This is a genomic window from Duganella lactea (genome assembly GCF_009857505.1).
In the GTDB taxonomy this organism is placed as follows: domain Bacteria; phylum Pseudomonadota; class Gammaproteobacteria; order Burkholderiales; family Burkholderiaceae_D; genus Rugamonas; species Rugamonas lactea.
The window spans coordinates 1-56,339 of sequence record NZ_WWCP01000032.1 but is presented as its reverse complement, the minus strand read 5'-3'; the positions used below and the strand labels follow the sequence as shown (position 1 = coordinate 56,339).

Here is a 56,339-nt window from a genome sequence, read left to right as displayed (position 1 = left end):
ACGCGCGGTCTGACGCTGAGTGAAGCGGGGGAGCGTTTTCGGCTCTCCGTACAGGGAGGCCTCGACAGCATTCAGGAAGCTATCGCCGACATCAAGGTCAATGCCGGGCAACCGGCCGGGGTGTTGAAGCTGAGCGCGGCGCCGGGCTTCGGTATGGATTTCTTGTTGCCGCTGATGCCAGCGTTTCTCCAACGTTATCCGGGCGTCACGCCCGACTGGGTGTTCGACAGCCGACCGCTGGACCTGATCGTGGGGGGTTTTGATGCGGCGATCGGCGCGGGATTCGAGCTGCCTCCGGGTATGGTGGCGCGTGAACTGGCGCGCATCCATCTGATTGCCGTGGCAGCGCCGGCGCTGTTACAAGGGCAGCGTCGTCCCAAAGATCCAGCCGGACTTGCCGAGTTCCCCGGCGTCGTAATGCGCTCGCCATTAACCGGCCGCATGCGGACGCAAGTCATGCGCAACAACGCCGGCGTTGAAGTCACAGCAAAACAGCGGGCTGTCATGCTGGTCAACGATCCGGATGCACTCAGCCGCGCCGTGGTGCTGGGCCTTGGCGTCGGGCTAATACCGGTCCCACACGCGGCGCCCCATCTGGAAAGCGGTGCGCTGGTGCGTTTGCTGCCAAACTGGTATGGCGACGTCGGACCGATCTCTTTGTATTTCACCAGTCAGAAACTGTTGCCAGGGAAGACCCGTGCCTTTGTCGATTTTGTGGTCGAGGCATTCAGGATGCAGAAGCTACCGCAACTTCTGTCCGCGAAATAGCGGCCTGCAATCTCTGAATCGCCACGGACATGACTTTGATTTTCAGGAGGAGTTGGAGGCCGCTGAAGCTGCGCTGAGCCTGCTCAACCAATGGGATGTTTTTGAAGAGGTCAGCGTTTCTCTGTCTGAGCTGTCGCGACAGACTGTGCCGATCATCCAGTTTGAAAAGTTCATCGATTTGTAAGTAGCGCGCGGGATAAGGTTTAGCTGATGCTTACGGTCAATCCGGCCAGCAAACGAACATCACGCCCACATTTAATGACGCGGACGGCGACTTTGAGACGAAACAAAATTATCAAGCGCTTGCCAGGCTATCTCTTGCAGAACTTTGCCGTTCATAAACACATAGGTTTCCGCAGATAATCGTGTCGCCATCCAGAGCGACATCCGCAAGTACAATTACACTGCCTTGACGCGTATTAAACGAATACGCCAGCAAGCCATCCTCTCCCGAGCGAGCATGTTCGACAGCTATTCGCAGGGAATCCTTGAGGTCCATATTGGCGACGCCAGTTTACTCCAATGAAGCGGCAACGCGTTTTCACCAGTCTCAACGCCGAAAGCGGTAGAATGACGGGCTACGCACGGGGGTGGTTTGCGCTCCCGCAACACCAGACTTATCGCATCGCCTGAAGAAACAATGACCACTGTCCCGAACGAAATCAACGCCGCCGCCGTCAAGCACAGCCCCGCCGAGAAACTGACCCCGATGATGCAGCAGTACCTGAGCATCAAGAACCAGCATCCGGACATGCTGGTCTTCTACCGCATGGGCGATTTCTACGAGCTGTTCTTCGATGACGCCGAAAAGGCGTCGCGCCTGCTCGGCATCACGCTGACCGCGCGCGGTTCGTCGGGCGGTCAGCCGATCAAGATGGCGGGCGTGCCGTTTCATTCGCTGGAAGGCTATCTGGCCAAGCTGGTCAAGATCGGCGAATCCTGCGCCATCTGCGAACAGATCGGCGACCCGGCCACCAGCAAGGGCCCGGTCGAACGCAAGGTGATGCGCGTGGTCACGCCGGGTACGCTGACCGACGCCGACCTGCTGCCGGAAAAATCGGAACGCCCGCTGCTCGCGCTGGCCATCATCAGCCAGCGCAAGGTGGCCACCGCCGGCCTGGCTTGGCTGTCGCTGGCCAGCGGCGCGCTCCGGCTGATGGAGTTCTCGGGCGACGCCCACACCGTCAACAGCCGCATCCAGCAGGAGCTGGAACGCATCTCGCCGGCCGAGATCCTGCGCGGCGACAACGGCGAACTGTTTGACGAATACACCGCCTGCCACGTCAGCCGCGTGCCGGAATGGCATTTCGACGTGGTCAGCGGCCACAAGGCGCTGCTGGACCAGTTGGCCGTGTCGACGCTGACCGGCTTCGGCGCCGATGGTCTGGGCGCGGCCTTCGGCGCGGCCGGCGCGCTGCTGCGCTACGCCCAGTCGACGCAGGGGCGCGGCCTGCAGCACGTGCGCACGCTGACCACCGAAACCGAAAATGAATTCATCGGCCTCGACGCCGCCACCCGCCGCAACCTGGAACTGACGGAAACCATCCGCGGCCAGGAATCGCCGACGCTGTTCTCGCTGCTGGACCACTGCCGCACCGCCATGGGTTCGCGCCTGCTGCGCCACTGGCTGCACCACGCGCGCCGCGACCAGAACGTGGCCCGCGCGCGCCACCAGGCCATCGCCGCGCTGGCGCAGGCCGACGCCACCGGCACGCTGTCGCACACGCTGGCGCAGGTGCCGGACATTGAACGCATCACCACCCGCATCGCGCTGCTGTCGGCGCGTCCGCGCGACCTGGCCAGCCTGCGCGACGGCCTGACGCAATTGCCGGCGCTGCGCCAGGCCATGCAGCGCGCGCTGAGCGGCGCCGACGGCCTGCTGGCCGCCATCCACGCCGACCTCGCCACGCCGGAGACCTGCCTCGATCTGCTGCAACGCGCGGTGATGCCGGAACCGTCGGTGATGGTGCGCGACGGCGGCGTCATCGCGCGCGGCTTCGACGCCGAGCTGGATGAACTGCGCGGCCTGTCGGAGAACGCCGGCCAGTACCTGGTCGACCTGGAGACGCGCGAGCGCGCCCGCACCGGCATCGCCAACCTGCGCGTGGAGTACAACAAGGTGCACGGCTTCTACATCGAAGTCACCAACGGCCAGGCCACCAAGGTGCCGGACGACTACCGCCGCCGCCAGACGCTGAAGAACTGCGAGCGTTACATCACGCCGGAACTGAAGGCGTTCGAGGACAAGGCGCTGTCGGCCCAGGACCGCGCGCTGGCGCGCGAGAAGATGCTGTACGACCAACTGCTGGGCGATCTGGCGCCGTTTATCGGCACGCTGCAGAGCATCGCCAAGGCGCTGGCGCAGCTGGACACGCTGACCGCCCTCACCGACCACGCGCTGCGCCACAACTGGTGTGCGCCGGAGCTGGTGGCCACGTCGTGCATCAACATCAAGGAAGGCCGTCACCCGGTGGTGGAAAACCAGATCGAGCGCTTCATCGCCAACGACTGCCGCTTCGTCGACGAACGCCGCCTGCTGCTGATCACCGGCCCGAACATGGGTGGTAAATCGACCTTCATGCGCCAGGTGGCCTTGATTACGCTGCTGGCCTACATGGGCAGCTACGTGCCGGCGCAAAGCGCGGTGATCGGCCCGATCGACCGCATCTTCACCCGCATCGGCGCGACCGACGATCTGGCCGGCGGCCGCTCGACCTTCATGGTGGAGATGACCGAGGCCGCCGCCATCCTCAACGGCGCCACCGAGCACTCGCTGGTGCTGATGGACGAAATCGGCCGCGGCACCTCGACCTTCGACGGTCTGGCGCTGGCCTGGGCCATCGCGCGCCATTTGATTGAAACCAGCCGCAGCTTCTCGCTGTTCGCGACCCACTACTTCGAGCTGACGCAACTGCCGGACAACCATCCGACCGCCAGCAACGTGCACCTGTCGGCGGTGGAGCACAAGGACACCATCGTGTTCCTGCACGCGGTGCAGGAAGGCCCGGCCTCGCAGAGCTACGGCTTGCAGGTGGCGCAGCTGGCGGGCGTGCCGCAGCCGGTGATCAAGGCCGCGCGCAAGCACCTGGCGCGGCTGGAGGCGCAGGCGCTGGACGCCACGCCGCAGTTGGACCTGTTCGCCGCGCCGTCGATCGACGCCAACGACGAGGAGGTGGCCGCACCGGCGACCGCCGCCACCAGCCCGGCCATGCGCGAACTGCTGGACGCGCTGGACGATCTCGATCCGGACGCGCTGACCCCGCGCGAGGCGCTCGAACGCCTGTATCAGCTGAAGCGCCTGACGGAGTCGGCGCAGGCATGATGCGCGGCGCGCGCGCCCGTCTCGCACTGCTGGCCGCCGCCACGGCGCTGGCGGCGGGCGCCCACGCCATGCCGCCGATCACAGCGGCCACGCCGCCGCAAAAGCCGTTCGTGTTCGGCGTCATCGGCCATCCGCTGCAGCATGGGCGCGATGAGGCGGCGCTGCAGCGCGCCGTCGCCGACGCCTCGCAGAACTATCCGGCCTTTGTGGTTGCCACCGGCATCAAGGCCGCCAGCGAGCCTTGCAGCGACACACTGTACGCGCAGCGCCGCGCGCTGCTGAATGAGTCCTCGGGGCCGATGGTGGTGTCGCTGGCAGGCAGCGACTGGAGCGCCTGTCTCAACTCCGCCGGCCGCTCCAACGCCATCGAACGGCTGAACCGCCTGCGCGAACTGTTTTATGCCGACAGCGAGTCGCTCGGCATCCGCCGCATTCAGGTAACGCGCCTGTCGTCCACCGCCAAGTTCCGCAGCTATGCCGAGAACGCGCACTGGGAAGTCAACAAGGTGCTGTTCGCCACCATCAATCTGCCGGCGAACAACAACCACTATCGCCCGGAAGCGGGCCGCAACAGCGAGTATGAAGACCGGCTGGTGGCCAACCGCGCCTGGCTGCACCGCTTGTTCTCGATGGCCGACCGGCAGAAGATGGCGGGACTGGTGCTGTTCTCGGACGGCGATCCCGGCGTGACGGAGGACGCAGGCTTCTCGCTGCTGCCGTCGTTCCAGAGCAAACACGATGGCTTTGCCGAGGTGCGCAAGCAAATCCGGGCGATGGCGGAGAAATACAAGGGGAAGGTGCTGCTGATTGATGCGCAAGCGCCGCGGGCGGGCGCGCCGCATGTGGAGCCGGCCATCGAATGGCGCGGCAATGTGGGGCACGTGAACATGGCCGCCGACTGGGCCGAAGTGCGCGTGGCGCCGGGCGCCGCCGCCCTGTTCTCGATCAAGGGCGGCAGCGCTGCGGCGCCGAACGATTAGTGAATCGGGTGGATGGCGACGTGATCGCCTTCCTCGCCTTCATCATCTTCGTCGTGATGGTGACCGTGGGCGCCGTGCACGTGGCCGTGGGCGATTTCTTCATCGGTGGCTTCGCGCACGTCGGCGACGCTCAGCGCGAAGCGCAGCGCCATGCCGGCCAGCGGGTGATTGCCGTCCAGGACCACTTTGTCGTCGGCGATGTCGGTCACGGTGAAGATCATGGCTTCTTCCGCGCCGCCTTCGCCATCCGGCATGCCTTCGAACTGCATGCCCACTTCCAGCGGTTCCGGCAGGCGGTTGCGCTCTTCCACTTTCACCAGCGAGGCGTCGTAGTCGCCGAACGCGTCTTCCGGTTCGATCTGGATGATGGACGAATAGCCGACTTCCTTGCCGTCGAGTTCTTCTTCGATTTTCGGCAGCGTGTTCTCGTAGCCGCCATGCAGGTAGACCATGGGCTGACTGCCGTCTTCGATCAGATTGTCCTGGGCATCGGACAGTTTGTAATTCACAGTCACGACTGTATTCTTGGCAATCTTCATTTTGTGCTTCCTTTCTGTAATTAGCCTTGGATTATACCTTGGATCGCCGGCGGACCTGCCGCGCGTCCCGCTCGGGAATGACGACGGCGGGCGACGCTTAGGGGTGGGGTTGGGCGCGGCCCGGTTTATAATGCGGTATGAAAAAATTACCGCTCCTCGGCGACATCACGCCGGCGCAGTTCCTGCGCGACTACTGGCATAAAAAGCCGCTCCTGATCCGCAACGCCATCCCCGGCTTCAAGCCGCTGCTCAGCCTTGACGCGCTGGCCAAACTGGCCGCCACCAACCACGCCGAATCGCGCCTGGTCACCGGCTTCGACGGCCAATGGTCGCTGCAACACGGCCCGCTGGCCGAACTGCCGCCGCGCGACAAGCAGCAATGGACCATGCTGGTCCAGGGCGTCAACCTGTTCGACGCCAAGGCCGACGCGCTGCTGCGCCAGTTCCGCTTCCTGCCGGACGCCCGCCTGGACGATCTGATGATCAGCTTCGCCACCGATGGCGGCGGCGTCGGTCCGCATTTCGATTCCTACGACGTGTTCCTGCTGCAGGCCCAGGGCCAGCGCCGCTGGCGCATCGGCAAGCAGAAGGACCTGACGCTGATCGACGGCCTGCCGCTGAAGATCCTGGCCAATTTCGAGCCGGAAGAAGATCTGGTGCTGAACCCGGGCGACATGCTGTACCTGCCGCCGCAATACGCGCACGACGGCATCGCCATCGGCGACTGCCAGACCTACTCGATCGGCTTCCGTCTGCCGTCCTACCAGGAGCTGGGCGAAGGCTTCCTGCAGTTCATGGCCGACTCGATCGACCTGCCGGGCCGCTATGAGGATCCGGACCTCAAGGCCACCGACAAGCCGGCCGAGATTCCGCGCCAGATGCTGACCGATCTGGCCGACGAGCTCAACAAGGTGCGCTTCACCGAGGAAGACATCACCATCTTCCTCGGCGAGTACCTGTCGGAGCCGAAACACAATGTGTTCTTCACCGGCCCGGCCAAGCCGCTCACCGTCGGCAAATTCGGCGAGGCGGTGATGAAGAAAGGCCTGGTCCTGTCGCGCAAGACGCAGATGCTGTATCGCGGCAAGAACGTCTTCATCAACGGTGAATCGTTCGGCGTCGGCAAGGCCGACAAGGCCACGCTGGAACTGCTGGCCAACAACCGCCGCCTGGAACCGGAGGAATTCGCCGCCGCGTCGGACGACGTGCTGGAGGCGCTGTACACCTGGTATCAGGACGGCTGGGCGGAGTTGGGCTAAGCACGCGGAGGCACGATGGACAGGCAGGTCATTCCCTTCACCACGCGGGCGGAATTCCAGCAGCATCTGGCCACCTGCCGGTCCCGCGCCGAGCGCACGCTGCAGATGTTCGACCCGGATTTCAGCATCTGGCAACTGGGCAGCAGCGCCAGCGACGCCCAGTTGCGCCGCTTCTTCCAAGGTGGCGGCCGGCTGGAGCTGGTGGCGCACGACGGCAAACCGGTCGAGCGCGACGCGCCGCGCTTCCTGCGCCTGCTCGACGATTACGCCCACTTGATCGAGGTGCGCCGCACGCCGCCGTCGTTGCGGCAATTGACGGACTCCTTCTGCATCGCCGACCAGCGCGATATTGTCCGCCGTTTTCATGCCGAACATTTCCGTGGAGAAGCCGTTTTTAACGGTGTGCCAGACCTGCAAATCAGTTTGGAACGTTTTATTACAATTTGGTTAGCATCCAGCCCCGGTTTGTACGCAAACTCAACTGGATTATGAGCAAGTTAGGAGTAGAATGCTGTCAACACGGTAGTGCAATGGACTAAACCGCAAAATTGGTCCGAATCGAAATGTTGCGATACCGCAAAATTATCCTGGGTTGAGCTTGTTGAACTATTGCGATGCACTAAAAATCGCTATAATATTCGGCTAGGAAGTTTCCGTTGTCTGGTAGGCACCTTTTCTTAGGTACGAAAGCCTTCGAAGACGACCTAATGAGCGATAATTACCGGTAATTATTAATCGCAACACTGTGTTTAATTTTTGAATTAACTAAGGAAAATCCATGAAAAAATCCCTGCTGATCGCCTCCCTGCTGGCCGTGGCTCTGGCTGCTTGCTCGAAAAAAGAAGAAGCTCCTGCTGCTCCAGCTCCAGTAGCTGCTCCAGAAGCTGCTCCAGCTCCAGCCGCTCCAGCCGCTGACGCTGCCGCTCCAGCCGCTTCGGCTCCAGCTGACGCTGCTGCTCCAGCCGCTTCGGCTCCAGCTGACGCTGCCGCTCCAGCCGCTTCGGCTCCAGCTGCTTCGAAGTAATATCAGCTTGTGAAAAAAACCGGCCTCTGGCCGGTTTTTTTTCGTCCGCTGATTTGTAAATACATTTATCGGCACCATAAAAAAACCGCCAGCCAGGCGCGATCACATCGCACTCAGGCTGGCGGTTTTCTTTCGCCGCGATGCGCGGCGGGTCTTATTTCAGTTTATTTCAATTGCTCATGCAGCAGCGTCAGAATCTTTTCGCCGACCGGGCTGGCTTCCGCCTCACCCTTGTTGCTCAAGACTTTCACCACGCTGGCATTACCCTCGGCCGCTTTGACCGAAATGCGATAACGCTGCGCTTCCTTGTCCGCCTCGTCCGACGAGCCCCAGCTGAACAGCTTGCTGAAGAAGCCTTTCGATTCGGCCGTATCGTTAATGTAACGCACGAAGTAAATGCCCTGGGTACGATCGCGGTCTTCCACGGTGAAGCCGGCGCGGTCCAGCGCCAGGCCCACACGGCGCCAGGCGCGGTCGAAGCCCTCGTCCACCTGCACGGCGCGGTCGGCGCCCGTGCCCACCAGCGAAGCGTGTTGCGGCTGCACGATGGCGCTGTCGACGGCGTCCTTGGCTTGCGCCAGCTGCTCGCCGCCATTACCCAGTTTGTTCATCATACGGGCCAGGAATTCGGCCTCCAGGCCTGGATCGTTCGGGCGCGCCATCCACTTGGTGCTTTCCTTGTCGGTGCCCACGGCCACTTCCTGCACGCCACGGTGGCTGATGTAGATCTCGCTGGAACCGTCGGCGCGGCGCTCGATGCGGGTGCGGAACTTGTCACGCTCGCCGCTCGAATAGACCGAGTCGAAAACCTTGCCGATGGTGTTGCGGATGAAGTCCTGCGGAATCTTGGCGCGGTTCTCGTTCCACTCGGTTTCCATGATGCCGGCCGCCGGCAATTCCTGCGACAGCGTGAAGCCCGAGTCTTCCCAGAACTGTTTCAACTGCGGCCACAGCTGTTCCGGCGTCTGCTTGACGATCAGCCAGCGCTGGTTGCCGTCGCGCTCGACCTTGATATCGCTCAGCGTGGTCTGCGCCACGGTGCCGGCGGCTGGCTGGCCGGGCACCACGACCGCGCCCTGGTTCAGCGCACCCGACTGGGCCGCCTTCGAGGCGTTGTAACCGGAAGCGGTGGCCACGCCGTTGTTCGAGTCCGGCAGCGAATAGCGGTTGTCTTTCTGCAGTTGGGTCAGGTCCGGCGGCACGTCCAGCGTGCTGGCCTTCTTGGCCGAGCGGTAGTCCACCTTGTCGTTGCCTACCACCGAGCTGATCATGCCGCAGCCCGTCAGGCTGGTCACGGTCGCCACCACGGCGCCGGCCACCAGGGCGCGCTGCGAGGAAATAAAAGCTGTCTTGCGAATAGTCATGTCGTTACTTAAGAAGCTGAGGTGCAGCAAAATATGATCCGACCCAGGTCGGGGCTAGTTGCTTGTCGCTACGAATATTACAGTACGCCGGCTTCGTGCAGGGCAGAACGTACTGCCGCATGGCAGTCTTCGGCCAGCGGGACCAGCGGCAGACGGATGCCGGACGGCATTTTGCCCATTGCCGCCAAGGCCCACTTGACCGGCACCGGATTCGGTTCGATGAACAGTTTCTGGTGCAGCGGGAAGACTTTATTGTTCAGCGCGATGGCGGTGGCGATGTCGCCGGCCATCGCCGCCTTGCACATGTCGGCCATCATGCGCGGCGCCACGTTGGCGGTGACCGAAATATTGCCGGCGCCGCCGGCCAGCATCAGGGCCATGGCGGTGGCGTCGTCGCCCGAATAGACGGCGAACGAGCGCGGCGCCAGACGCAGCAGGTCGTAGCCGCGGCCGATGTTGCCGGTCGCGTCCTTGACGCCGACGATGTTGGGGATCTGCGCCAGGCGCAGGATGGTCTCGTTGCTCATGTCGGCCACGGTACGGCCAGGCACGTTGTACAGGATCACCGGCAAGTCGACCGCCGTGGCGATGGCCTTGAAGTGCTGGTACATGCCTTCCTGTGTCGGGCGGTTGTAGTAAGGAACCACTTGCAGCGTAGCATCGGCGCCGGCTTCCTTGGCGAAGCTGGTCAGCTTGATCGCCTCGGCGGTCGAGTTGCCGCCCGCGCCGGCGATGACCGGAATGCGGCCGGCCACCTTGGTGACGGCCGCCTTGATCAGCGCGCAATGCTCTTCCACGCTGACGGTGGCCGATTCACCGGTGGTGCCGGCGATGACGATGCTGTCCGTACCTTCGGCAATGTGCCAGTCGATCAGCTGATTCAAGCCCTCGAAGTCCAGACTGCCGTCTGCGTGCATCGGGGTGACGATTGCTACGATGCTGCCCTTAATCATAGGTAATCACTGCGAAAAGTATTAAAACAACGATTGTAGTCGATAGGCTGCGCGCGTGGTGCATTCCGGCAGACAAATCGGCGCTCAAAATGGCGGCAACAGCGCCGCCTCCCGCGGAAAGTCAGGCTTCACGGCACACAGCCGTTGCACCATGGCAGCTTTTGGATGGTCGATGACGCCGTCCTCGAAGGCGACCACCCGCAAGCCATGGGCGACGGCCAGCGCCAGCAGCTCGCCCGGCTGCAGCAAAAACGCCGGATTCGACGGCTTGCCGAACTGCTCGTTGCCAGCCGCGAAAGTCTCGTAAATCAGCACGCCGTTCGGCGCCAGGCTGCCCAACATATCGGCCATTAGCGGGCGATGCAGGTAGTTTGTGATCACGATGCCGGCAAAACGGTGCGGACCAAACGGCCAGGCCGCGCCCTCCTCTTCCAGATCGATGGCGCTGGTGGTGATGCCGGGGCCACAGGCGGCCGCCAGCGCGCTGGCGTCGCGGTCGACCGCCACCACCTCATGGCCCAGCGCGGCCAGATGGCGCGCATGGCGGCCGCTGCCGCAAGCGAGGTCCAGCACGGCGCCGCCGGGAACCAGCGGCGCATAGCGCTGCACCCAAGGGGAGATTTGATCGTTCATCGCTTTTACCTGCATTTACGTATAGGCCAGGCCCATGGCCTCGCGCACATCGCGCATGGTTTCGAGCGCCAGCTTGCGGGCCACGTCATTGCCGTCGGCAACGATGGCGCGCACCAGCGAGGGGTCGTCCAGATACGCCTGGGCGCGCTCGTGCATGGGTTCCTGTTCCCTGATAATCGCTTCAATCACCGGCTGTTTGCATTCGATGCAGCCGATGCCGGCTGATTTGCAGCCCTTGACCACCCATTCCCTGGTCGGCAAATCAGAATAGACCTGATGGAACTGCCACACCGGGCAGCGCTCGGGATCGCCGGCGTCGGTGCGGCGCACGCGCGCCGGATCGGTCGGCATGGTCTTGATCTTTTTGCTGACGGATTCCTTGTCCTCGCGCAGCGCGATGGCGTTGCCATAGCTCTTGGACATCTTGCGGCCATCGAGGCCGGGCAGGCGCGACGCCTCGGTCAGGCGCGCCTGCGGCTCGACCAGGATCAGCTTGCGGCTGCCTTCGAGGTAGCCGAACAGGCGCTCGCGGTCGCCCAGCGACAGGCTTTGGGCGTCGTCCAGCATGGCCTTGGCCTGCGCCAGCGCCTCGTCTTTGCCGTCCTGCTGGTAGTCGGTGCGCAGTTCGTTGTACAGCTTGGCGCGCTTGCTGCCCAGCTTTTTCACCGCTTCCTGCGCCTTCTCCTCGAAACCCTTCTCTTTGCCGTACAAGTGATTAAAACGGCGCGCGATCTCGCGCATCATTTCAATGTGCGGCACCTGGTCCTCGCCGACCGGCACCTGGCTCGCGCGGTAGATCAGCACGTCCGCCGCCTGCAGCAGTGGATAGCCGAGGAAGCCATAGGTTGCCAGGTCTTTATTGGCCAAATTGTCGATCTGGTCCTTGTAGGTCGGCACACGTTCGAGCCAGCCCAGCGGCGTGGCCATCGACAGCAGCAGTTGCAGCTCGGCATGCTCGGGCACGCGCGACTGGATGAACAGCGTGGATTGCGACGGGTCGATGCCGGCGGCCAGCCAGTCGATCAGCATGTCCCAGGTGCTGCGCTCGATGACGCTGGGGTCGTCGTAGTGCGTGGTCAGCGCGTGCCAGTCGGCCACGAAGAACAGGCACGGCAGCTCGGTCTGCAGCCTGATCCAGTTTTTCAGCGCCCCATGATAGTGGCCCAGATGCATGGAGCCGGTGGGACGCATGCCGGAGACGACGCGATCGGGATACATGGCGTGCCTCAGCTGAACAATGCGCGCAGCGGCCAGGACAGCTCATACCACACCACCTGCAGCAGGTGCATGCCGGATACCAGGAAGCCCGTCAGCACATTCATCTGCAGCAGCACGATCAGGCCGATAAACACGAACAGGCCGTAGCGCTCGATCCGCGCATACGGCCGCGCCAGCGACATCGGCAACAGGCCGGTGACGATGCGCCCGCCATCGAGCGGCGGCAGCGGAATCAGGTTGAACACGCACATCGCCGAGTTCACGCCAATGCCGGCCTTGGTCATATTGACGAAGAAATCATCGTCGGTCAGGCGGAACACATAGGCGCACACCACCCACAGCAGCATCCAGCCCAGGCCCATGACAAAATTGGCGGCGGGACCGGCGGCGGCCACGAACGCCATCTGCTTTTTCGGATTGCGCAAGTTGCCGAAATCCACCGGCACCGGTTTGGCGAAGCCCAGCGGCGGCAGCTTGATCAGCGCCAGAAACAGCGGCAGCAGTATCGTGCCGAACAGATCGATGTGTTTCAGCGGATTGGCGGTGAGCCGGCCAAGATTGGCGGCGGTGGGGTCGCCGAAGTAGCGGGCGACATAGCCATGCGCGGCCTCATGCAGGGAAATTGCAAAAAGAACAGGAATGGCGTAGACCGTGGCGGTCTGAATAATGCTATCGATATCCATGGAGCGGGATTTTACCAGAGGCTGGATTGCCTACTTGCGGCGCCGTCAAAGGCCGGCGCCCTCGCCTAGTGTGGAACGGGGATCAGAGCCCGAAGGCGGCGGCGTCGCCACGGCCCTGACGCACCAGCACGGCGTCATCGCCGGTCAGGTCGATCACCGTGGTCGGCTCCATGCTGCAGGCACCACCGTCGATGACCAGCTCCAGCTGCTTGCCCAGGCGATCGCAGATGAGGTCGGCGTCGTTGAGCGGCTCGGTCTCGTCCGGCATGATCAGCGTCGTGCCCAGCAGCGGCTGGTCCAGTTCGGCCAGCAGCGCGTTAATGATGGCGTCCTCCGGCACCCGCAGGCCGATGGTCTTGCGCGACGGATGGCTGAGCCGGCGCGGCACCACCTTGGTCGCCTCAAGGATAAAGGTGAACGGTCCCGGCGTGGCCGCCTTCAGCAGGCGGAACTGGCGGTTGTCGACGCGGGCGTAGACGCCCAGTTCGCTCAAGTCGCGGCACAGCAGCGTCAGGTGGTGTTTTTCATCGATGCCGCGTATGCGGCGCAGGCGCTCGACGGCGCCCTTGTCATCCAGGTGGCACACCAGCGCATAGCAGGAGTCGGTCGGCACGGCGACGATGCCGCCGCCGTGAATGATCTGCGCCGCCTGTTTGATCAGACGGGCTTGCGGATTGACGGGATGTACCTGGAAAAATTGGCTCATGCTTAAGATTGTACGCTACGCAGCGCCGCGATGCGCTCCTCGAACGGCGGGTGGGTCGAGAACAGCGCGCCCCAGCCGCCGCGACCGCCGCTGATGCCCGAGGCGGCGAACGACTGCGGCAACGTGCCCGGCTCGACGCCGTTCAGCCGCGCCAGCGCGTGCTGCATCGGAATCGTGCTGCCCAGCAGCTTGGCCGAACCGGCGTCGGCGCGGAATTCGCGCTGGCGCGAGAACCAGGCCACGATCAGCGAGGCCAGCAGGCCGAACACGATTTCGCAGACGAACACCGTCACCATGTAGCCGATGCCAGGACCGCGACGCTCGTCGTTGCCCTTGTTGAGCATATTGTCGACAAAGAAGCCGACGATACGCGCCAGGAACACCACGAAGGTATTGGTCACGCCCTGGATCAGGGTCATGGTCACCATGTCACCATTGGCGATGTGGGCGACCTCATGGCCCAGCACAGCCTCGACCTCGTCGCGGTTCATGCTCTCCAGCAGACCGGTGGAAACCGCCACCAGCGCCGAATTCTTGAAGGCGCCGGTGGCGAAGGCGTTCGGCTCGCCGGCATAGACGGCCACCTCCGGCATGCCGATGCCGGCCCGCTCGGACAACGTGCGCACGGTGTTCACCAGCCACAGCTCGGTGGAATTGGACGGATTGTCGATCACCCGCGCGCCGGTCGACCATTTGGCCATCGGCTTGGAGATCAGCAACGAGAAGATGGCGCCGGTAAAACCGACCACCAGCGAGAAGGCCAGCAGGCTGCCCAGTTGCAGCTCGCCGCCCGATCCTGGACGGCCGATACCCAGCAGCGACAGGACGATGGACAGCACCAGCATCACGGCCAGATTGGTGGCGATAAACAGGACTATGCGTTTCATGTAAGGGTCTCCAGTACGGGCAACAGCCCAGATCATAAAGTAAGACCGGCTTAACGCAAAATCAAGATGCCGCCCGGCGATAATTCACCGCGCTGATGAGCGTCACTCAGAACCAGTCGTGCCAGACCGGTGTGACATTGGGCGGCAACGGCGGCAGCGCGGCGAAATCCACGCGCGACTCGCCCGGCGCGTGAAAATCCGTGCCGCGCGAGGCCAGGAAGCCGTAATAGTTGGCCAGTTGCGCATAGACCGGATACTGGTCCGGCGTGTGGCTGCCGGTCACCACCTCGATGGCGGCGCCACCCAGCTGCTTGAACTGCTCGAACAGCTCGCCCTGCGCCAGCGGTGTGAAGCGGTAGCGGCCCGGATGGGCGATGACGGCGATGCCGCCCGCGTTGCGTATCCAGTTGACCGCCTGTTCCAGCGTCGCCCAGCTATGCGGCACATAGCCCGGCTTGCCTTCCGACAGATATTTCTTGAACACGTCGGCGGTGCTGGGACAGGCGCCGATTTCCACCAGATAGCGCGCGAAGTGGGTGCGCGACATCAGGTCCGGGTTACCGACATATTTCAGCGCGCCCTCGTAAGCGCCGCCGATGCCGATCAACTCCAGCTGTTTGGCGATCTCGCGGCCGCGGTTGTCGCGGCCGGAACGGGTGTGGGCCAGGCCCTCGACCAGCGCCCGGTTGTTTTCGTCAAACCGCAGCCCGACGATGTGCACCGTCTCCTTGGCCCAGGTGATGGAAATCTCCACGCCGGTGACAAAGCGCATACCCTGCTGTGCGGCCGCCGCGCGCGCGGCGGGAATGCCGCCGACCTCATCGTGGTCAGTCAGCGCCCAGACATCCACCCCCGCCTCGCGGGCGGTTGCCGCCACCACGGCGGGAGCAAGGACGCCATCGGAGACGTTGGAATGGCAATGCAGATCGACTTTCATATCAGCCATTGTACATGGTTAGCTGGCGAGGAATTCCTCGATCATCTGCGCCAGCGCTTGCGGTTGGTCATGGTGCAGCATGTGGCCGGCGTCGTAGACCATTTTCCGGGTGACGTCGCGCAGGTGGCCGAGGCGGCGGTCCAGTTCGGCCCGGCCGGCCGGCTTGCCCCCCATCCAGTCCCACATATTGGTCTGGTCGGCTTCCACCCACAACACCGGCGCGGTGATGGCTTGCCAGCAGGCCATCACGTCGTCGACGTGATACGGCAGCGGACCGGCCTGCTTGTGCACCGGGTCGCCGAGAATTTCCCATTCGCCGGCGTCGTTCCGCGCCGACCAGTGCTGCGCCAGGAAGGCGGCCTTGTCGTCGCTCAGGCGCGGGTTGGTTTTCTGCAACCGCGCGGCGACCGCCGCTTGGGTCGGGTAGCCGCGCATCTCCGGCTGTTCCAGCAGACTGTCCATCCACTTGGCGTAACGCCCCGGCGCCTGCTCCGGCTTGGCGCCCTTCAGGCCGGCGCCCTCCAGGTTGATCAGCTTGCGGATGCGCTCCGGCCGCGCGCCGGCGTACAGGCCGACGATGTTGCCGCCCATGCTGTGGCCCAGCAAATACACCGCCTGCTCCGGCGAGTAGTGACGCAGGATGGCGTCCAGGTCGGCCAGGTAGTCCGGGAACCAGTAGGTGTCCAGCCCGCTGCGCTGGGACAGGCCGAAACCGCGCCAGTCCGGCGCGATCACATGCCAGTCGCCCTGCAGGGCGTCCGCCACGAACTGGAACGACGCGCCGACGTCCATCCAGCCATGCATCATGAACAGCTTGGGCGCGCCGTCCCGCCCCCAGTGGCGCACATGACAGCGCAGGCCGCGTATGGTCAGGAATTCGGAACGGGATGGAGTGTGCTTGCTCATCTTGATCGCCTTGAAAATGGTGGGGCTGGCGCCATATCGGAACCTTGCTAGCCGCAAAGCAAAATAATAGCACGACCGTTCGATAGCCGGGCAAGCGAAAAGCCAGCGTAAAATAGCGCTATCCCACCGTACTCAGCAAGGTTCCAATGTCACTATATCAACTAGGCGATCACGCGCCGGAGATCGCCGCATCGGCATTTGTTGCCGATAATGCCACGATCGTCGGCAAAGTCAGCTTGCACGACAACACCTCCGTGTGGTTCGGCGCCACGCTGCGCGGCGACAACGAGCGTATCACCATCGGTGACAACAGCAACGTGCAGGAAGGCACGGTGATGCACACGGACATCGGCTACCCACTGACCGTGGGCCGCAACGTGACCATCGGCCACCAGGCCATGCTGCATGGCTGCACCATCGGCGACGGTTCGCTGGTCGGCATTCAGGCGGTGATCCTCAACGGCGCGACGATCGGCAAGGGTTGCCTGGTCGGCGCCGGCGCGCTGGTCACCGAAGGCAAGCGCTTCCCCGACCACTCGCTGATCATCGGCGCGCCGGCCAAGGTCGCGCGCCAACTGACGGCCGAGGAAGTCGCCGCCCTGCAAGGCAGCGCCGACAGCTATGTCAAACGCGGTCAACTGTTCAAGACGCAACTCAAAAAGATTGGATAAAACAATGAGCACCACCCCTACCACGGGCCAGGACACCCTGCAGAAATTTATCTTCGACAACGCCGCCGTGCGCGGCGAGCTGATCGACATCTCCGCCACCTGGCGCGAGGTGCAAGCGCGGCACGACTATCCGGCCGCGGTCAAGAAAGTGCTGGGCCAGATGACGGCCGCCGCCGCGCTGCTGTCGGCCAATTTGAAATTCAACGGTTCCATCGTCATGCAGATCCACGGCGACGGTCCGGTGAACCTGCTGGTGGTCGAGTGCGACGCCGATCTGCGCCTGCGCGCCACCGCCAAGCTCACCCAAGGCGCCACGGTCGCCGACGACGCCACGCTGACCACGCTGCTGAACGCGCACGGCAAAGGCCGCTTCGTGATCACGCTGGACCCGCTGGAAAAAGTCCCGGGCCAGCAGCCGTATCAGGGCATCGTGCCGCTGGACGGCGACGACGTCGCGACGGTCATTGAAAACTACATGCTGCGTTCGGAACAGCTCGACACCAAGCTGTGGCTGGCGGCGGACGACCACGTCTCGCGCGGCCTGCTGCTGCAAAAACTGCCTTACCACGGCGGCAAGGCGGAGGCCACGCCGCTGAACGAGGAAGAGGCGCTGGAAACCTGGAACCGCGCGGTCATCCTTGGTTCGACGCTGAAGGAGCAGGAGCTGCTGACAACCGGCATCGACGTGCTGATCCAGCGTTTGTTCTGGGAAGAGACGATCCGCGTGTTCGATCCGCTGCATCCGCAATTCCATTGCAGCTGCACGCGCGAGAAGGTCGGCAATATGCTCAAGATGCTGGGCCGCGAGGAAATCGACAGTGTGATCGCCGAGCAAGGCCAGGTGGGGGTCGACTGCGACTTCTGCGGCAAGCACTATGAGTACGACAAGGTCGATTGCGCGCAGCTGTTTGCCAGCACTGATCCGGTCGCAACGCTGATCGCCGCCAGCGACGCCAAGCACTAAGAAACGGCGGCGAGGCGACTAATCCACTTGCTTGGCGTAGTGCTGCGCCAGCACCGCGCAGACCATCAGCTGCAACTGATGGAACAGCATCAGCGGCAACACAACGGCGCCCAGCGCGCCGCCGGCGAACAGAATCTTGGCCATCGGCACGCCGCTGGCCAAGCTCTTCTTGGAACCGCAGAACACAATCGCAATCCGGTCCTCACGATTGAAGCCCAGACGCCGCGCCGCCTGCGCGCTGATCAGCATCACCAATGCCAGCAACAACGCGCTGATAAAAATCAGGCCGGCCAGCGTGGTCCACGACACCTGATGCCACAAGCCCTCGCCCACCGACTCGCTGAACGCGGTGTACACCACCAGCAAAATTGAGCCCTGATCGACCAGGCGCGTCAGCGGCTTGTGCTTTTCCACCCACGCGCCTATCCAGCGCCGCGCCACCTGGCCGGCAATAAACGGCAGCAGCAGTTGCAAGGCGATCTGCCCGGCCGACTCCAGCGGCGAACCACCCGACATCTGCGCGCTCGTCAGCAAGCCCACCAGCACCGGCGTGATAAAGATGCCAAACAGGTTGGACGCCGACGCGCTGCAAATCGCCGCCGGCACATTGCCGCGCGCCGCCGCCGTGAACGCGATCGACGACTGCACCGTCGATGGCAGCATGCACAGGAACAGGATGCCCAGATACAGGTCCGGCGTCACCAGCGGTGTCAGCAAGGGCTTCAGCGCCAGTCCCAGCAGCGGGAACAGCGCGAAGGTACACAGCATCACCAGCAGGTGCAAACGCCAGTGCGTGACGCCGGCGATCACCGCCTCGCGCGACAACTTGGCGCCGTGCAGGAAGAACAGCAGCGACACCGCCACATGGGTGATGTTGTTGAAGACCACGGCGCCCTGGCCGTGGCAGGGGAAGAGGCTGGCCGCGCCCACCGTCGCGATCATGGCCAGCGTAAAGTTATCCGGCAAAAAACGAGGACGCTTGATCATCGCGGACACTGCACTTCCAGCACATCGATGGCGCCCAGGGTTTTTGCCGAGGTCGCGCTGCGCACCAGATCGACACGCTCCAGGCAGTCTTTCCGGACCAGACGCGGATAGGTGCGCGTGCACGGAATCACCGCGTCGGCGCCACTGCCGGCGTTGCAATAGAAGCCCTCGGCCTGCATGCGCACCAGCGCCTGCTCCAGCGGCATACCCGGCTGCACGGTCTGCGTGACGAAATGGCCCAACTTCGACTGGTCGATGGCGCAGCCCGCCAACAGCATCGGCAAGGCCGCCAACAAAAATTTCTGCATGGTGCGTATCTCCTTATTTCCAGACAGCAGTGTAACGCATGTGCACGTCATGATCCGGTCACACTCCGCCCCTATGATGCCCAGCGTCATTCATCCATCCACCTGAGCACATAATGAACAAACCTTTCTCCGTCGTTCGCGTCGCCGCACTGAGCATCCCGCTGCTGGCCATGGCCGCCAATGTGGCCGCCGCCGTCGCCGACATGGCCGACACCCCGGCCGCCGAAACCGTCACCGAAGCCGCCGCCGCCGCGCCGATCGCCACCGTGGAAGTGGCCACCCGCAAGACCCGCTCGTCGGTCGAACTGGGCAAGAATGACATGCAAAAAATCCTGCCGGGCATCAACCCGCTGAAAGCGCTGCAGACGCTGCCGGGCGTCAGCTTCCAGACCGCCGACCCATGGGGCAACAACGAGCAAAACCTGTCGCTGTTCATCCACGGCTTCAGCGGCCAGCAGTTGGGCTACACCATGGACGGTGTGCCGCTGGGCGACCAGCAATACGGCAACTACAACGGCCTGTCGCCGCAGCGCGCCATCACCAGCGAAAACGTCGGCCGGGTGATCCTGTCGTCGGGCGCCGGCGACCTGGCCACCGCCTCCACCAGCAACCTGGGCGGCACCATCGAAACCTTCTCCAGCAACCCGCTGCCGAACCGCAACTTCTCGGCGCAGCAGACGGTGGGCAGCTACAAGACCTCGCGCACCTTCCTGCGCTACGACACCGGCAACTTCGGCGACGGCAACAGCGCCTACCTCTCCGCCGCGCACCACGAGCAGAAAGCCTGGGACTTCAACGGCCGCCAGGGCGGCGATCAGGTCAACGCCAAGTTCATCAACAACAACAGCCTCGGCAAGCTGACCCTGTACGTCGCCTATTCGGACAAGATCGAGCCGAACGAGGACAGCACGGTGCACTCGGCCACCGAGAAATACCAGCCCTACACCCGTCCGTTCATGTACCCGGACTTCCAGCAGGCGCTGAGCTACCTGTCGCCAACCGGCGCGACGCCGGCCGCCGATGGCAACAACTACCGCAACTACTACAGCGACGCCCAGCGTACCGACTATCTGACCTACGCCAAGTTCGACATGAACCTGGGCGAGGCCACCACCTGGTCCAACCAGATCTACTACCACAACGATGACGGCGTTGGCGTGGTGGCCGGTCCGATCGGCGTGGCCGGCCTGCCGGCGCTGTTCTCGGTCTACTTCCCGGGCCAGAACCTGAAGCAGGTCTTCGGCAACTCGGGCTATGCGACCCGCACCACCGAATACGCGATCAACCGCAACGGCTGGCTGTCGACGCTGAGGACCGAACTGGGCGAGCACACGCTGCAAACCGGCCTGTGGTTCGAGCATAACCGCTCGTCGGCCTACCGCCGCTGGTACGCGCTGGACGTCAACAATCCAAGCTCGCCTTACGACCGTCCGGCCAACCCGCTGATCACCCAGTACGGCAGCGAGATCGACAACAAGGTGGTCCAGTTGCACCTGCAGGATGAATGGCGCCTGCGTCCCGACATGGCGCTGACGGCCGGCTTCAAGTCCAGCCTGCAATTCGCCGACGGCCAGTTCCCGGTTCAGCCGAAGGCCGGCGCGATCGCCAACTCGACCGCTCTGCCGGTCGGCAAGATCGACACCAAGCAATGGTTCCTGCCACAGTTCGGCGGCCGCTGGGACATCACCGCGCAAGACCAGGCCTTCTTCAACATCCAGAAGAACATGCGCCAGTTCGTCACCTACGGCGGTGGCGGCGCATCGCCATGGAGCTTGTCGAGCCAGAGCGCGTTCGACCTGTTCAAATCGAGCGCCAAGCCGGAAACCTCGGTCACCTACGAAGCCGGCCTGCGTACCAGCCACCAGCTGAACGGCGACGTGCTGACCGGCTTCGACGGCCAGGTCAACGTCTACCACGTCGACTTCAAGAACCGCCTGTTGCAGATCAGCCCGACCTCGGTGATCACCTCCATTATCGGCGGCAACCTGGCGGTGCTGACCAACGTCGGCAGCGTCAAGACCGACGGCGTCGATCTTTCCGGCACGCTGCACTTCGGCCGCAACTTCTCGCTGTACAACGCGCTGTCGTACAACCAGTCCAAGTACGACGACAACTACATGAACGGCAACGCCGTGGTACCGACCGCCGGCAAAAAAGTGCCGGGCAGCCCGGAATGGATGGACAAATTCGTCGCCACCGTGACCGTGGCCGACACCGAGTTCCAACTGGGCGGCGACTATGTCGGCAAGCGCTACGCCACGTACACCAACGACCTGCAGGTGAACAGCTACTTCCTGATGAACCTGGGCGTGTCGGGCAAGCTGGGCTTCCTCAACGGCGGCTGGGTGAAGAACGCGCGCTATCGTGTGAACGTGACCAACCTGGCCAACCGCAAGGGTGACCTCAACGTGGTGGTCGGCGCGGCCAGCGGCACGTACAATACCTTCCCTATCGCCCCGCGCCAGGGCTTCCTCACTTTGATGGCAGACTTCTGATGAACACACTTTATTTGCCGACGCGGCTCTCGCGTCGCGGCTTCATCCAGACGGCGGCGGCCGCCGCCGGCACCGCGCTGTTGCTGCCGGCGGCGTCGGTGCTGGCGGCCGCGCCGGTGGCCAGCGACCAGTCCGGCCTGCCGGGCGTCGCGCCGGTCGGCGCCGGTCCCGGCCGGCCGCTGGTGTTCGGCCACCGCGGCGCCAGCGCGCTGCGTCCCGAACACACGCTGGCGTCCTACGCCAAGGCGATCGCCGATGGCGCCGACTATGTCGAACCGGATCTGGTCAGCACCAAGGACGGCGTGCTGGTCGCGCGCCACGAGGCCTTCCTCAGCGAGACCACCGACGTCGGCACGCGGGCCGAGTTCGCCAGCCGCAAGACCCGCAAAACCATCGACGGCGAAACCCACGAAGGCTGGTTCGTCGACGACTTCACGCTGGCCGAGCTGAAAACGCTGCGCGCGGTCGAGCGCATCCCGCAATTCCGTCCGGGCAACGCGCAGTACAACGGCATGTTCCAGGTGGTGACGTTTGAAGAGATGATCGACTTCGTCGCCGCCGAGGCGGCGGCGCGCGGGCGCATCATCGGCCTCGTGCCCGAGCTGAAGCACTCGACCTATTTCGCCAGCGTCGGCCTGCCGCTGGAAGACCGCTTCCTGTCGATTCTGGCCGCGCACGACTACACGCGCCGCAACCCGGTCGAGATCCAATCGTTTGAGGTGGCCAATCTGAAATACCTGCGCGGCAAGCTGGGCCGCCGCGCCAATCTGCGCCTGATGCAGCTGGTCATCGGCGAGCCGGTGCGGCCGATGGACGTGGCCGCGGCGGGCGGCACGCTGACCTTCGCGCAGATGTGCACGCCGGCCGGGCTGCGTGACATCGCCCAGTATGCCGATGTGGTGGCGCCACCGACGCGCTCGGTCATCCCGCTGAACAAGGATGGTAGCCTGGCCGCGCCGTCGTCGCTGGTGGAGGATGCGCACAAGGCCGGTCTGCGGGTGGAGCCATGGACTTTCCGTCCGGAGAACCAGTTCCTCGCCGCCGACTTCCGCGACGGCGCGCTGACCGCCCGCAATGAAGCCGGCTCGATCGCCGAGATGAAACGCTACATCGCCACCGGCATTGACGGCTTCTTCACCGACGATCCGGCCCTCGGCCGCGCCGCCATCGGCTAACCCAAGGCGACGCGCAAAGCGGCTAAGCGCGCGGCAACCTGACCGTGGCCAGCAGCCCACCGCCCAGCGCGTCGCCCAGTTCTATGCGTCCATGATGACTGGCCGCCACCGACGCCGCAATCGCCAAACCCAAACCGCTGCCACTCTGCGTCTGGCGCGGATCGCGGAAGAAACGGTCGAACACCCGCTGGCGCATCGCCGGCGCAATCCCCGGTCCCTGATCGCGCACCGACAACACCAACTCCTCGCCGGCGACAACGATACTCACCTGCACCATGCCGCCCGGCGGACTGTACTTGATGGCGTTCTCCACCAGATTATCAATCAGCGACACCAGGCTTTCGCTGTGGCCAAGGATGTGCACCGGCTCGGTCTCCACCATTTCCAGCTCCACACCGCTGCGCGAGGCCAGCATCGACAACACCGCCAGCCGGTCCTGCAACAACACGTCCAGCGCCAGCCGGACATGCGGCGCGCTGTCCGGCGCGTCGCTACGCATCAGCTGCAGCAACTGCCCCACCAGCCGGCCGGCACGGTTACCGCTGTTGAGGATGCCGTTCAACAGCTCGCGCTGCACCGGATGATCGGTCTGCCGCTGCAAGGCCTCCGCATGCACCCGCATCGCCGCCAGCGGCGTGCGCAGCTCATGCGCGGCATCGGCGATGAAGCTGCGCTCACGCTGCGCGCTACTATTCACCCGCAACAACAAGGCGTTGATGCTGTCGACCATCGCCACCAGTTCGCGGTGCGGCGGCCGGCACGCCAGCGGTGTCAGATCCGCCGGGCCGCGCGCCGCCACCTCCTGCGCCACCTGCCGCCAGGGCCGCAGCGCCAGACGGATCGACAACCACGCCGGCAGCGGCAGCAGAGGCAGGCTGATCAGCAATGGCAGCAAAAAATAGCCGCGTGAGTTCAACGACAAAAACAGTTCCAGCGGTTCGGCCGGCCCGGCGAACATCACCGTCGTGCCGGTATCCGGCGCGCGGAAGGTGCGGGCCCGATAGCGGGTGCCGCCGATGTACATCGTCTCCACGCCGCGTTCGGGAGCGCCCTGCACGCCGCCCGGCATGCCCGCCGTCTGGTAGATCAGCTTGCCACGCTGCCACACCATCATCAGCGGACTGATATCGAGCAGGTCGCTTTCGACAAAATCTTCACGCAACGCCGCATCCACCGCGCGCAACGTGTGATGCTGTTGCGCCGGCTGGCCGGCCAGATTGTCGGCCACCAGCAGCACCGCCTTGGCGGTACTGGGAGAACTCAGATAGCCGGGCGTGTCGCCGCCGTCGTTCAGCACGATCGCGAACACCACACCCCACAACACCAGCACCAGCGCCACCTGCGCCACCATCAGGCGACGCACCAGCGTCGGCTGACGGATCAGGTGCCAGCCGCGTCGCAGCAGATTCATGCCGCACCGCCCGGTGGCTGCACGTCGATCACATAACCGACGCCGCGCACGGTGCGGATAAAGCCCTCGCCGATCTTGCGCCGTAAATTGGCCACGTGGACGTCCAGCGTGTTGCTGGCGTTGGTCTGGCCGCCGGGCAAGGTCTGCTCTTCCAGCGCGCGCCGCGTCAGCACACGGTCGGCGCGCATCATCAGCATTTTCAGCAGCGCGTACTCGCTGGCGGTCAGCTCCACTGCGCGGCCGTGGATGCTGACGCGGCGCGTCGGCGCATGCAGCAACAGGCCGCGCACCTCGATGGTCTCGCCATCAAAGCCGTAACTGCGGCGGGCCAGCGCGCGCACCCGCGACAGCAGCTCGGCCAGCACGAACGGCTTGACCAGGTAATCGTCGGCACCGCCGTCGAGGCCGCTCAAGCGGTCACTGAGAGCGTCGCGCGCGCTGAGGATCAGCACCGGCACGCCGGCGCCCCAGTCGCCTTGCGCGCGATTGCGGCGCAGTTGAGACAATAGCCGCAGGCCATCGCCGTCCGGCAGGCCGAGGTCGAGCAGTACCAGGTCGCAGCCGTCGTGTTCCAGGCAGCGGGTGGCGTCCGCCAGCGTGCGCACCCACACCACCGTCATGCCTTGGTCGGACAGGGCGATGCGCACGCCGTTGCCCAAGTCCAGATCGTCTTCTATCAACAGAATTTTCATGTCGTTATTAAAACACGCCAAGCTGAAGATCGGCTAAAGCGCGTCTTCATGCGCTCTTCATGTAAGGCTCAGATGACCTTCATGGCCTTCGCGGATACTTGGCCGCGGTCAGCCGGCCCAAGGGGCGCCGGTTCCACCCTGAATGGAAGATAACTATGCATAACCGCACTTGCCTGATATTTGCCACGACCTGCCTGCTGAGTGGAGTCGCCCTGGCGGCCGACGACAACCAGTTGCTGATCGGCGGCGGCCTCGCCGTGGAGGCCCGCTACGCCGGCTCCGACCGCAACACGGCGGCGCCGGTGGTGGTACTGGACTACAGCCACGCCAGTGGTTTCTTTGTCAGCACGCTGCGCGGCGTGGGCTATGGTGGCCAGGATGGCCCGTTCAGTTACAGCGCGGCGCTCGGCTATCGCGGCGAGCGCAAGGACAAGGACGAGCGCTCGCTGTTCGGCAACACCGGCAGCGACGAACTCAAAGGCATGGGCGACATCAAGGGCAATCCCAGCGCGGTGCTAAGCGTCGGCTTCAAGCCGCTGTCCAGGCTGGAATTGACCGTCAGCGCCGATCTGCCGCTATCGCGCCGCGAAAACGGCAAGACGCTCCACACCGGCATCGCCGCGCAGTTGCTCAGCGGTGGCACGGACCATGTGTCGCTGGCGCTGACGGCCGGCTTTGCCGACGGCAAATACCTGCAGACCTACCATGGCGTCAGCGCCAGCCAGGCCGCCACGTCCGGCTTCAGCGCCTACCGGCCCAAGGCCGGGCTGTACGAAGCCAGCACCATGCTCACTTGGGAACACACCTTCAATCCACGCTGGAGCGCGACCACCTTGATAGGCGCGACGCAATTGCTGCGCGACGCCTCGCGCAGCCCGCTCACCAAGCGCAAGACCAATCCCACCGCCGGGTTCTACGTCACTTACGCTTACTAGTCGGCCCGCTGCCACGACTGGTGTGCCACAGCGCCAGCAATATGACCGCGTTCGTCTGGACACGGTAATATAAATGGTGTCGGATTTTGGCCAGATAAATCCGTCGGACACTGGCTAACTTGGCGTTGCTTGCTTGCGCTCCCAAATCCGGTCTGCTCGCAAGCAACGCAAATATCCGCGTTAACTCGTCTTCCACCGCATCTGGCGCAGCGGGACGATTATGCCGCCACCAAGACGATAGCCGCCTGATTTGCGCTGCGGCACGCGGAGTTATCTGGATGGCGTAGGTAGCCATCAACGAGGACGGTTCAAGCTTTCAAGAAGATCCTGGGCCGATATGGTTTCGCCACGCTCCGCTTCTTCGAGCGAAAGCAACAGCTCGGCTTCTTCTTCTGACGTCAATTCGAACGTCTGACTCTCGTCGTGCGAAATAATCGTCACAGAACTCCCCTCGTCAAAGGGCATCTCCTCAACGACAATTTGACCCGCAATAATTTTTCCGGTGACGATTTTCATGGAAAAATAGTAGTCCCATCCCGGTCCGAAGTCAAAAAAAGGGCCTTTCGGCCCTTGCTTAGTTGCTGGCCTGGCGCGACGCGCCGGCTGTGGGCAGGGTGGCGGTCAGGTCGATCCACGCTTGCGGTACCGGCTGTTCGCGGCTGCGCACGCCGAAGAAGCTGACCACCTCGCGGCCGTCCTTGTCGTAGAACTCGACGTTGACCACGCCGGCGCGCTTGACCACGTAGCCGCTGACGAAGTTGGTGTCGCGCAGGTGCAGATTGAACTCCGGGTCCAGCACGTTGAAGTAGCCGCCGGTTTCCTGCACCTTGTTGATCTTGCCGCTGAAAATCTGGATGGTCGCGTCATTGCCCAGGAAGGCCATGATGTCGATCTGCCGCTTGGCGGCCTGCTCCAGCAACTGGCGCACCGCCAGCGGATCAATACGCCGCACCTTGTCGGCCGGCCCCAAGCGCAAGCCCTGCTCGCGCGTCACACCGAACTCGCTCAGCAGACGGTTGAACTGGTGTACGTCATTGATCTCGTTCCAGGCTTGCTGGAACTCCTTCACGTCCACCGCGCTGTCCGGCTTCGGCGCTGGCTTGGCTGGCGCCGAAGCCACCTTCAGGTCGGCGCTTTGCACCGGGTTGCGGAAGTCGGCGACGATCTTGTCGAACACCGGCACGCCGGCCTCGCTGCGCACATACACCTTGTGCGCGGCATTGCCGTACTGGTCGAAGAATTGCAGGCTGCGCGCGATCACGCCGTCCTTGCCCGGCTGCGCCACGGCAAACGCGTACGTCCAGTTCTTGAAGGTGAAGCGCAGATCGATCTCGCCGCCCAGGTAGCCGCCGGCGATGTTGCGCATGCGCGCTTCGCGTTCTTTTTCCTTGTCCGCGTCCAGACCGGTCACGACTTCCTGCGGCTTCATCCTGGTGGCCACGCCAGTGCGCTCCAGCACGCCGTTCTCGTTGCGCGTCAGCGCCATGACTTTGCCGAGGTCCAGCGCGCGGCGCATGATTTCACGCGGCACGTTCTCGCCCTCCTGCAAACGGGTCACGGTCTTGCCGATGCCGTTGGCGGCCAGCAGCTCCGCTTCCGACACGTTCAGCTTGGCGGCGGCGTCGCGCAGCGCCAGCCGCGGTTGCGCCGCGCGCAGCGCTTCGTACTGTTCGGTCAGACTGGCGGCGCCCGCCGGCAACGCGGAGATCAGCAAGGCGCCGCTCAGCGCCAGGACGAATCGATGATGGGGTTTCATGGCGAGCTCCTTAGTAGATCACTTTGAGGTTGAACGCATAGTTGCGGCCAGGGCGCGCCTGACGTTCGATGTCGGCTAACGTGGCCGCCGTGGTGCCGGCGACGAGGGTACGCGCGGCGGCGTAGTCCCAGTATTTGCGGTCGCCCAGGTTGTAGATGCCGCCGCTCAGCGTCATGTGCTGGTTGAGGTGCCAGTAGGCGGTCAGGTCGTACACGGTATAGCCCGGCACATCGAACAGCGGGGTGGTGGTGCCCGAGATCACGTCGCCGGCGGCGCGCTTGCCGCGCGCGGTGCTGGCGGTGAACGCCGCGCCGCCGCGCTGTGGATCGTCATAGGCGAAGCTGGCGTTGGCCTTGTATGGCTGCACCGACGCCAGGTCGGCTTCCTTGCCGGTGCGGGTGTTTTCCGCCGTGCCTTTCGAGGCCCCGGCCGCCAGATTGATGCTGTAGCCCTTCATCACCGGCGACCACTGGCCCAGCGCAAAGTTCGAACTGAATTCGACGCCGTAAATGCGCGCCTTGCCGACATTCTCCGGACGAAACAGGCCTTGCGTGATGGTCGGATAGTTGACGCGGTCGATCGGCTGCGTGACGTATTCGATGAAGTTGCTGTAGCGGGTGTTGAACACCGAGGCGCTGAACTCGACGCCCGGCGTCGGCGCGCCTTTCAGGCCCAGCTCGAAGGCATTGCTGGTTTCCTTGTCCAGGTTGGGATTGCCCAGCACCGCGTAGGCGTTGCCGGCGGCGGTGTAGCTGAACGAATCGTAGGTGCCGGTGCGCTCGGCCGCCGACGGCAGGCGCGTGCCGCGCGAGTATTGCGCGTAGGCGTTGAAATGCGGCGTCAGTTCCACCGACAGATTCAGCGACGGCGTCAGCGTGGAATCGGTTTCCTCCTTGATTTCCTTGGCGGCGCTGGGCACGGCGACGATGTACTGGTCCAGATGCTTCGGCGACAACTTGCGGTGTTCGGCGCGCAGACCCGGCGTCAGCGTGGCCTGGTGGCCGGCCAGCGCGAAGCCGAATTCACCCCGCACGTAGGCGGCGTACTTGTCGGTGTCCATGTCGGCCATGCGCGCCTTGCTCATGTACTGATGCGCGCCGGTGGCCACCACCAGCCGGTCCTCGCTCCATGGCCGGCGGCTTTCCAGCCGCTCATACTGCACGCCATAGTTCAGCAGGTTGCCGCCGCCGAGCTGCTTGCTGGCGTCCATGGCGATGCCTTTGCTGTCATTGTAATAGCCGGTGTTGATGTCCCGCACGTAACGCTGGCCGCCGGTCACGTAGTCGGCGTGGGTCAGGTCTTCCACTTCGGCTTTTTGCGTGTACAGCTTGGTTTCCAGCAGATCGGACAGCGCCGCGCCGGCGGGCGCCCACTGGTGCGCGACGCTGAAGCGGGTGCGCTTGGTGTTGGAGTTCTGGCCGACGCCGGTTGGGTACAGCGCGCTGGTCTTGTTGTCATACCGGCGGTCGTGCCCGGACTTGAAGCTGTCGACGGTGAAGTTGAGCTTCTGGTCGCGGGCAAGGGTCCAGTGCAGCTTGGCCAGTACGGCGTCCGAATCCCAGTCTTCCGGATTCAGCGGCACGCTGCTCTGGCTGTCCGGCTGCTCGCCGTCGCGGTGCACGGCCACGATCAGCGCTTTCAGCCGCGGGTTGATTTCCATGGCGGCGTTGACGGCGTGGGCGCGACTTTTGCGGTCCGAGGTGTAGCCGAAGCGGTAGTCGGCGTAGACCTTGCGCGTGGCGCTGAGGAAGTCTTCCGGCGACTTGGTGACGAACGATACCGCGCCGCCCAGGCCCGGCGAGCCCGGTCCGGCCGGGCTGGCGCCGGAACCGATGCGGATTTCGCGGAAGGTCTCCGGATCGAAATAATCGCGGCCGATGCCGAAGGCGTTGTTGGAGGTGCCGTCCGGTTTCGAGGCGGCGTCCGGCAGCGCGATGCCGTCCAGATCGAGCGCCACCCGGTTGCCCTCGACGCCACGGATGTTGATGCCGGTGTTGTTGGCGCTGTCCCACACACTGCCACCGCCGCTGGCCGCGGACGGCACGCTGATCAGCGGCGAGTAGCGCGCGATGTTGCTCATGTCGATGGCGTTGTTCTGCTCCAGCTGGCGCGCGCCGATGACGACGGTGTTGCCGTTGCGGGTGGCGTTCAGTTCGTCGCGCCTGGCCTGGACCAGAATTTCCGACAGCTCCGCGGCGGATGGGGTTTCCTGCGCCATCGTCGGCATGGCGGTGGCGCCGAGCAGCGCCAGCAACGCGGCGCGAACGTGAGGAGACAAAGGCGCGGCCCGATGCCGTGCGCCCGTGAAGGTAGCGACCATAATTATCCCGAAGAGAAAGAGTTATACAGCTGGCTCTCGGAAGGGGACGATCGCTGGCAAAGAACGCATCTTAACAATAATGATTCTTATTTACAACCGATATTATTGTTAAGTTTGGCATGAGCCCGGCGGTGATCAGCCGGCCAGATAGTTATTCTTCACGCGCACGTAGTGCTCGGCCGAATACTTGAGGTAAGCGATTTCCGCGTCGCTCAGCGCCCGCACCTTCACCGCCGGCCGGCCGACGTACAGGTGGCCGCTTTCCAGCACCTTGCCCGGCGAGACCAGGCTGCCGGCGCCGACCATCACCCGGTCCTGCACCACCACGTCGTCCATGATGACGGCGCCCATGCCGATCAGGCATTCATCGCCGATGCGGCAGCCGTGCAGCATGGCCTGGTGGCCGATAGTGACGTAATTGCCGATGATCAGCGGCGAACCGTCCGGCTTCTGCGCGTTCTTGTGCGAGACATGGCCCATGGCGAAATCCTGCACATTGGTGCAGTCGCCGATGACGATGCGGTTGACGTCGCCGCGCAGCACGGTGTTGCACCAGATCGAGCAATCCTTGCCGACGGTGACATCGCCGATCACCTGCGCCGATGGATGCATGTAAAGGCCCTCGCCCAATTGCGGCGCGGTGTTCAGATAGGAGGAAACGGGCATGCGGTGTCCTTGTGTGGGGTTGAATGATGGCGACCGGTCGGACGCTTATCCCTGATAAGTGCCGTCGCCATGCGGCGCGGCGCGGAACTCCGGCAATGCCTCCGCCTGCGACGAGTACGCGGCCAGCGCCGGGTAGTCGGCCGGCGACACGACATCCGGCAGCATCTGCTGGATGAAGTGCCAGGTCACCGCCATCATCACGCCCGGCGGCGGGATGGTATCGCTGGTGACCTCCAGCGGCTGACGCACTTGCTCGGTATCCAGTTCGCCCAGCGCGGCGCGCAGTTGCTGGATCACGCGGTCGGCCCACGGCTGATGCAGCTTTTCCGCCGGCCGCAGCTTGCGCTCATACACCAGTTGCACCGACTTGTCGCAGGCCGCCAGCGCCAGCCCCAGCAAGCGCTGCGAGCGCCACAGCTCGGTCGGCATGGTGGGCGTGCGGCGCGACGCCGGACGGGCGATGGATTCGGCGTATTGCAGGATCAGCGTCGAGTCCATCAGCGGCACGCCCTCTTCGTCGAGCAGCGTCGGCACCTTGACCACCGGATTGATCGTGCGAAATTGTTCGTAGGCGCTGAACACCGACAGCGACTGGTGTTCGAACTTCAGCCCCAGCAACTGCAACGACACCGCCACGCGGCGGACATAAGGTGAATCCAGCATCCCGATCAGTTTCATGACGACTCCTTCATAAGAGCCGTCATCTTAACGTGCCGGACACCGTTTTGTCGCTAAGCCTGTAACAACACGGCGGCGCCGCGCCCGACCGCGCGGACCACTTGCATCACATCCCAGTTGGTGAGGCGGATGCAGCCATGCGACTGGGTCTTGCCGATCTTGCCCGGTTCGGGCGTGCCGTGGATGCCGTAGTGGTCGATGCTGAGCTCGATCCACGCGAGGCCGACCGGATTGTTCGGCCCCGGCGCGATGCGCGCCTTGGTCTCGCCGGCCTTGGCGTCCCAGAACAGCTTGGGGTTGTAGCGGTATTCGGGGTTGGTGGCCACGCCCAGCACAGTCCAGCGTCCTTCGGGCAGCGGATCGTGCTTGCTGCCGGTGCTGGCGGGGAATTGCGCGAACGGCATGCCGCCGGCGTCCAGCAGGGTCAGCGTACCCTCCTTCGCGTCGACCAGTACCGAGGCGGCTTTCGGCAGCGGCTTGATGATGGCCACGTTCGGCACCAACAGGTGCTCGCCGACCTGGTTCAGATGCTTGCCGGGATTGAGGCGACGCAGCAGCTCCGGGCTGCAATGAAAGCGCTCGCCCAGCGCTTCGGCCAGGCTGGCGTAACCGAGCGCGGGCAGCTTGGCCTTGCCGGCCATGTCGGCCGGCACCGGCTGGTAGGGACCGGCGACATCCTTGGCGGTGATGATGTAGACATCCAGCACCGGCGCCTGATCACGCTCCAGTTCCCGCCAGGTGGCGGCGTCGATAGTGCCGCTGACGGTCAGCTGACGCAGCTTCTGGAAGCCACGTATCGCCTGCCGCATATTGCCGCCGTAGGCGGCGTCCATCTCGCCCGGCGAAAAATGTGCGCGGTCCAGCAGCACTTGCGCGCGCAGCACCTGCGGACCACGCGACTTGGGGACGACGGGTTGGGCGCGCTGCGCCGCACTCAAAGTATCCGCCGCCGACAACGCCGGCTCGGCGGCATACACGCTGGACGCCGCCAGCATCACGACAAACAATAAAGCTCTCAAACCAGACTCGGATCAAACCAGGGAGCTTATTCTAGCCGACAGGTCGATTGATGACCGCTTCGATACGATGACCGTCCGGGTCGATCAGGAAGGCAGCGTAATAATGATCGCCATAGTCTGCCCGCAGGCCGGCGGCGCCGTTGTCGATGCCGCCACAGCGCATGCCTGCGGCGTGGAAGGCGTCCACCGCCGCGCGTGATGGCGCGGCAAACGCGAGATGCGAACCGGCGCCCGGCGGCGTGGCGTCCGCCCGCCATTTCAGGCACAGCAGATCCTTGTCGTCTTCGACGCCGTAGCCGATGGCTTCGTCGTCCTCGAAGACGCGGCGATAGCCCAGCGCGCCCAGCACGGCGTCGTAGAAAGCGCCGGCGCGCGCCAGATCGCGCACGCCAAAAGAGAGGTGATGGAGCATTAGTTTTTAATATAGCGTTGCATGACATAGCCGAGACGGCCATGGTGGGTGTCGAGCCAGGTCCACAGCGCCTCGGCTTGCCGCGGGTGGGCCCGGTAGAAAGTGTCGTTGAAGGCCAGCCACAGGCGGATGTTGAGCAGCGGCTGGCGCAACTGCGCAATGCTGCCTTGGTATTTGTTCAGCACCTGCTTCAGGTGGCCCGCCGACACCGCCGTCACCACCACGCCATCCACCCGGCCCAGCCTGAGTTTTTCGATGTTGCGGCTGAGGTCGCGCGCGCCGTCATCCACCGTCAGGCCAGCCTCGCGCAGGCGTGCGGCGTAGCTGTTGCCCATCGAGATACCGAGCGTCTTGCCCTTGAAGTACTGCATCGGATCGGTGCTGGCCGGCAGTTGGTCGCCGGCGCGCACCAGCACCAGCACCTGGTTGTGCAAGGCACGCTTGAGGTCGATATTGCCGGCCTTGTCGCGCGGCAGCGCAATCCCGGCCGGATAGAAGCTCTGTTCGCCCAACGGCGCCAGATCAATGTCGCCGGCGGCCAGCGCCACCTTCAGCCGCGCCGCCGGCAGCCGCACCCAGGTCGGCGTGCAGCCGAAGCCTGCGCCCAGCACGGCATCGCGGATCAGATCCACCGCCGCGCCGGGCGGATCGGCCACCTGGTCGCCATCGCCCAGCCAGTAAGGCGGACGATGCTGGTCGACATAGCCAACGCGCACAGGAATACAGCCGCCGCCCTGCGCGGGCGCGGCGAACACGGGTGCCGCAGCGATCGCCAACATCAGCAAAAAGCCAGCACGCAGCGTCATCGGAATCAATGTTGGGGAGGTTCGGCCGGCTTCGGCGCCAGCGGCGCCAGGGCGGCCGCCTGGCCCTTGCCGACGATTTGAACGAAGATCTCGTTCTGCTTGATCATGCTGAGCTCGTAACGGGCGCGCTCCTCGACCGCGCCGGTGCCGTCCTTCAGGTCGCGCACTTCGGAGTCGAGCTTGGCGTTGCGGGCCAGCAGCTCGGCGTTCTTCTTGTGGGCCACGTCCACCTGCGCCTCAAAATCCTTGACGCGCAGCCAGCCGCCCTTCCCCAGCCACAGCGGGTATTGGATCAACAGCAGCAGGAAAGCCAGTCCGAGCGTAATCAGGCGCATAAATCGTCAAGCGGCCGGATTGCTCCGGCCGCGCTTGCTTAATTACTTCAGATTATAGAACGCATCGCGGCCCGGGTAGGAAGCGATATCGCCCAGATCTTCCTCGATACGCAACAGCTGGTTGTATTTCGCCATGCGGTCCGAGCGCGACATCGAGCCGGTCTTGATCTGCAGCGCGTTCAGGCCGACGGCGATGTCGGCGATGGTCGAATCCTCGGTTTCGCCCGAACGGTGCGAGATCACGGCGGTGTAGCCGGCGCGCTTGGCCATTTCGATGGCGGCGAAGGTTTCGGTCAGCGTGCCGATCTGGTTGATCTTGATCAGGATCGAGTTGGCGATGCCTTTCGAGATGCCTTCCTTCAGGATCTTGGTGTTGGTGACGTACAGGTCGTCGCCCACCAGCTGGACTTTCTTGCCCAGTTCCTTGGTCAGGATGGCCCAGCCGTCCCAGTCGCCTTCGTGCATCGCGTCCTCGATCGAGATGATCGGGTACTTATCGCACCAGGTCGCCAGCAGGTTGGTGAACTCGGTGGCGGTCAGCGACAGGCCCTCGCCTTCCAGCTCGTACTTGCCGTCCTTGTAGAACTCGGACGCGGCGCAGTCCAGGCCGATGGCGATCTGGGTGCCTGGCTCGTAGCCGGCCTGCTCGATCGCTTCGATGATCAGCTTGATCGCTTCTTCATGGTTGGCCAGCGATGGCGCGAAACCGCCTTCGTCGCCGACGGCGGTGTTCAGGCCCTTCTTGTGCAGGATCTTTTTCAGCGTGTGGAACACTTCGGCGCCGTAACGCACGGCTTCCTTGAACGACGGCGCGCCCACGGGAATGATCATGAATTCCTGGATGTCCAGGTTGTTGTCGGCGTGCGCGCCGCCGTTGATCACGTTCATCATCGGCACGGGCAGTTGCATCGCGCCCGAACCGCCGAAGTAGCGATACAGCGGCAGGCCGGCTTCCTCGGCGGCGGCCTTGGCCACGGCCATCGACACCGCCAGCATGGCGTTGGCGCCCAGGCGGGCCTTGTTTTCGGTGCCGTCCAGATCGATCAGCGTGCGGTCCAGGAACGCCTGTTCATTGGCGTCCAGGCCCATGATGGCTTCCGAGATTTCGGTGTTGATATTTTCGCAGGCTTTCAGCACGCCCTTGCCGAAGTAGCGCTTCGGATCGCCGTCGCGCAGTTCGATCGCTTCGCGCGAGCCGGTCGAGGCGCCCGACGGCACGGCGGCGCGGCCCATCACGCCCGATTCCAGCAGCACGTCGCATTCGACGGTAGGATTGCCGCGCGAGTCGATTACTTCACGGCCGATAATATCAACAATAGCACTCATGTCATTCTCCAAAGTTAGGCGATACGAAGTCGCGCCGCGTCTTTACGCGCGTTGCGAACGATAACGGGAATTGTACCCGGTGCGAAGAAGATTGATAAAATTTCCACACCGGGCAAGCTGCTTTAGTTGAAGCTGTTCTCCAGGAAGCCAGCTTTTTTGGTGATGCGGTCCAGCTCGATCAGAACCGACAGCAAGTCCTTCATGCGGCCCAGCGGCACGGCGTTGGGGCCGTCCGATAGCGCTTCGGCCGGATTCGGATGGGTTTCCATGAACAGACCATCGACACCGACCGCCACCGCCGCGCGCGACAGCACCGGCACCATCTCGCGCATGCCGCCCGAGGACGTACCGTTGCCGCCCGGCAGCTGCACCGAGTGGGTCGCATCGAACACAATCGGCGCGCCGCTTTCGCGCATGATGGCCAGCGAGCGCATGTCGGACACCAGGTTGTTGTAGCCGAACGAGGCGCCGCGTTCGCAGGCCATGAAGTTGTCTTCGGTCAGGCCCTTGGCCACGGCCGCCGCGCGCGCCTTGGCGATCACATGCTTCATGTCGCCCGGCGCCAGGAACTGGCCCTTCTTGATGTTGACCGGCAGGCCCGATTCCGCGCAGGCGACGATGAAGTCGGTCTGGCGGCACAGGAAGGCCGGGGTCTGCAGCACGTCGACGACTTTCGACGCCACCTCGATGTCGTCGATCGAGTGGACGTCGGTCAGCACCGGCACTTGCAGCTCGCGCTTGACGTCGGCCAGGATCTGCAGGCCCTGCTCGCGGCCGGGGCCGCGGTAGGACGTGCCCGAGGAACGGTTGGCCTTGTCGAACGACGCCTTGAAGATGAACGGGATACCCAGCTCGGTGGTCATCTCTTTCAGCGCGCCGGCGGTGTCGAAGGCCATCTGGCGCGATTCGACGACGCAGTTACCGGCGATCAGAAAGAACGGTTGGTCCAGGCCAACGTCGAATCCACACAGTTTCATGCTGCCTCTCCTGCGGCCTTGTGCGCCAGCGCCGCCTTGATGTAGGACGTGAACAGCGGGTGGCCGTCACGCGGGGTCGATTTGAATTCCGGGTGGTACTGCACGCCCATATACCATGGGTGGGCATTGTCGCCGCTGCGCGGCAGTTCCATGATCTCGCACAGGTCCTCGGTCGGGGTGCGGGCCGCCACCACCAGGCCGGCCGCTTCCACGCGCGGCAGGTAGTGGTTGTTGGCTTCGTAGCGGTGACGGTGGCGCTCGGTCACCACCGCGCCGTAGATTTCCGAGGCCAGCGTGCCCGGCTTGATGGCGCAGGTCTGCGCGCCCAGGCGCATGGTGCCGCCCAGGTCGGAGTTCTCGTCGCGCTTCTCGACCTTGCCGTCCTCGCCTTGCCATTCGTCGATCAGGGCCACCACCGGTTGCGGCGTCGCCAGGTCGAACTCGGTCGAGTTGGCGTCGCTCAGGCCGGCCTTGTGGCGCGCGTATTCGATCAGCGCCACCTGCATGCCGAGGCAGATGCCGAGGTAAGGAATCTTGTTCTCACGGGCGAACTGGGCGGCCATGATCTTGCCTTCCACGCCGCGCTTGCCGAAGCCGCCCGGCACCAGGATGGCGTCGTACTTGGCCAGGCTGGCGCAGCCGGTGGTTTCGATCTCTTCCGAGTCGATGTACTCGATGTTGACCTTCGACTCGGTGTGGATGCCGGCGTGGCGCAGCGCCTCGGTCAGCGACTTGTACGATTCGGTCAGCTCGACGTACTTGCCAACCATGCCGATCGACACTTCCTGCTTCGGATGCTCTTGCGCGTAAATCAGCCTGGTCCAGACCGACAGATCGGCCGGCGCCGGGTTGATGTCCAGCGCTTCGCAGATGATCGAGTCGAGACCCTGGTCGTGCAGCATTTGCGGCACTTTGTAGATGGTGTCGACGTCCCATACCGAGATCACGGCCTGCTCTTCGATGTTGGAGAACAGCGAAATCTTGGCGCGCTCGTCGTCCGGAATCGGGCGGTCGGCGCGGCACAGCAGCGCGTTCGGCGAGATGCCGATTTCGCGCAGTTTCTGTACCGAATGCTGGGTCGGCTTGGTTTTCAGCTCGCCGGCCGAGGCGATGAACGGCACCAGGGTCAGGTGCACGAAGGCGCAGTTCTTGCGGCCGGCGCGCAGGCTCAGCTGACGCGCCGCCTCGAGGAACGGCAGCGACTCGATGTCGCCGACGGTGCCGCCGATTTCGCACAGGGCCACGTCGTAGCCTTCGGCGCCGCGACGGATGTAGTCCTGGATTTCATTGGTGATGTGCGGAATCACCTGCACGGTCTTGCCCAGGTACTCGCCGCGACGTTCCTTGCGGATCACCGATTCGTAGATCTGGCCGGTGGTGAAGTTATTCACCTTTTTCATGCGGGTGCTGATGAAACGCTCGTAGTGGCCGAGGTCCAGGTCGGTTTCGGCGCCGTCATCGGTGACGAACACTTCGCCGTGTTGCATTGGAGACATCGTACCCGGATCAACGTTGATGTACGGGTCCAGCTTGAGCATGGTGACTTTGAGGCCGCGCGATTCGAGGATCGCAGCGAGAGAAGCAGCGGCGATCCCTTTACCCAGGGAAGACACGACGCCGCCAGTGACGAAGACAAATTTGGTCATTGCGGAAGGTGCCGAACGGCACATGCGGGAAATTGAAATTATAGCCTAAAACGCTCAAATCTTCATCTGCCGTGTGCATCAGCGTACAGACCCGGCGCGGCCAAAAGACCAAAATATCAACTCATTAATGAAAGGAGCTTCATGATGAGCTACGAAGATCGTGATCAATATGGCATGTATGTGAACCACGGCCACAAAGGCCCCGGCCCCGAGCTGATGGGCGCCGACACGCTGATCGGCGACCACGTGCACAACCTGAAAAACGAGCACCTGGGCACGATCAAGGAGATCATGCTCGACATGCGCACCGGCAAGATCGCCTATGCCGTGATGTCCTCCGGCGGCGTGCTGACGATCGGCGAAAAGCTGTTCGCCGTGCCCTGGGAGGCGCTGACGCTGGACACCGTCCACAAGCGCTTCACGCTCAATCTCGACAAGGAACGCATCGAGGCCGCACCCGGCTTCGACAAGAACGACTGGCCGGACATGGCCAACCAGACCTGGGCCAGCCAGGTGCACGACTACTACGGCACCGGCGTCGACACCCGGACGGGAGCGCGATAATGCTGGCCGCCATCCTGGTGCTCATCGGCATCGCCGCGCTGGCGGGCCATTGGTTGTATCGCAACTACCTGCGCCGCCCCACGCGGCTGCGGGACAGCATGCCGGTCATGCTCAGCAGTTGGGACGACGGGCAAGAGTCCATGGTGGCGGTGCATTTGCGACGCCGTTCGCGTTAATTATGCTTAGCAAAAATCGCGGCTGACGGTCGGCAGCCGTCCCAGCAAGTGGGACATGTCGACCAGCCGATGGGCGACCAGGTGGCGCACCATGCCCTCCTGCTGCCACACGCCATACACCCCCAATAGCGGCGCGCTCAGCACCTCGCGCCGCTGCCGCTCCAGCAGCGACGGCCAGATGATGACGTTGACGCTGCCGGTTTCATCCTCCAATGTCATGAAGATCACGCCCTTGGCGGTGCCGGGACGCTGGCGCACCGTGACCATGCCGCAGGCGCGCGCCACCATGTTGCTGGTGTAGGTGTTGAGCGTGGTGGCCGGCATGAAGCGGTGTTGGGTCAGCGTGTCGCGCAGCAGGGCCAGCGGGTGGCGGCGCAAAGTCAGACCGTGCGAGCGGAAGTCGCCGAGAATGTCGTCGCCCTCGCTGGGCGCGTCCAGCGAGGGCGACTCCTCGTCCGGCATGGTGGGGCGCAGCAGATCCTTGTCCGGCACCGCGCCGACCGCCTGCCACAGCGCCTGCCGGCGATGGCCGGACAGGCTGCGCAGCGCGTCGCCGCCGGCCAGCACCTGCAGCGCGTGACGGTCCAGGTCCGCCCGCCGCGCCAGGTCGTCCACACTGGCGAATGGCGCCGTGGCGCGCGCGCGCTCGATCCGTTCGGCCACCTCGGCGCGCATGCCCTTCAGCATGTGCAGTCCCAGCCGCACCGCCGGCTGCCCACGCTTGCCGGCCGGCGCCTCCAGCGCGCTTTCCCAGCCGCTGATGGCGACATCGATCTCGCGCACCACCACGTCATGCCGCTTCGCATCCTGCACCAGTTGCGACGGGCTGTAGAAGCCCATCGGCTGGCTGTTCAGCAGCGAGCACAGGAACGCGGCCGGCGCATGGCACTTGATCCACGAGCTGGCATAGCTGAGCAGCGCGAAGCTGGCCGAGTGCGATTCCGGAAAGCCATACTCGCCAAAGCCCTCAATCTGCTTGCAGATGGCATTGGCGAAATGATCGTCATAGCCGTTGGCCTTCATCCCGGCCTTCAGATCGGCCTCATACTTGTCCACGCCGCCCTTGCGCTTCCAGGCGGCCATGGCGCGGCGTAGCTGGTCCGCTTTGCCTTCACTGAAGCCGGCGGCGATCTGGGCGATCTGCATGACCTGCTCCTGAAAAATCGGCACGCCCAAGGTGCGCCCCAATGCCTCCTCCAGGCGCGGTGGGAAGGTGACCGGTTCCTTGCCCATGCGCCGCTTCAGATAGGGGTGCACCATGCCGCCTTCAATCGGTCCCGGCCGCACGATGGCGACTTCGACCACCAGGTCGTAAAACGTTCTCGGCCGCAGGCGCGGCAGCATGCTCATCTGCGCGCGTGACTCGATCTGGAAGACGCCGATGGTGTCGGCCTCGCAGATCATGTCGTAGGTAGCGCGATCTTCGACGGGAATGTCCTGCATGCGGAACGGCTGGCCCCGCTGCGCGCTCAGCAGATCCAGCGCGCGCCGCAACGCCGACAGCATACCCAGCGCCAGCACGTCCACCTTCATCAGGCCCAGCTCCTCCAGGTCATCCTTGTCCCATTGGATGACGTAGCGGTTTTCCATGGTGGCTTTTTCGATCGGCACCAGCCGCGTCAGCTTCTCGTGCGAGATGACGAAGCCGCCCGGATGCTGCGACAAATGGCGCGGGAAGCTCAGCAACTTGAACGCCAGCGCCGCCCATTGCAGCGCCAGTTGCGAATCGGGATCAAGTCCGCACTCCGCCAGCCGCCCCAGCAGGTCATGGCGGCTATCGAACCAGCGCTGCGACTTGCACACCTTGTCGATGATGGCCAGGTCCACGCCGAAATGTAAACTGCAGATAGAATTTTCTTATACCGGAACAGCGAAGAAAATTCTTCGATGACAACAAAAACATTGCACCATTAAATTTGTACATACGTGGGGCATTTTTGCTTGATTTCCCTACAATCTGCACTAGCCTTTAGCAATATGTTTGTTCACGCGAAATTTGACCGAAGGACAGGACGATGAACATGTTTTTTTGTGCGGAGATTGTCCTTTTCCTCAACAATACGGACTGCCCGGACTTGAAGCACGGAGCGCCGGCCCTATTTCTAGAAACCAATGACAAGCTGATACTGTTCGAGGAACCCACTCAATTCCTGAGTGAACGATACGTTAGCTGCGGTTCGACATCGAGTCCACACACTTGGGCAAAAGCCGCATATTGCCTTAAGAGTTGGTTCCAATTCTTGCAGGCCATTGAGCGTGAATGGCCGAACGCGAGCGAACAAGATAGAGCCGATTTCAGGGATGCTTACCTAGGATCGATTAGTCAAAAGACGGGGATGCCTTTCGGTACGGCCGGTGTGCGCGATACCATGGCTGTGGTGCGCTCCTTCTATCAGCATTGCGCGAACCGCGGAACCTACCACGGCGACCTCCGCATTGCAGATCCGATAACTAGCGCGCAGAACGTGCCAATAAGCAGGGACGCCACTGCATCCTCCTGGGACGTAGACGTATTCAAGATCAAGGACAGGGCGTTGCCGAAAGTGCGTCCGGGAGTAAAAATTCATCCACTGCCAGCGCGCGACCTGAAAAACCTGCTCTATCAGATGGGCCCCCAGGCTGGTGCTCGCGATGGTGATCAACGCATGGCTCGCGACCGCCTGATCTGCGATCTGGGATGGGTGGTTGGTTTAAGGCTAAACGAAATCAACAGCCTAACCACATTGCAATTTATGACCCTCGTTCCTGATCCATACACGCCTTTTGTTGGCATGGCTCTCACCGTTTTAGGGAAGGGAAACAAGACGCGACAGGTAATGATTCCGACCTGGTTGGTCATAGACGTTCAAGCATATATGGACGGCGAACGCGCTGCCTCAATACGGGCATGCGTGACCAAGACGAGGTCTCCCCCCACACGCTTGCTATTGGGACATGAGCACTCTGGCAAAGCCGGAAAACCAATCACGAATGCCGCGCTACAGAAAATTTTTAGAAACGCTTGCCTGGACTTGGGACTAGTATCGATCGTCGAGAAGACCGACCCGGAAACGGGTAGAAAATTCACATACAAGAGACCGCGACATTCGATACACGACCTGCGGCACACATATGCTGTTCTGACTTATCACGCCGAACGAGCTAATGGTAACGCCGAACCATGGAAGAAAATACAAGCCCAACTTGGTCATAGTAAGCTTCAAACGACAATCGACATTTACCTGTCGCATGTCGAGATATTCGCTGACCAGCCAGGCCTGCTCGACACGAGACGGCTTCTCGGACTATGACAACAATGCTGTTTTCTCCACGATCTCGGGAGCGCGTGATGCACAAAGGAAAGAAGACATCTTCGGCTGCCAGCAACGTAGTTCAGGCGAAGGCAAAAATGGAGCGGGATGGAAGAATCGAATTCCTTTCCCAAGCTCGCTCTGAACATGGCGTGGCACCTTTGACGGGAGAACTGACGTTGACCATCATATTCCCGCCACGCGAGGGGCACAAACAACACCGTTTGGATGTGAGTTTCCTGTTAGGCTTTCCCAACCTTCAGCCAATGTTTACGGATGCTTTCCTGTATTGGGGAGCGAACCTCTCGCCTAAAACACGCATTTGCCGCAGAGATTCATTGCGGCGCTTTTTTTTCGCATACCTGGAGTCAGCTTGGTCAAACTTGCTCTATCCAGATGAAATAGACGATGAACTGCTCACTGGCTTCAAGGACAGTCTTCTAAAGGAAATAGGCACGCATGGCAAGCCTCTACATCCTATGACAGTGAGTAAAGCATTGAGCGATCTGCGCTCAATGCTTGCTGCGGTAAACATCGGTCAGTGGGCACGCGACGCAAATTCTATCGCGGCGCGGATTCCTTTGGGACCTGCGGGAGCGGAACAAAAATTAGAACCAACCGAGGTACTCCGGTTAGAACATCTGCTAGCGATCCTCGAGGCAGCTGAGAATGAAGTGTTGGCCATTGAACAGCGCTTTGAACGCGCAAAAGTCTTACTTGCCGAAGGACAGACGCGCTTGGTAGACCCCAGCAGAAAGTTAAAAAATACTCGCGCGGACTACCGAGATCTTGCGACGTGCCTCGCCGCTTTGGACAAAGCCTACCCTGGTGTGATCCCATTGAACAGAGAGATCAGAGCGATGCACCCCACTCTGGCTTCGGCGATACATAATACACACGGGCAAGATGAGATTAACTCTTATCTCTACCCATCCAGCCGCGATCTTGTACCATTCGCACTGCTCATTGCCATCGCCACCGTGTTTAATCCAGAGACGTTACTGAACCTGAGATGGGGAGATATAGACTTTGACAAGGATCAGGCCGGCATTCCGGCTATCGAGATAGTCGGAGAAAAGGGCCGTGCGAGTCGGAATCTAGTGCGATTACTCGATCCAAATGCGGCAGTATCATCGCAGCTCAGCCTAAAACGAACACTCGCCTGTCTCCGAGAAATCACGTTACGCATCAGGCCACATCTTGCGCAGGATAGTGCGGATAAGCTATTCGTCTACGTTCCACGAAGTAACTCAAGACAACCGACGGGGTTCTGCGGCGAATCTCACAAGGAACCCCGGAACAATTCGGATAGTTGCGCCTGGCCGAAAGCGTTAAAGAACTTTATCAAAGACAACAGACTCATTCCATTCACGTTAAACCAGTTGCGCCCCAGCATACTGGATCTTGTTCAGTTTATGGATGGTAGCCTTGAAACGGCTCGCAAGGTCGGCAATCACTGTAACCCAGCAACCACCTGGACGCACTACACAAGTGGCGGGGTCAAGACTCGTTATCGTGAGCGTATCGGTCAAATCATCCTATTGCGCGAACGCTGGCTAAGATCGAACGGCGTGATCGATCCTCGGCGCCTCACTCCAGGGCAGGATAAGGGCGCCGCCACCCCAGGGTTCTCGTGCCTTGATCCGTTCGACTCACCGCGACCGAACCAGAAGCCGGGCAAGCTATGCGGAGACTATGGTGGTTGTCCGTCATGCCCACTTGCGGCCGCGCACCCCGGTGATCCGCTGAGCGTTGCACACTACAGGGCACTCGAAACAGCTATCTATCGGAGCCAGGCCAATATGAGCGCCAGTACATGGGTCGAACGTTGGACGCCGATCCTGGCGGACCTGACAGCACTTCGCGCATGGATTCCGCAGACAGTACTCGAAGCATCCCGCGATATTTCGATCAATCTTCCGAACGTCGGATAACAATATGAAATCGACTAATCGGCAACACGCTGCGAGTGAAACGCCTGAGCAAAAGAAAATTCGCAACATGTGTGACGAGGAACTCGATCAATACAACGTTAGCGAAAAGAGCCAGTTCAAAGACGACGTCTGGTTTTTCATCAATACGACACCGGGCTCAATCGCGCATTACTCGACGCTGCGTTGGACGGTAAAATTGTTCGATGGGAGTAGCCTTACCGACGTCCAGCATACTGCACGTCTTCGCTGGGCAAAAAAACTGGTACTCAGCCAGCTACTACTACCCTCCAGTGGACACAGGTTAGGTGCAGGGTCAATGTCTCGAATTGAAAAGCAATTCCGTTGGCTGCTTTCATGGATGAGCGACGCTGGATACCATTACCCTCATGAATTGACGCCCGCTGTAGTGAGAGACTATGTTGATCAGTTGCCAAGCATCTTAGCGGCTCGAACGAATGACGGAGAAATCGGCGTGACTACCGCGACCTTGGCGCTCACGTCCCTAGTACATCTTTGGGATCAACGGCGTGCGCTGCGCAGCCTGGGAGTGGAGTCTTTGCCACAGCATCCATTCGACGGCACCGGCGCATATGCTGTGGCGAAAGGTTTGGCCACAAAGGCGGTAGGATGGATAAAGCCTTTGCCAGACGAGGTGTGCATCCCTCTGCTTAACAAAGCTGCGTGGTTCCTCGGCTCGCCAGCCGACGACGTGCTCAGACTGCTCGAAGTAGTGCGCGACCCAATTGCCGGTACTAAGATCGAGGTGAATAAATCGAACGGTACTAAGAAATATCTCCTTAGAGCTGGCACAACAGGCCCCTCAAGACTAAAGCGCACCAAGCGATTTCTAGAAACGTTTGAATTTAGCATTCTGGAAGGCGACAGCAAGCCGTGGCACAAACCTCTCAATTACGCATATGAGAAGTCGTCGGAACGTCGCAGCGCAAGAATTACCCGGATCAAGGAATTGTGGGAGGCGGTGCGGACTGCTGCCGTAATCATTGTTCAGGCGACATCCGGTATGCGAATATCGGAATTGCTGGGGATATTAGCTGGAACGGATAAGGATACCGGCCTTCCGAAAGGGGTGCGCTTAGAGCTGAGCGCTACTGGGTTGTATGAGTGGTTCGTCATCCGTTCTGTGCTATCGAAGACTGAAGAGGGATTACCTCGCTCAGTGGACTGGGTCTTGGGCATGCGCCCTCTCGGAAGCAACGAAACGCCTCTGGCGGTGCGTGCACTTCATATCCTAAACCAACTGCATGAACCTTGGCGCGCTTGCGCTAGCACCGACAAGTTGGTCCTATCTGGTCATCAAGGTGGCTCACTGTACTCTCCCATTGAGAGCTTGGGTGGGATGTCATTTGCGCAAGCCAACCACGCGATACAGCGTTTCATCAACCGCTGGGTCGATCTATCCGGATTGCCGGACGAAAGTGCGCGCAAGACTGAGGATAATGATCTCGTGAGCTGGCGCCAAAATAAAGGGAAAATGTTCAGGACGCACATGCTGCGCAAGGCATGGGCGCAGTTCACACTGGCGTGCGATTCCCGGCTACTGCCTGCGATTCAGATGCAATTCCATCACATGAGCCTAGCAATGACGGAAGGTGGCTACATCGGTCGCAATCCGCTTCTGTTGGGAGAACTGGATTCCATGTCCACGCAAAGAACTAATCTCGCGGTGTTTGAAATCATCGTGGGAAAGAGTAAAGTTTCCGGTCGCATGGGAGAACAACTGGATCAGGCTCTGAAAAAACTGCGGGCTGAGGTTCGCGAACTGCCGACATCGGAGAAGTGGAGAGAAGCTGTCGCGTGGGCTGAACAGAATGAACTGAAAATGTTCTTTACGGCGCACGCAACTTGCTGCCCGACGCGGACCAGCAAGATGCGCTGCCACGACTCGGCGAAGACACCAGTTTGGCTACGAAAAGTGCCTAACACCACAATGCGCGAACCAAATTTATGCGCCGGCTGCGCCTGTGCGATCATGGACAAGAGCAATGAACCATTCTGGTCAGATCGTTACGTACAATTCGAAGTATCCGTGCGCCAAGCCTACCACCCTATCATTTGCAGATGCGGCTGCTTTGCCTTTGACTGCGCTCACCGCTTGGGAGATTCTGTTTGAGCGCCTTGAGACGCCAGATTGGAAGAATACCAGTGACGATGCTTTGCTGATCATCAATGGTGCTGGTGGCGTTGGGTCGGTCCTAATTCAGTTAGCTCGCTTAACTTCGTTGAAAGTTGTAGCGACGGCCTCTCGCCAGGAATCGATAGATTCAGGTCCAGCGCGTTGCGTCTCGCTGTAACGGCTAGTGATCTTGCCCCCTTATGACCGGACACATCCTATCGCCTAATTAACGCCGCTTTCCTGAGCCCGGCGAAGCAGCTCCCTCCTGAACATGCGAGGCGATTTCAACTTTAACGACGAGTGCGGATGAACCTCATTGAAATGCGTAAAGGCGTCTGGCAGTTGGGCGAGCACGACTTCGGCGCTGCTGCGGTCCATCAGACTCACGTAGTCCCGTTTAAAGGTGTTCACGAAGCTTTCCGCGATCCCGTTCGACTGCGGGCTGCACACCGGCGTATGAATCGGCTCCAGTCCCATCTCGCGTGCCAAGGCATGCGTTTCATGGGCCCGATAGGCGCCGCCATTGTCGCTCAAGAACTCTAGTTTCGTCGAGCCGATGTTGGCCTGGCCAAAGCGGGCCTCGACCGCTTCGACCAGCATGTCGCGTACGAGCTCTCCTGGCAGACCACGGTCGGCCCATGCACGCCACGCGATGATTTCCCGGTCACAGCAGTCCTTCATAAACACACCGGTCACGACCTCGCCGTTGTTGCAGGCAATCTCAAAACCGTCCGAACACCAGCGCTGATTCGGCTCGGGCACCGCAACAACGCCGTCGTGAACGCGGCTGCTGACGCGGCGTTTTGGCGCCTTCGGCAGCAACAGGCGGTGCTCCTTCATCACCCGATAAAATCGTTTGTGGTTGATCGACGGCAGCAGCCCCATCAAGGCTCGCGTTCGATTCACCAGGGCGCCGGCCCTGCGATAGCCGTACGTCGGCAGCGCTGTGATTTCGGCACGCACCGCGTCGACCAGGATGGCATCAGCAGGCTGGTGGAACGTCTGCACGGTACGCCCGTCAACCCAGTCGCTCGGGCGCGCCGCCTTGGTGCACACATTCGAGCGCGCCACGCCCAGCGCCGAACAGACCGCCTTCACTGGCCGTCCTTGTCCAACAAGGGCGAGCGCGCAATCCACTTTTTTTCGCGAGCGAACTCGACGGCCTCCTTCAGGATCTCCGCTTCCATTGTCTTTTTGCCCAGCATCCGTTGCAGTTGCGCGATCTGGGCGCGAGCGGCGGCCAGTTCGCTGGCCGGCACCACAGACTCACCAGCACTGACGGCCGTCAGCGCGCCTTCGCGTTCAAGCTTGCGCCAGTTGAACAGTTGGCTGGCACCCACGCCGTGTTTGCGCGCGACCAGCGATACGCTCATGCCCGGTTCGTACGTCTCGCGCACCAGCGTCGCCTTTTCCTCGGCAGACCAGCGCCGCCGGCGTTCCTGGCTCACGGTCACTACTTCGATTGTTTGCTTGTTCCTAGTCATATGCACAGTCCTATTCCTATCCGTAAGAATAACGCATAGGCTGTGTCCGGTGATTCAGGGGGCTATCTCAAAGGCGAGCATCATGACGAAGTATTCGATCTACTGGGAGCAGTGAACCAAGCACTGCACGAGTACCGATTTGCGAACACTGAAGGAGTCACTCTAGATGAGTTCGTTATTCCTTTGCGGCGACAAGAGGCACATCAAAGACTACGCTTCCGCATTTTCTAACGCGATCAAACAGGAAAACGATACAACGCAACAAGCGGCAATGCGCGAACGACTGGCTCTCATCATAGCCACAGAAATATCTGAAAGTGAGCGGACAGAATTTCAGGCGTCGGTTGATTCAATTCTTGGAAATTCAGTTCGAATTGAGAAAAAAATCGAAGAGGCCCAAGATTCAAAGACCCTGCCAGATAATGAGAGTAATCTGGATGAAAAAATATTCATGCCAGGACTCTTCGGCCGGCGGTCAGCCACCAAGTCCGCAGCACAAAAACTAAAAACCGCCGAAGACAATCTCAAAAATCGAAATTTCGCTGCGGCCCGCAAAGAGGCTGTGGCAACACTCCGAGAGTTTCAGGACGGTGATTGGGGAATCTGGGGAGACCTATCATCGACAGCCACACGCGCAAAGGAGATGTTGATCATTACTTCCTGCACTACTGCGAGTTCGTCAATGACGGGAGCGGAGATAAATCCCAATTCCTTGAAGTTTTTGCCACCTTGATCCCGTCCCCCCACGAAGGAAGGAAGGCTTACTCAGCGTCCGTGAAGGCCAGGTTCCAGACTAAGGATGCCCCAAAAATTGAGGAGCTGACAGATATCCTAGGACCAACCTGCTTGAGGCCAGATCCAACGCAAGCTCTATTCGGTGCGTTCCCGCCAGCAGTTCCAGTGCCGTCTTTCTTGAGCGCGGTTGGCGCAGCCGACAGCGACATCATTCAAAAGACATGGCGAAATGGGCGATCGTTCGAAGTCCAGAATGTCGGCAAACCTGAAAACGAAGGGTGTATGCTTGGAGTTCGTAAAACTGCGATCAAACTTGCTACAGGAAGCTCTTTGGTCTGGACAGTGATGGTTGATCAGAAACCTGTCATCGTAATAGACAACAAACTAAAAAAATTACACTAGCACCATGATGATTCCAATGAAAACCCCGGAGACGCGCGCCGAGTTCGAGCGCCGTCTACATCTGCTCCGCGAACAGCTACGACAAGGGAAAATGTTTTTCTCTGAGAACGTAGTTCGTGGTATCGACGGTCTGCAACGGGTTCGAATGCTACCGAACGGACGCATCGACTTTCTTTCGGTTGATGAATCTACCCGCTTGCAAGCGAACATGATGGTTCAGTTTCAGCCAGAATTCTCCACGCAGGAAAAGACCAGCGATGAGTCGCCACAAGTCTCATAGGCACCCGCGAGCCGTTCAAAAATACCTTTGCCTAAATTATGGCTCAGAAGTGTCAACAATAGTCGTGGCGATTCAAGGCTAAAAAAAAAGAACTGCAAACTCAAGATTATCTGCTTGGCATATTGAAAAAAAACCCCAGACCGTCGTATCCTATGAACTACGGCCACTAATGCGAAGAAAAACTTGGATACTCATCGACAAAATACCGAGCACGATAGGCAATTTGGAGACTGCTTAAAAGCGGGAATGACTGTCCCCGCCCTTTGCGTTCTCTGCCAAGAAGAGCCCCCACAGGTTTGCAGCCATGTAATACCGCGCTCAGTGTCGCGGCACATCGGGGAGTTTGTAGGCTCCCTGAAGCTACGCGGAACGGAAAACGTTAATCGTCCAGTCCAAGACACAGCCAAATACCCACTCCTCTGTCGTGGCTGCGAACACAAGTTCGGAGACTGGGAGAGAGCTTTCATGATCAACCACTTTGAACCTTACTTTGAGGGCACTTTCAGTGAATCGTACACCAAAGATTTTTACAATCTGCTGCTGTCCGTCGTATTCCGCACGCTTAGCTATATTGCGGCAGGGCCAGAGAAGCATCGAATAACGGAGCGTGTCTTATGTCTTGTCGAGGACTGGCGCAGATACTTGGACAAAGGAGCGCCAATCGCATACAAAGGGCTCTATGCCGTGCGCCACCATGAACTAGAACTCATACCAGGCTGGAACACACGAAACAAAACTTGGATGAGCCATGGCGTTAATGCGTCAAGTAGAGACCAGAAACAGGCTAGGTATTTCGTTTATGTGCAAATGGGGCCGTTTCATGTGTTCGCTGATTTAGGTGACATTGACGATAAGGACACGCCTATAGAACCATCTTGGGCTCCGTTAGAGATTGCCTCGAATGGAGGGAACTTTAACAAAGTCAATCAGATCCCAAAAGAGCTTCAGTACATACTTTCCGATTCGGCCCTGCTCTACTCCACCAAAATGGACACTTTGAGCGAGACGCAACTAGCAAAAATTAGAGAAGCACAAGAAAAACACAGCAGTCGGCTTCAAGACCTTGGATTTAAATAAAGTTTAGTTCTCTGCCAGAGAGTAGTTAGACGACAAAGGAAATGCTGAACGTAGCAGGCAGGTTAGCTCTCAATCTTGACAACTACCATCTAGTGGACGGCTAAGAAAATTATAGCGCGTGCTGAGAGCCCCGCTCCTCGCGTTGATAGCACCGGGATATGGACGAAAATATCGGGCTCTCGTAATTTGACATTACTGTAAGCAAGCTGGTATGGTTTTTAAATCCCTGCCGTTAGGTATCGCTCAGCAAGCAATGAAGGTTTTCATGGAAAGCCACTCCGCATCGCCGAGCTGCAACAGCACTGCCATGCGCCAACGCGGTCGGGATGAGAAAATAAACCGGATTTTGCTGCCACCTGAGCCCAGTGACCGCAATGCCCTCTTTTATCAATTGCCTGAGCCACCTATCGGGGCCAAATCACAATCTATATGCGATGGCGAACGCTCGCACGCGTACAGCGTAAGCGAATATTCAACCGTGCGCCAGACGTCGAAATCGTTACGCAGCCTATTGCTCGCTCAAGCACTGACCACCACGAGACTTTCATGACCACAGTTAATTCGGACAATGCCGCGCAGATTGACGGCAATGCACCTCCTCTTCAGATGATCATTTTCGGCCCCCCAGGGACTGGTAAGTCATACAAAATCCACGGCCGAGAAGATAACGCATATGCGGAGGACTGCTACGCTGCGAAACTACAAATCAATTCGAGTGAGCAGATCATCAATACTGTGTTTCACCCGGAATATACCTACGGTGACTTCGTGGGGAGGCTCCTGCCAACGAGCACTTCGGACGGAAAAGTGCGCTATGCGTATCGCCCCGGCCACTTTCTGATTGCACTGTCAGAGGCTTACAAGCGGTTGCCGAACAAGGAGAATGTTCTGCTTGTGATTGACGAACTCAATCGAGGCAATGCAGCAGCAATCTTCGGCAGCGTATTTAATCTGCTCGATCGGGATAACGAGGGCTGGTCATCCTACCCCATCAGCCTTTCTTCCATGGAGTATGAGTCTTTTCTCCAGCAATTGCTGCCTGATGCCTTTGAAATCAACATCGCAGGCGCCCAAGTCAAGCTGAAGTCTAACCACCACAAGTCGGTAGACATTAGCGATCTGCTGGGTGGGATTAAAGACAAGATCATGGAGACCCGCGACAACAAGGAGCGACTGACCTATAAGATTCAATTGCCCCCTAACCTTTACATCCTCGCCACAATCAACACGTCTGACGAGTCGATTTACTACATGGACTCGGCATTTAAGCGGCGATGGGATTGGGAATATATGACTGAGGATGGGGATATTCTAAGCATTGACACGCCGCCACAATTGGAATGGAAGGAATTCCGAAAAATGGTGAACCTTTTCATCAAGAATAATGGGACTGCAATTCGACGGCTCGACGATAAGCTGCTGGGCCCTCGCTTCATCAAGGGTACTGATAGGAATGCGAACAAGAGCATGCTGGGTCGAGATCTTGCGAAGGTGATGTTTCACTTGTGGGACAGCGTATTTGCACGCGACAAATCACCTCTGGAGACGGCGCTGAAAACCTCAAAGCTGCATAGCTTCGGAGATTTTGCAGCTAAGGCTAATGGATTCGTAAAGGCCATGGGCAATCCCGATGGACTATAGCCGCGTTGTATTTGAAATCGCGGGAGAGACGTCGTCCGTCTCTTCTCAGTCTTATGCTTTCGTCGGTCTTCACACACATGGAGACGACCTGATATTTCGCTTACCGTTGGGGTACCCTATGCCTCAAGTCCAGCGATCATATGAGACTGCTCGTGATCTGCACATTACATTCTTTAAGCTGTTTCGGAGCTTTCGATCAATAGCGCAACGCAATCAGGATCGGCAAAAAAAAGGAGCCCAGGTACATGAAGACGCCGGCCCGATGGTGCAAGCGGGGCGGGAATGGATTGTTCGCCATGACGAAGGCGATGTGTACTACTACCGTCACTTCGATGTCTTTGACAGCTTGCTGGACGTGTTTGACGAGCTCGCAATACTTAGCCTGGATCGGCGACTACGTCTGACTGACAGCGCTCCCTCTGATTTACGGCATTTTGACCGTACAGATGCTGGACGCATCTATCAGAATGACGACACTTTTTTTGACGACTCAGCGTTCCAGGCTGTGGCCACTCTCACTGTGCTGCCATCAGACATTGTCGGCCTTTACTGCTTTGTACTTCGAGACCTACGCGAGCATGTCTGGGCAGATCGTGACCCTGATCCTTTGCAGGACGACATTAACGTCTTGGCCGAAAAGTTTGAAGTCAAACACCTGTGGCCCACTGCGAGTTGTTGGGAGGCGGATGAATGGCAACGCACTCGCGACGCGCTCAGGGAAAAACTTGACGTCATCGACCAAGTGACCGCACTTAAGGATGAGGATTATCACAGCCTCTACGACGCAGTGGAGCGGTTCCTGTATCCCCCCGCTGACACGCCGCATGGCAATGGGATCCTCTGGGGACTCGACGGTTTCTGGCCCGTGTGGGAATGGTTGGTTCTGACGCGTCTTGTGACGTTTGAGCCATTCAAGAAGCGCCTTTGCTGGGTGGAAAACGGCAATCTTTCATCTGACACCGACGATGCACTGCAGAGCACTGGGTTTCAGCATCCGCTATCGGATGAGCGCGTACTTTGTAAAAACAGCACAGATTGGAGCGCATTCCTGAAAAACGGAAGGGTACTAGGGCACCCGTATCCCGATGCAATCTTGCATCCGGCAGAGTTCGAACTGGAGTCCACCGCCGAAAAGGGCTTGAGTTGGATTGAAGTGCTAACCTTACGAGAGGGTCCGGTTGTCATGACGCTCTCAGGTACGCACCACTTTCTGGTTACCACCGATACGGTGCCAGTCCGGGCGTACTTTCGAACGACAACACCACCGTCGTCGCCAAACGTGGATGTGGCGAAACTTAGTAAGACTACCTTGCAGTTCGGGGCAGCGCAATTACCTGACTTTAACCGCCCTGAGGTCTGTGCGATGCTGCGCCGCCTTGGCGACTGGGAAACGGGTCCAGGAGCTTTCTGGCGATACGGGCAGTTCGAATCGTTAGAAGATGCAATGCGCAAGCACATTGGTGGCCTCTTGCTAATCGACGCTAAGTACAAAATAGCGCAGGACAGCGGAAAAGCTTGGGCCGCCGATCACCGCAAGCAAGCCGCCTACGAGGATGCCTTAACTATCTCGTGTCCGGAGACGCCGGCGGGATACAGTGTCTACATCTGCCCCGGCCAAGCCGTGACACAGGAGACGTTTGCTTCGCTCACGATACGAGCCGCCGCAGCCGTCGAGAAATTCGATAAAGAGTTCGAAATCGCGTGGGATGCGCTCCACGAAGTCGAAGCACACGGCATGATCTTCAAGAATAGGTGGCAAAGTATAGAAGTACTCGGGGAAACCACCAGCGTGTCTTATGGGAGCGGCCAGAAAATTCGAGCAAAGAATGAACTTCGTCAGAAAATATTTTCCCCAAACACAGGTCTGTTAGCAGAGCTCAACCAAAATCATGAGGCCAGGTCTCTGCTCGGGGTTAGCCGTTTCCCAGGTAACAATCAGTTCTTCTTCAAGAATTGGCCTATCCGGGATTTGATGGACGACGTGATAAACGCCAGCTAATGTAGCGCCAAGCATATGCTGACAGTCGGCGAATTCGCAGGCCTTTTCGCGGGCTGACGTAGCCGCCTATATTCCATGCTTAGCCGTCGAGGTGAGTATTAGCATCCAACCGCCCCCATTTAGCATGCGCAGACCGCCACTGTTTAGCATGGCGAAACCACCACCATTTAGCATCTGAGACCGCCACTTGGCTAGTTGCCTCAGTTTACCCAAGTCAGCCTCCCCAGCACTGCCGTCAGCGAATCTCATAAATCGCCGTCCGTGTATCACTGACCACCACCACTCGGACTTGTGAGATTTCGCGTATTTTTCAGATGAGCAAGATGATATCCTCTATGACCGGTGGTCGAGTTCGGCCAAAAGCTGCCACACGGACGTATTGATAGCAAATTCGAGTAAGAATAATTTAATAATTTAATAATTAAGAATTACCCAATCCTGAGCTCATCTGTTAATTTTTAGAAAGAATGGTTATGGAAATCGAAGAAATTTTAAAGGATAGCTGTGAGCGTATATCCGCACAAAATAAGCCCCCTTTCGATTCGACATTTGACTATGCAAATTATCAGAAGCAAAGAGACTCCGCTTTGGCAGAATGGAAGTCGATTGGAAAGGATGGTCAAGAAAAATATAATGGAAATCTTAAAAACTTCTATTCAGAAAAAAAACTTGAACCAGAACTGAATCAAGAATTCCTGAATGCAAGAAACTTGTTTCTCTTACACAACGAAATTAATGCGAGAGTCGGGGTAAAAAGTAATATCGATCTTATTCTCTTAGACGAACTGAATTTTCCTGCGCCCGCAGTAGAGCTTCTAGAGAATATTGAAAATTCAGACTTGGTTCGTGAATTATATAAAGTTCGAAAACGTACTACGGGGACGGAAAAAAACTCTGGGATAACTTCTGACGAAGCCCGTAGACTGAAAAACTGTATGCGTCAGGGACGGGAGCTCTATTTAAGTAGCAGAAGCGGCCCACTGATGGTGAAGCCGCTCACTCTGTTTTACTCATTGACCGCATATGCATATGCGATTATTATTTTAAATAATCCGATCCGATTTAAGCTTGAAAATCTTCCTGGATCGCATGGAATGAATTACTTGCCGAATTACATTCAGGCGCAGTTTGGTGGGGATATGCCACACGGAACTTTTAGCGATTTACTGGTTTCTTTTCCTTCAAACTCGATTCGAACTCGGGATGTTGATTATGCTCAAAGTAGCGAGCAATCTATACTTGAATTTTTTAAAAATAGATTCACTGTCAGTGCCGGTACTTTTTTAAGCATGGTTCCAGAAATTCGGGATTACTATAAAATCACGACTGGACGGAACTCAAGGACTCATCCGCTAGAAATTAGCCCTGTTTCTGACCGCAGATCCACATCATGGGAGCTGCAAATTGGAGATGGCATTTCTAGGCCCCCCACTAGTGATGTAGAGCAGTCGTTCCCAGGATTTAAGATATCCGAACGACATGGTAAAACGATAGTTACGATTCCTACCGCAGACGAGCATACTGCGCAGGCAACAATTTATTCAGATATTCGTGGACGATTATGGTACGTTGAAAACCCATTCTTTCCCGTAGTATTACCTGAAATTTGCTTACATTTTTTATTGACTAGTATATTAAGTAATTTTATGCGATATTCACCCGATCATTGGGGTGAAGTATTATTGAATCAGGTGGATACTAATGTGTCTCTTATAATCACGAAGTATCTATCGTCGTTTGAGCTAAAAATGCCGATCTTACTTCTTAGGTCGCTGTCAAAATTTCATCCGATTGTCTCGAACGAAAATTAATATGGCAACTCGCAGGCTTGTTTGGGGTATGAGGAACTAGCCAATAGCAGTCTCAACGAGAAATGAATTCAGTGAACGAAAAATCGATGCAAACATGCGAGTCTATCATCAAGCAAGAATGTATGTTCGCTAGATCTGGTCCCGACCGCTGGTACGCAATCGTCCTGGCATGGAGGCGGCGTTAGGCAAGGCAGTTGCATAAGTTTGCGTGATACCGATAAGTGGTGTTGAGGAATAATTTCCTAATTAACCACGTTCGACCAGACGCAGACGCTCATCGATAAACACAAAAGGAGAAACACGATGGCAACGAAGAGTGAACTTAAGGCGCTTTCCGGACGGGCACTTCAAACAACCGAACCGCCAGCCTACGAGTCAAAAACTGATGTACCCGTTACAGGAGAGGCACTCCACGAACCCGTCTATTGGAAGGGGCGGCAATGCGCTGTCACAAGTTATGGGATTGAGGCCCGTGATGGCAAATATGTTATTGAGGGCGGTCGAGTGTGGGCAGACAACGACGGGCACGGATGGGTTGAACACATGGAAGAAAAGACGTGGGTTGACCTGCCTGACTTTGTTGAGGCACTACGACTTGCCCGGGCTCGCTGGTCAGGAAGCGGTTTAGCTAAATCCTGAAGGTCCGCTGGCGTGAGCCGCCGGTCAAGCGCATGTCCCCCAGCGTCAGGACAACACACGCTACTAACTTTGCCATCAAGTGGTGGTTTCGCATGCGACCGCTGGTGGGTTCTGGATGCTAAACGGTGGTGGCGATGGCATGCTAATCGGTGGCGGGATGGATGCTAATACTCATGGAGGCAATATGAAGCACGAAAGACGCACCCGGTGCGATCGCGTCAAGGCAAAGACTGTTGGTGAAGGCTTCGAAATGATGGAAACGATAGGTCGCAATAAATGTGCGACCCTTGGAGCCTGTAAGAATTTCTGTGTGAAACGGGGTCATGAAATAATACCGAAAGGGATGCTCCATGATCGACACGATGACCACCAAGAAACCGCGCAAAAAGAAAGAGCCGTATCCATTCCCAGTTGA

At 60.3% G+C, this 56,339-nt stretch carries 54 protein-coding genes and 2 pseudogenes (1 of these 56 running past the window's edge); 26 read left to right on the top strand and 30 right to left on the bottom strand.

Annotated features, from left to right (window positions below):
* The 4 genes from GTP44_RS21055 to GTP44_RS21045 form a co-directional block, all read left to right on the top strand.
* On the top strand, positions 1-768 hold the 3' portion of the coding sequence (locus GTP44_RS21055; RefSeq protein ID WP_161020959.1) for a LysR family transcriptional regulator. It extends 156 nt beyond the left edge of the window; 768 of the gene's 924 nt are visible here — the last part of the coding sequence; its start codon lies off the left edge, out of view; its stop codon occupies positions 766-768.
* A gap of 52 nt (positions 769-820) precedes the next feature.
* Positions 821-952, top strand: a complete 132-nt coding sequence (locus GTP44_RS27855) for a hypothetical protein (protein WP_267875250.1) — start codon at positions 821-823, stop codon at positions 950-952.
* A 456-nt stretch (positions 953-1,408) separates the two neighbouring features.
* Positions 1,409-4,090 (top strand): DNA mismatch repair protein MutS, encoded by a 2,682-nt coding sequence (gene mutS, locus GTP44_RS21050; RefSeq protein ID WP_161020944.1) that lies wholly within the window; start codon positions 1,409-1,411, stop codon positions 4,088-4,090.
* Positions 4,087-5,070: a hypothetical protein gene (locus GTP44_RS21045; RefSeq protein WP_229257016.1), complete on the top strand. Its 984-nt coding sequence runs from the start codon at positions 4,087-4,089 to the stop codon at positions 5,068-5,070. The genes mutS and GTP44_RS21045 overlap by 4 nt, the downstream gene beginning before the upstream one ends.
* On the opposite strand, the gene GTP44_RS21040 is transcribed toward GTP44_RS21045, so the two are convergent.
* The gene (locus tag GTP44_RS21040) at positions 5,067-5,609 is read right to left on the bottom strand and encodes an FKBP-type peptidyl-prolyl cis-trans isomerase (protein WP_161020943.1); all 543 of its coding nucleotides are present in this window, start codon (positions 5,607-5,609) and stop codon (positions 5,067-5,069) included. The genes GTP44_RS21045 and GTP44_RS21040 overlap by 4 nt on opposite strands.
* A gap of 137 nt (positions 5,610-5,746) precedes the next feature.
* Here GTP44_RS21040 and GTP44_RS21035 point away from each other — a divergent pair, with 137 nt between their 5' ends.
* The 3 genes from GTP44_RS21035 to GTP44_RS27650 all read left to right on the top strand — a co-directional run bounded on the left by GTP44_RS21035 (position 5,747) and on the right by GTP44_RS27650 (position 7,892).
* A complete protein-coding gene (locus GTP44_RS21035; protein ID WP_160991113.1) occupies positions 5,747-6,868 on the top strand; it encodes a cupin domain-containing protein in 1,122 nt (373 codons plus the stop codon).
* 15 nt (positions 6,869-6,883) lie between these two features.
* Positions 6,884-7,360, top strand: a complete 477-nt coding sequence (locus GTP44_RS21030) for a DUF7931 domain-containing protein (protein ID WP_161020942.1) — start codon at positions 6,884-6,886, stop codon at positions 7,358-7,360.
* A 286-nt stretch (positions 7,361-7,646) separates the two neighbouring features.
* Entirely contained in the window at positions 7,647-7,892 is a 246-nt protein-coding gene (locus GTP44_RS27650; protein WP_160991111.1) for a hypothetical protein, read from the top strand.
* Positions 7,893-8,056: 164 nt separating this feature from the next.
* On the opposite strand, the gene bamC is transcribed toward GTP44_RS27650, so the two are convergent.
* From bamC to GTP44_RS20980, 9 genes are all read right to left on the bottom strand, one after another.
* A complete protein-coding gene (gene bamC, locus GTP44_RS21020; RefSeq protein WP_202412829.1) occupies positions 8,057-9,256 on the bottom strand; it encodes an NlpB/DapX family lipoprotein in 1,200 nt (399 codons plus the stop codon).
* A gap of 77 nt (positions 9,257-9,333) precedes the next feature.
* Entirely contained in the window at positions 9,334-10,209 is an 876-nt protein-coding gene (gene dapA / locus GTP44_RS21015) for a 4-hydroxy-tetrahydrodipicolinate synthase (RefSeq protein WP_161020941.1), read from the bottom strand.
* A gap of 84 nt (positions 10,210-10,293) precedes the next feature.
* Positions 10,294-10,842: a class I SAM-dependent methyltransferase gene (locus GTP44_RS21010; RefSeq protein WP_161020940.1), complete on the bottom strand. Its 549-nt coding sequence runs from the start codon at positions 10,840-10,842 to the stop codon at positions 10,294-10,296.
* Positions 10,843-10,857: 15 nt separating this feature from the next.
* Positions 10,858-12,060, bottom strand: coding sequence for a tryptophan--tRNA ligase (locus GTP44_RS21005; protein WP_161020939.1), 1,203 nt, complete (start codon positions 12,058-12,060; stop codon positions 10,858-10,860).
* Positions 12,061-12,068: 8 nt separating this feature from the next.
* Positions 12,069-12,743, bottom strand: coding sequence for a site-2 protease family protein (locus tag GTP44_RS21000; protein WP_160991107.1), 675 nt, complete (start codon positions 12,741-12,743; stop codon positions 12,069-12,071).
* 82 nt (positions 12,744-12,825) lie between these two features.
* Entirely contained in the window at positions 12,826-13,449 is a 624-nt protein-coding gene (locus tag GTP44_RS20995) for an L-threonylcarbamoyladenylate synthase (RefSeq protein WP_160991106.1), read from the bottom strand.
* A gap of 2 nt (positions 13,450-13,451) precedes the next feature.
* Positions 13,452-14,336, bottom strand: a complete 885-nt coding sequence (gene htpX, locus GTP44_RS20990) for a protease HtpX (protein WP_161020938.1) — start codon at positions 14,334-14,336, stop codon at positions 13,452-13,454.
* Between the two features lie 106 nt (positions 14,337-14,442).
* The gene (locus GTP44_RS20985; RefSeq protein ID WP_161020937.1) at positions 14,443-15,282 is read right to left on the bottom strand and encodes a 3',5'-nucleoside bisphosphate phosphatase; all 840 of its coding nucleotides are present in this window, start codon (positions 15,280-15,282) and stop codon (positions 14,443-14,445) included.
* Between the two features lie 9 nt (positions 15,283-15,291).
* Positions 15,292-16,179 carry an alpha/beta fold hydrolase gene (locus tag GTP44_RS20980; RefSeq protein WP_161020936.1) on the bottom strand — a complete coding sequence of 296 codons (888 nt, stop codon included), beginning with the start codon at positions 16,177-16,179 and terminating at the stop codon, positions 15,292-15,294.
* A 146-nt stretch (positions 16,180-16,325) separates the two neighbouring features.
* Here GTP44_RS20980 and GTP44_RS20975 point away from each other — a divergent pair, with 146 nt between their 5' ends.
* Complete coding sequence (locus tag GTP44_RS20975) at positions 16,326-16,850, top strand: gamma carbonic anhydrase family protein (protein ID WP_160991102.1); 525 nt, start codon at positions 16,326-16,328, stop codon at positions 16,848-16,850.
* Between the two features lie 4 nt (positions 16,851-16,854).
* The gene (gene hslO, locus GTP44_RS20970) at positions 16,855-17,814 is read left to right on the top strand and encodes an Hsp33 family molecular chaperone HslO (RefSeq protein WP_161020935.1); all 960 of its coding nucleotides are present in this window, start codon (positions 16,855-16,857) and stop codon (positions 17,812-17,814) included.
* A gap of 18 nt (positions 17,815-17,832) precedes the next feature.
* Here hslO and GTP44_RS20965 read toward each other — a convergent pair whose 3' ends face one another.
* Both GTP44_RS20965 and GTP44_RS20960 read right to left on the bottom strand, forming a co-directional pair.
* The gene (locus tag GTP44_RS20965) at positions 17,833-18,798 is read right to left on the bottom strand and encodes a bile acid:sodium symporter family protein (protein ID WP_161020957.1); all 966 of its coding nucleotides are present in this window, start codon (positions 18,796-18,798) and stop codon (positions 17,833-17,835) included.
* A complete protein-coding gene (locus tag GTP44_RS20960; protein ID WP_161020934.1) occupies positions 18,798-19,109 on the bottom strand; it encodes a hypothetical protein in 312 nt (103 codons plus the stop codon). Before GTP44_RS20960 ends, GTP44_RS20965 begins: the two co-directional genes overlap by 1 nt.
* 113 nt (positions 19,110-19,222) lie before the next feature.
* Between GTP44_RS20960 and GTP44_RS20955 the strand changes: the two genes are divergently transcribed.
* Both GTP44_RS20955 and GTP44_RS20950 read left to right on the top strand, forming a co-directional pair.
* The gene (locus GTP44_RS20955) at positions 19,223-21,604 is read left to right on the top strand and encodes a TonB-dependent receptor (protein WP_161020933.1); all 2,382 of its coding nucleotides are present in this window, start codon (positions 19,223-19,225) and stop codon (positions 21,602-21,604) included.
* Entirely contained in the window at positions 21,604-22,779 is a 1,176-nt protein-coding gene (locus GTP44_RS20950; protein ID WP_161020932.1) for a glycerophosphodiester phosphodiesterase, read from the top strand. The genes GTP44_RS20955 and GTP44_RS20950 overlap by 1 nt, the downstream gene beginning before the upstream one ends.
* A 22-nt stretch (positions 22,780-22,801) precedes the next feature.
* Here GTP44_RS20950 and GTP44_RS20945 read toward each other — a convergent pair whose 3' ends face one another.
* Together GTP44_RS20945 and GTP44_RS20940 are read right to left on the bottom strand one after the other, a co-directional pair.
* The gene (locus tag GTP44_RS20945; protein ID WP_161020931.1) at positions 22,802-24,190 is read right to left on the bottom strand and encodes a sensor histidine kinase; all 1,389 of its coding nucleotides are present in this window, start codon (positions 24,188-24,190) and stop codon (positions 22,802-22,804) included.
* Complete coding sequence (locus GTP44_RS20940; protein ID WP_161020930.1) at positions 24,187-24,882, bottom strand: response regulator; 696 nt, start codon at positions 24,880-24,882, stop codon at positions 24,187-24,189. The genes GTP44_RS20945 and GTP44_RS20940 overlap by 4 nt, the downstream gene beginning before the upstream one ends.
* Before the next feature lie 155 nt (positions 24,883-25,037).
* On the opposite strand from GTP44_RS20940, the gene GTP44_RS20935 reads away from it, so the two are divergent.
* Positions 25,038-25,817, top strand: coding sequence for a MipA/OmpV family protein (locus tag GTP44_RS20935; protein ID WP_161020929.1), 780 nt, complete (start codon positions 25,038-25,040; stop codon positions 25,815-25,817).
* On the opposite strand, the gene GTP44_RS28275 is transcribed toward GTP44_RS20935, so the two are convergent.
* From GTP44_RS28275 to pyrG, 13 genes are all read right to left on the bottom strand, one after another.
* Positions 25,801-26,112, bottom strand: a complete 312-nt coding sequence (locus GTP44_RS28275) for a type II toxin-antitoxin system RelE/ParE family toxin (RefSeq protein WP_161020928.1) — start codon at positions 26,110-26,112, stop codon at positions 25,801-25,803. The genes GTP44_RS20935 and GTP44_RS28275 overlap by 17 nt on opposite strands.
* Positions 26,112-26,333, bottom strand: a complete 222-nt coding sequence (locus GTP44_RS20925) for a hypothetical protein (protein ID WP_161020927.1) — start codon at positions 26,331-26,333, stop codon at positions 26,112-26,114. Before GTP44_RS20925 ends, GTP44_RS28275 begins: the two co-directional genes overlap by 1 nt.
* A gap of 58 nt (positions 26,334-26,391) precedes the next feature.
* Positions 26,392-27,573: a hemin-degrading factor gene (locus GTP44_RS20920; protein ID WP_161020926.1), complete on the bottom strand. Its 1,182-nt coding sequence runs from the start codon at positions 27,571-27,573 to the stop codon at positions 26,392-26,394.
* Positions 27,574-27,583: 10 nt separating this feature from the next.
* A complete protein-coding gene (locus GTP44_RS20915; protein WP_229257015.1) occupies positions 27,584-29,851 on the bottom strand; it encodes a TonB-dependent hemoglobin/transferrin/lactoferrin family receptor in 2,268 nt (755 codons plus the stop codon).
* A 177-nt stretch (positions 29,852-30,028) separates the two neighbouring features.
* Positions 30,029-30,559 (bottom strand): gamma carbonic anhydrase family protein, encoded by a 531-nt coding sequence (locus GTP44_RS20910; RefSeq protein ID WP_161020924.1) that lies wholly within the window; start codon positions 30,557-30,559, stop codon positions 30,029-30,031.
* 45 nt (positions 30,560-30,604) lie between these two features.
* Complete coding sequence (locus GTP44_RS20905) at positions 30,605-31,237, bottom strand: glutathione S-transferase (protein WP_161020923.1); 633 nt, start codon at positions 31,235-31,237, stop codon at positions 30,605-30,607.
* 53 nt (positions 31,238-31,290) lie between these two features.
* Entirely contained in the window at positions 31,291-32,256 is a 966-nt protein-coding gene (locus tag GTP44_RS20900; protein ID WP_229257014.1) for a L,D-transpeptidase family protein, read from the bottom strand.
* 31 nt (positions 32,257-32,287) lie between these two features.
* Complete coding sequence (locus tag GTP44_RS20895; RefSeq protein WP_160991089.1) at positions 32,288-32,668, bottom strand: VOC family protein; 381 nt, start codon at positions 32,666-32,668, stop codon at positions 32,288-32,290.
* A complete protein-coding gene (locus tag GTP44_RS20890) occupies positions 32,668-33,474 on the bottom strand; it encodes a transporter substrate-binding domain-containing protein (protein WP_161020922.1) in 807 nt (268 codons plus the stop codon). The genes GTP44_RS20895 and GTP44_RS20890 overlap by 1 nt, the downstream gene beginning before the upstream one ends.
* Positions 33,475-33,479: 5 nt before the next feature.
* A complete protein-coding gene (ftsB, locus tag GTP44_RS20885; RefSeq protein WP_160991087.1) occupies positions 33,480-33,809 on the bottom strand; it encodes a cell division protein FtsB in 330 nt (109 codons plus the stop codon).
* A gap of 42 nt (positions 33,810-33,851) precedes the next feature.
* Complete coding sequence (gene eno / locus GTP44_RS20880) at positions 33,852-35,135, bottom strand: phosphopyruvate hydratase (protein WP_160991086.1); 1,284 nt, start codon at positions 35,133-35,135, stop codon at positions 33,852-33,854.
* 122 nt (positions 35,136-35,257) lie between these two features.
* Positions 35,258-36,112, bottom strand: coding sequence for a 3-deoxy-8-phosphooctulonate synthase (gene kdsA / locus GTP44_RS20875; protein ID WP_161020921.1), 855 nt, complete (start codon positions 36,110-36,112; stop codon positions 35,258-35,260).
* Complete coding sequence (pyrG, locus tag GTP44_RS20870) at positions 36,109-37,758, bottom strand: CTP synthase (protein WP_161020920.1); 1,650 nt, start codon at positions 37,756-37,758, stop codon at positions 36,109-36,111. Before pyrG ends, kdsA begins: the two co-directional genes overlap by 4 nt.
* A gap of 144 nt (positions 37,759-37,902) precedes the next feature.
* Between pyrG and GTP44_RS20865 the strand changes: the two genes are divergently transcribed.
* A complete protein-coding gene (locus GTP44_RS20865) occupies positions 37,903-38,322 on the top strand; it encodes a PRC-barrel domain-containing protein (protein WP_161020955.1) in 420 nt (139 codons plus the stop codon).
* Positions 38,322-38,498, top strand: a complete 177-nt coding sequence (locus GTP44_RS20860; protein WP_161020919.1) for a hypothetical protein — start codon at positions 38,322-38,324, stop codon at positions 38,496-38,498. The genes GTP44_RS20865 and GTP44_RS20860 overlap by 1 nt, the downstream gene beginning before the upstream one ends.
* Positions 38,499-38,504: 6 nt before the next feature.
* Here GTP44_RS20860 and GTP44_RS20855 read toward each other — a convergent pair.
* Positions 38,505-40,328: pseudogene (locus GTP44_RS20855) on the bottom strand (helix-hairpin-helix domain-containing protein); the annotation flags it as partial.
* 185 nt (positions 40,329-40,513) lie between these two features.
* On the opposite strand from GTP44_RS20855, the gene GTP44_RS20850 reads away from it, so the two are divergent.
* From GTP44_RS20850 to GTP44_RS27645, 4 genes and pseudogenes are all read left to right on the top strand, one after another.
* Positions 40,514-41,788 (top strand): tyrosine-type recombinase/integrase, encoded by a 1,275-nt coding sequence (locus GTP44_RS20850; protein ID WP_229257013.1) that lies wholly within the window; start codon positions 40,514-40,516, stop codon positions 41,786-41,788.
* A 38-nt stretch (positions 41,789-41,826) separates the two neighbouring features.
* The gene (locus tag GTP44_RS20845; RefSeq protein ID WP_229257012.1) at positions 41,827-43,722 is read left to right on the top strand and encodes a site-specific integrase; all 1,896 of its coding nucleotides are present in this window, start codon (positions 41,827-41,829) and stop codon (positions 43,720-43,722) included.
* A 4-nt stretch (positions 43,723-43,726) separates the two neighbouring features.
* Entirely contained in the window at positions 43,727-45,853 is a 2,127-nt protein-coding gene (locus GTP44_RS20840; RefSeq protein ID WP_161020917.1) for an integrase, read from the top strand.
* Positions 45,777-45,998, top strand: a pseudogene (locus GTP44_RS27645) (zinc-binding alcohol dehydrogenase family protein); the annotation flags it as partial. The gene GTP44_RS20840 and the pseudogene GTP44_RS27645, both read left to right, overlap by 77 nt.
* An 80-nt stretch (positions 45,999-46,078) precedes the next feature.
* On the opposite strand, the gene GTP44_RS20835 reads toward GTP44_RS27645, so the two are convergent.
* Positions 46,079-47,340 (bottom strand): IS3 family transposase gene (locus GTP44_RS20835; RefSeq protein ID WP_229257011.1). Its coding sequence is split into 2 segments (ribosomal slippage): positions 46,079-47,001 and positions 47,001-47,340, totalling 1,263 coding nucleotides; the frame shifts between segments, so codons are not numbered across the junction.
* A gap of 166 nt (positions 47,341-47,506) precedes the next feature.
* Between GTP44_RS20835 and GTP44_RS20830 the strand changes: the two genes are divergently transcribed.
* From GTP44_RS20830 to GTP44_RS20795, 8 genes are all read left to right on the top strand, one after another.
* The gene (locus GTP44_RS20830; protein ID WP_161020915.1) at positions 47,507-48,073 is read left to right on the top strand and encodes a hypothetical protein; all 567 of its coding nucleotides are present in this window, start codon (positions 47,507-47,509) and stop codon (positions 48,071-48,073) included.
* Positions 48,074-48,493: 420 nt separating this feature from the next.
* Positions 48,494-48,757 carry an AVAST type 1 anti-phage system protein Avs1c gene (avs1c, locus tag GTP44_RS20825; protein ID WP_202424166.1) on the top strand — a complete coding sequence of 88 codons (264 nt, stop codon included), beginning with the start codon at positions 48,494-48,496 and terminating at the stop codon, positions 48,755-48,757.
* A 465-nt stretch (positions 48,758-49,222) separates the two neighbouring features.
* On the top strand, positions 49,223-49,834 hold the full coding sequence (locus GTP44_RS20820; protein WP_161020913.1) for a hypothetical protein: 612 nt from the start codon (positions 49,223-49,225) through the stop codon (positions 49,832-49,834).
* A 211-nt stretch (positions 49,835-50,045) separates the two neighbouring features.
* Complete coding sequence (locus tag GTP44_RS20815) at positions 50,046-50,384, top strand: hypothetical protein (protein WP_161020912.1); 339 nt, start codon at positions 50,046-50,048, stop codon at positions 50,382-50,384.
* Positions 50,381-51,475 (top strand): 5-methylcytosine-specific restriction endonuclease subunit McrB, encoded by a 1,095-nt coding sequence (locus GTP44_RS20810; protein WP_161020911.1) that lies wholly within the window; start codon positions 50,381-50,383, stop codon positions 51,473-51,475. The genes GTP44_RS20815 and GTP44_RS20810 overlap by 4 nt, the downstream gene beginning before the upstream one ends.
* 118 nt (positions 51,476-51,593) lie before the next feature.
* Positions 51,594-53,474: a hypothetical protein gene (locus tag GTP44_RS20805; RefSeq protein ID WP_161020910.1), complete on the top strand. Its 1,881-nt coding sequence runs from the start codon at positions 51,594-51,596 to the stop codon at positions 53,472-53,474.
* A 473-nt stretch (positions 53,475-53,947) separates the two neighbouring features.
* Positions 53,948-55,285 carry a YaaC family protein gene (locus GTP44_RS20800; RefSeq protein WP_161020909.1) on the top strand — a complete coding sequence of 446 codons (1,338 nt, stop codon included), beginning with the start codon at positions 53,948-53,950 and terminating at the stop codon, positions 55,283-55,285.
* A 303-nt stretch (positions 55,286-55,588) separates the two neighbouring features.
* Entirely contained in the window at positions 55,589-55,924 is a 336-nt protein-coding gene (locus GTP44_RS20795) for a hypothetical protein (protein ID WP_161020908.1), read from the top strand.
* 142 nt (positions 55,925-56,066) lie between these two features.
* Here the strand turns inward: GTP44_RS20795 and GTP44_RS27640 are convergent.
* Positions 56,067-56,339, bottom strand: a 273-nt coding sequence (locus tag GTP44_RS27640) for a hypothetical protein (RefSeq protein ID WP_229257010.1), incomplete at its 5' end; no start/stop codon positions are given.

Excerpts from the sequence above, each read along its gene's own strand:
- GTP44_RS21000 (WP_160991107.1), bottom strand. The coding sequence starts at position 12,743 with ATGGATATCGATAGCATTATTCAGACCGCCACGGTCTACGCCATTCCT.
- kdsA (WP_161020921.1), bottom strand. The coding sequence starts at position 36,112 with ATGAAACTGTGTGGATTCGACGTTGGCCTGGACCAACCGTTCTTTCTG.
- GTP44_RS21005 (WP_161020939.1), bottom strand. The coding sequence starts at position 12,060 with ATGTATCCCGATCGCGTCGTCTCCGGCATGCGTCCCACCGGCTCCATG.
- GTP44_RS21040 (WP_161020943.1), bottom strand. The coding sequence starts at position 5,609 with ATGAAGATTGCCAAGAATACAGTCGTGACTGTGAATTACAAACTGTCC.
- bamC (WP_202412829.1), bottom strand. The coding sequence starts at position 9,256 with ATGACTATTCGCAAGACAGCTTTTATTTCCTCGCAGCGCGCCCTGGTG.
- GTP44_RS20840 (WP_161020917.1), top strand. The coding sequence starts at position 43,727 with ATGAAATCGACTAATCGGCAACACGCTGCGAGTGAAACGCCTGAGCAA.
- GTP44_RS20940 (WP_161020930.1), bottom strand. The coding sequence starts at position 24,882 with ATGAAAATTCTGTTGATAGAAGACGATCTGGACTTGGGCAACGGCGTG.
- GTP44_RS20910 (WP_161020924.1), bottom strand. The coding sequence starts at position 30,559 with ATGCCCGTTTCCTCCTATCTGAACACCGCGCCGCAATTGGGCGAGGGC.
- GTP44_RS20820 (WP_161020913.1), top strand. The coding sequence starts at position 49,223 with ATGATCAACCACTTTGAACCTTACTTTGAGGGCACTTTCAGTGAATCG.
- GTP44_RS20945 (WP_161020931.1), bottom strand. The coding sequence starts at position 24,190 with ATGAATCTGCTGCGACGCGGCTGGCACCTGATCCGTCAGCCGACGCTG.
- avs1c (WP_202424166.1), top strand. The coding sequence starts at position 48,494 with ATGAAAACCCCGGAGACGCGCGCCGAGTTCGAGCGCCGTCTACATCTG.
- GTP44_RS20960 (WP_161020934.1), bottom strand. The coding sequence starts at position 19,109 with ATGCAGAAATTTTTGTTGGCGGCCTTGCCGATGCTGTTGGCGGGCTGC.
- hslO (WP_161020935.1), top strand. The coding sequence starts at position 16,855 with ATGAGCACCACCCCTACCACGGGCCAGGACACCCTGCAGAAATTTATC.
- GTP44_RS20845 (WP_229257012.1), top strand. The coding sequence starts at position 41,827 with ATGCACAAAGGAAAGAAGACATCTTCGGCTGCCAGCAACGTAGTTCAG.
- GTP44_RS20815 (WP_161020912.1), top strand. The coding sequence starts at position 50,046 with ATGGTTTTTAAATCCCTGCCGTTAGGTATCGCTCAGCAAGCAATGAAG.
- GTP44_RS21030 (WP_161020942.1), top strand. The coding sequence starts at position 6,884 with ATGGACAGGCAGGTCATTCCCTTCACCACGCGGGCGGAATTCCAGCAG.
- GTP44_RS21010 (WP_161020940.1), bottom strand. The coding sequence starts at position 10,842 with ATGAACGATCAAATCTCCCCTTGGGTGCAGCGCTATGCGCCGCTGGTT.
- GTP44_RS20805 (WP_161020910.1), top strand. The coding sequence starts at position 51,594 with ATGCCTCAAGTCCAGCGATCATATGAGACTGCTCGTGATCTGCACATT.
- GTP44_RS20865 (WP_161020955.1), top strand. The coding sequence starts at position 37,903 with ATGAGCTACGAAGATCGTGATCAATATGGCATGTATGTGAACCACGGC.
- GTP44_RS20925 (WP_161020927.1), bottom strand. The coding sequence starts at position 26,333 with ATGAAAATCGTCACCGGAAAAATTATTGCGGGTCAAATTGTCGTTGAG.
- GTP44_RS28275 (WP_161020928.1), bottom strand. The coding sequence starts at position 26,112 with ATGGCTACCTACGCCATCCAGATAACTCCGCGTGCCGCAGCGCAAATC.
- GTP44_RS20860 (WP_161020919.1), top strand. The coding sequence starts at position 38,322 with ATGCTGGCCGCCATCCTGGTGCTCATCGGCATCGCCGCGCTGGCGGGC.
- eno (WP_160991086.1), bottom strand. The coding sequence starts at position 35,135 with ATGAGTGCTATTGTTGATATTATCGGCCGTGAAGTAATCGACTCGCGC.
- GTP44_RS20950 (WP_161020932.1), top strand. The coding sequence starts at position 21,604 with ATGAACACACTTTATTTGCCGACGCGGCTCTCGCGTCGCGGCTTCATC.
- GTP44_RS20920 (WP_161020926.1), bottom strand. The coding sequence starts at position 27,573 with ATGAAACCCCATCATCGATTCGTCCTGGCGCTGAGCGGCGCCTTGCTG.
- GTP44_RS20955 (WP_161020933.1), top strand. The coding sequence starts at position 19,223 with ATGAACAAACCTTTCTCCGTCGTTCGCGTCGCCGCACTGAGCATCCCG.
- GTP44_RS20830 (WP_161020915.1), top strand. The coding sequence starts at position 47,507 with ATGAGTTCGTTATTCCTTTGCGGCGACAAGAGGCACATCAAAGACTAC.
- GTP44_RS21045 (WP_229257016.1), top strand. The coding sequence starts at position 4,087 with ATGATGCGCGGCGCGCGCGCCCGTCTCGCACTGCTGGCCGCCGCCACG.
- pyrG (WP_161020920.1), bottom strand. The coding sequence starts at position 37,758 with ATGACCAAATTTGTCTTCGTCACTGGCGGCGTCGTGTCTTCCCTGGGT.
- GTP44_RS20985 (WP_161020937.1), bottom strand. The coding sequence starts at position 15,282 with ATGGCTGATATGAAAGTCGATCTGCATTGCCATTCCAACGTCTCCGAT.
- GTP44_RS20935 (WP_161020929.1), top strand. The coding sequence starts at position 25,038 with ATGCATAACCGCACTTGCCTGATATTTGCCACGACCTGCCTGCTGAGT.
- dapA (WP_161020941.1), bottom strand. The coding sequence starts at position 10,209 with ATGATTAAGGGCAGCATCGTAGCAATCGTCACCCCGATGCACGCAGAC.
- GTP44_RS20905 (WP_161020923.1), bottom strand. The coding sequence starts at position 31,237 with ATGAAACTGATCGGGATGCTGGATTCACCTTATGTCCGCCGCGTGGCG.
- GTP44_RS21035 (WP_160991113.1), top strand. The coding sequence starts at position 5,747 with ATGAAAAAATTACCGCTCCTCGGCGACATCACGCCGGCGCAGTTCCTG.
- GTP44_RS20850 (WP_229257013.1), top strand. The coding sequence starts at position 40,514 with ATGAACATGTTTTTTTGTGCGGAGATTGTCCTTTTCCTCAACAATACG.
- GTP44_RS27650 (WP_160991111.1), top strand. The coding sequence starts at position 7,647 with ATGAAAAAATCCCTGCTGATCGCCTCCCTGCTGGCCGTGGCTCTGGCT.
- GTP44_RS20810 (WP_161020911.1), top strand. The coding sequence starts at position 50,381 with ATGACCACAGTTAATTCGGACAATGCCGCGCAGATTGACGGCAATGCA.
- GTP44_RS20995 (WP_160991106.1), bottom strand. The coding sequence starts at position 13,449 with ATGAGCCAATTTTTCCAGGTACATCCCGTCAATCCGCAAGCCCGTCTG.
- mutS (WP_161020944.1), top strand. The coding sequence starts at position 1,409 with ATGACCACTGTCCCGAACGAAATCAACGCCGCCGCCGTCAAGCACAGC.
- ftsB (WP_160991087.1), bottom strand. The coding sequence starts at position 33,809 with ATGCGCCTGATTACGCTCGGACTGGCTTTCCTGCTGCTGTTGATCCAA.
- GTP44_RS20975 (WP_160991102.1), top strand. The coding sequence starts at position 16,326 with ATGTCACTATATCAACTAGGCGATCACGCGCCGGAGATCGCCGCATCG.
- GTP44_RS20795 (WP_161020908.1), top strand. The coding sequence starts at position 55,589 with ATGGCAACGAAGAGTGAACTTAAGGCGCTTTCCGGACGGGCACTTCAA.
- GTP44_RS20890 (WP_161020922.1), bottom strand. The coding sequence starts at position 33,474 with ATGACGCTGCGTGCTGGCTTTTTGCTGATGTTGGCGATCGCTGCGGCA.
- htpX (WP_161020938.1), bottom strand. The coding sequence starts at position 14,336 with ATGAAACGCATAGTCCTGTTTATCGCCACCAATCTGGCCGTGATGCTG.
- GTP44_RS20980 (WP_161020936.1), bottom strand. The coding sequence starts at position 16,179 with ATGAGCAAGCACACTCCATCCCGTTCCGAATTCCTGACCATACGCGGC.
- GTP44_RS20895 (WP_160991089.1), bottom strand. The coding sequence starts at position 32,668 with ATGCTCCATCACCTCTCTTTTGGCGTGCGCGATCTGGCGCGCGCCGGC.
- GTP44_RS20800 (WP_161020909.1), top strand. The coding sequence starts at position 53,948 with ATGGAAATCGAAGAAATTTTAAAGGATAGCTGTGAGCGTATATCCGCA.